Origin of the sequence: Herminiimonas aquatilis (genome assembly GCF_042665175.1) — a bacterium.
Lineage (GTDB): Bacteria > Pseudomonadota > Gammaproteobacteria > Burkholderiales > Burkholderiaceae_D > Oxalicibacterium > Oxalicibacterium aquatilis.
On the sequence record NZ_JBHTCC010000001.1, the window covers coordinates 748961 to 806631 of the forward strand.

Sequence of the window (57671 nt, forward strand, 5' to 3'; positions counted from 1 at the left end):
TGGGATGGCGATGTCGGCACGCTGGATGAAGACTTTACCTATTCGGATGGCACCAAGCAAAAACGCATCTGGACCATTCGGCAAGTCGCACCCGGCAGTTACATCGGCACGGCATCCGATGTAGTCGGCGAAGCAATCGGTACGGCGTCCGGCAATGCCTTGAACTGGAAGTATGTTCTTGCCTTGCCGGTAGACGGCAAGGTTTACAACATGGAAATGGATGACTGGATGATACTGATGGACGACCGCGTGATGTTGAATCGTACGTCGATGAGCAAGTTCGGTGTTGGCCTCGGCGAAGTAACGCTGTCTTTTACCAAGCGTCCGCAATAGGTAATCGTTTTCATACAAGAGCAATCAATGAATCCTCGTATTACAGATTGGCACAATAAGCGCGTCTGGATCATAGGTGCGTCCACCGGCATCGGTGCGGATACCGCGCGCTTACTGTTGGCAAAGGGCGCGCGCGTTGCGCTTTCTGCACGACGTGCCGACATGCTGCAGGACGTCGCACAGGGCAACCCCAATGCCTTGGTGGCGGCGATGGACATCACCGATCATGCGGCCGTATTGGCTGCACGCGATGCGATCTTGCAGCAATGGCAGGGCTTCGATCTGATATTGGTAGTGGCGGGCAGTTACAAGGAAATGCGCGCCGACAGTTTCGACCTTGCCGTCGCCAATCAAATGATTGATCTGAACGTGCGCGGCGTCTTGCATTGTCTGGATGCAGTGTTGCCCGACTTGCTGGCACAAGGCAATGGCGGAATCGGCATAGTTGCATCCGTGGTTGGCTTTAGTGGTTTGCCTAAAGCATTGATTTACGGGCCGACCAAAGCGGCGCTGATCAATTTGTGTGAGTCGCTTTACATAGACCTGCATCCGCGCGGCATTGCCGTGCATCTGATTACGCCCGGATTTGTCGATACGCCGTTGACGCAGAAAAATGACTTCCCCATGCCGGCATTGATGTCGGCTACCGAGGCGGCGCAGGCGCTGGTGCACGGACTGGAACGCGGGCAATTCCACATCCACTTCCCCCGGCGCTTCACGAACTTCTTGCGACTGCTGCGCCTGCTACCCTACCGCCTGTATTTCTGGTTGATCCACAAAGGAACCGGACTATGAATGAATCGATTAACAGTGCTGCAAATCAAGCGCCCGATCACCAGGCTGCACTGGAAAATGTCGTACGTTTTTTTGAAACCATGACGGTGGAATCTGCACAAACCCAGCTGCCGTATATATACGCGGAAAACGCCAGCTTCAAGGACCCATTCAACGAAGTACGCGGCCTGCCCGCCATCGAGCCACTGTTCACGCACATGTTCGTGCAAGTACAAAACCCGCGCTTCGTGATCACCACTCACATCCTGCAAGGCAATCAGGCTTTTATTACCTGGGACTTCCTGTTCCATATGAAGCGCTATGCGCGCGAAGAACAATGCATACGCGGTGCAACACAACTGCGCTTCAACGATGCAGGCCTGGTCGAAATGCATCGGGATTTTTGGGATGCGGCGGAAGAACTCTATGAAAAATTACCCGTAGTCGGCAGCCTGATGCGCGTATTGAAAATGATCGCGCGCAAGTAAAAATGCCATCGTCAAGGCGATGGCATTTATTGCAATTTTCTTAATTTTATTTCGCTACAGTTACGCAAGCGCCCGCCAAAATCCCCCTTTCGCAGCGCCACAACCCAGCATAGCAAGTACCAACTGTCCCGGCATCCAAGCGTCGTAACTGCGCCTCCCGTTCCTGGCTATCCCCAATTTGCAACGCACAATGCAGTCTAGTGTTGCGAGAGTGTATGCACTCAACCTATAATGAGAACAATTCGTATTTGTATTCGCTTTTACAATAAAGCGGACTCTCGTATCTGCCTACTGGCAAAAAAGGAAATCCATGTCGCGCCGCACATCTCGTCCAATTCTCAAACAAACCCTGATCGCATGCGCTTTGCAAGCCGCGCTGCCCATCCTCGCCGGTACCGCATTTGCACAAACTGCCGATCCAGCGAACACCACCGAGTTGACTGAGATTGTCGTGACTTCAAGCGCAGACGCTTCGGCAGAAGGTTTGTCGAAACCATATGCGGGTGGACAGGTTGCGCGTGGTGGACGTGCTGGGATCTTGGGTACACAAGACATGATGGATACACCGTTTTCCATTACCAGCTATACAAATGAACTGATTCAAAATCAGCAAGCCAAGAGCGTAGCGGATGTCCTGCAAAACGATCCGACCGTGCGTATCGCACGAGGATTCGGCAACTTCCAAGAGTTGTACATGATCCGCGGCTTCAACGTTTATTCAGACGACATGTCTTATAACGGCCTGTATGGCTTGTTGCCGCGCCAGTATGTCGCGGCCGAGCTGTTGGAACGTGTCGAAGTGTTTCGCGGCGCGAGTGCATTCCTGAACGGCGCAGCTCCGGGCGGGAGTGGAATTGGTGGCTCAATTAATGTAGTACCGAAACGCGCCGGCAACGATCCACTGACACAAGTCACTATCGGCGTTGAAAGCGGCGGACACTATCAAGTCGGCGTTGATCTGTCGCGCCGCTTTGGCGAAGACAAAGCCTCGGGCTTGCGCGTAAATGCTGTCCGTCGTGATGGTGAAACTTCAGTGGATAACGAGAAGCGTGAACTGTCCTTGCTGTCGCTGGGCTGGGACTGGCGTAGTCGCGATGTACGCGTATCGACCGATTTGGGCTATCAAGAACATAAAATTAGCCAGCCACGCCCAAGCCTTTACGTCGGTACTGTCGTCCCGACAGCGCCTGACGCTTCCAAGAATTTTGCACAACCCTGGACCTATTCAAACTCGCGCGACGCCTTCGGCACAGTGCGTGGCGAGATCGATTTCAGCGATGCAGTGACTGGTTGGGCAGCTGCTGGCATACGCAAAGGACGCGAATCGAATCGCTTGGCTAACCCGCTGATAACCGCTGCCAATGGAGACATGTCGACATATCGTTGGGAAAACGAGCGTCAAGACGACGTAGCCACCGGCGAGGTCGGTCTGCGCGGCAAACTGCAGACCGGTTCTGTCAAGCACGCGTGGACTGCATCAGCGTCAGCTTTTCAGTCAAAGGAATATAACGCCTTCAAAGGGTCCGCTTATAACGCACTGCAAACTAACCTTTACAACCCAGTGGCCTACGCCATGCCAGCGCTGGACGGCTACGGCGAAGGCAACCTTTCCAATCCACCGCTAGTTGGAAAATTGGAGATGTCCAGTGTAGCCTTGGCAGACACCTTGTCCTTCCTGGACGATCAACTGTTGTTGACTCTCGGTGCCAGACAGCAAAGTATGGAAAGCTACGGCTATAGCGCAGTCACTGGTACGCAAGAGAGCCACAACAAGAAAACTAAGACATCCCCGATTGCAGGAATCGTCTTCAAGGCAAGTCATCAGGTCTCCGTATATGCCAACTATATTGAAGGCTTGGAAAAGGGCCCCGTTGCACCGGCTTATACAAACAATCGCTTTTCCCTCTTTGAGCCGCAAGTGTCGGAACAGAAGGAAGTCGGCGTCAAGTATGACTTCGGCAAATTTGGCGGCACCTTGGCTTATTTCATGACTTCTCGCCCTAGCTCATATGTGAATGGTGCCAACGTGTTTGTCGTAGAAGGTGAGCAGAAAAACCGCGGTGTTGAGTTGAGCCTGTTCGGCAATGTACAACGCGGTCTTCGTCTGCTCGGTGGCTTGACAGTGTTGGATACAGAACAGAAAACTTCAGTTGCCAGCCTGAACGGGAAAGACTCAATAGGTGTGCCGAAGACCATGGCCAACCTCGGTGTTGAATGGGATGTTCCCGGCATGAGTGGTTTTAGTGTTAACAGCCGTGTCGTGTATACCGGTTCGCAATATGCGAACGGCACGAACACATTGGAGATTCCTTCCTGGACACGCGTTGACCTCGGTGCTCGTTATCTGAGCACCATCGCCAACAAGCTTGTGACTTGGCGTGCTCGCGTCGATAACGTTGCTAACCGTGACTACTGGGCTTCATCCGGCGGCTATCCGGGTCAGTCTTACCTTGTGCTGGGCGCTCCGCGCACATTTACATTGTCCGCTTCCATCGAGTTTTAATGAACACAGCAAGCCTGCGCCGCTGGGCCTGGATCCACAAATGGTCCAGTCTGGTATGCACCATCTTCATGTTGCTGCTCTGCCTGACAGGGCTGCCGCTGATCTTCCATCACGAAATCGGGCATTTGCTCGGAACCGAAGTCGAGGCGCCGGAGATGGCGGCTGACACGCCGCGTGTCAGCATGGACAAGGTGATGGAAGTTGCCAAGGCGCGTCATCCTGGTTTGGTCGGAATGTTTGCCTCGCAGGAAGAGGATGACGATCGCGTCTGGTTCGTTACGCTGTCGAGCACGCCTACTTCTGAAACCGGCATGAAGCAGGTTGCCATCGATGCGCGTACTGGTGAGGCATTGGCGGAACCAAAGCTGGATGAGGGCTTCATGTACATCATGTTCAAGCTGCATGTGGATTTGTTTGCCGGTTTGCCGGGGATGCTGTTTCTCGGATTCATGGGCATCTTGCTCATCGTCGCGATTATTTCCGGTGTCGTACTGTATGGCCCATTCATGAAAAAGCTGAAGTTTGGCACCGTGCGTGATCAGCGCTCATCGAGATTGAAATGGCTGGACCTGCATAATCTACTAGGCATCGTCACGCTTTCATGGTTGCTGATTGTCGGCGCCACCGGCGTCATCAATACCTGGGCAGACCTGCTGGTCAAATACTGGCAATATGATCAGATGGCGGAAATGATCGCGCCATACAAGGGAAAACCACCGTTGACTGAGTTAGGGTCACTGCAAAAAGCAGTCGATGCTGCCATCGCGCTGGAACCGAGCATGAAGATGGGTTTCATCGCCTTCCCGGGCACCACATTCAGCAGTCCGCATCACTACGGTATTTTCATGCGCGGCACCGAGCCATTGACATCCCGGCTCTTCAAACCGGTACTGGTGGATGCAAAAACCAGCGAAGTAACGGATAGTCGCGTGCTGCCCTGGTATCTGACTACCCTACTCGTTTCACAGCCACTGCACTTTGGCGACTACGGTGGCCGGCCCATGCAAATCCTGTGGGCGATTCTCGATCTGATGACCATCGTTGTACTCGGTAGCGGTTTGTACCTGTGGTTCGTGCGGCGCAAGACCAATGAAGCACGGATGGAAAAATTGATTCAGGCGCATCAAGCCTGATTACCTGTTGAATACCATGCTGCTCACTCATACACGATCACAAGAACTGGCCGTTCTCTACAGCGACCATCATGGCTGGCTCGTCAGTTTTTTGCGGCGTAAATTGGGGAACATAGACAACGCCAACGATCTGGCGCAAGACACGTTTACCCGCATATTGACGGCGCGCGATGCAGATGCAATTCGTGAACCGCGTGCCTACCTGACCACCATTGCGTCTCGCCTGACCGCACAATATTTTCGTCGACTGGCACTGGAGCGCGCCTATCTGGACGCACTGGCAGCAATGCCGGAAGAAACCGTCCCGTCACCGGAAACCCGCATGCTGATAGTCGAAGCGCTCACCGCCATCAGTCGCATACTCGATGGTTTGTCACCGCGCGTACGTGAGATTTTTTTACTGTCGCAACTCGATGGATGGACCTACGCCGACATCGCTACGCAGTTCGGCATGTCGGTGAACGCGGTACAAAAATCGATGATCAGGGCGTTCCAGCATTGCTATACAGCAGTCTATCCAGCGCAATAATTATTTCTCATGTCGTCACATTCTCTCTTCGCACCTGTATCCGGTAGTAGCGACCAGATCGATCAGGCCATCGTCAAACAGGCGATAGTCTGGCTGGTGACGCTGCAATCAGATGCAGCGAGCGAAGCAGACAGACGCGCGTGCGCCGCATGGCGCGCGGCTGACCATCGACATGAACAAGCGTGGCAACGATTGCATGCACTCGGACAAGATCTGCGCAGCAGCGGCAACCGTGTGTCGCCACCGATGCTGCGCTCTGTATTGCGCAGTACCGATGGCAATACACGCCGCATGGTCTTGCGTTCACTGGTGGGTCTGGGTGTCATCGGCGGCAGTTCTCTGGTCATGCGCGAACAAGCTATATGGCAAAGCGCAACAGCTGACTATCGCACCGCAACCGGAGAACAACGCACCGTCATACTGGCGGATGGCACGCGCATCATGCTCAATACGGCCACTGCAATCGATGTGCGCTTCGATGATCGTGTGCGCCAGATCGTATTGCAACGTGGTGAGATCATGGTCATCACAGCAAAGGATGCTGTCGGAAGACCTTTCGAAATTGCAACTAACAATGGCAGCATTCGGCCTATCGGTACGCGCTTTACCGTCAGACACAATGTAGTCGATACTCCTTCGACAACCGCCGTAGCCGTCATGGAAGGTGCTGTCAACATTTCGGCAAGCAGCGGTGATGGAGTGCGCGTCAATGCAGGAGAGCAAACCCGATTCACGTCTATCTCGGCCCAGCCTCCCTTTGCCTTGGATGGCAGCATCGCGGCATGGATCGACGGCATTCTGGTAGTCGAACGGATGCGGCTGGCCGACTTTATCAACGAACTCGATCGCTATCGCAAAGGTGTGCTGCGTTGCGATCCGGCAGTTGCAGACCTTTTGGTCAGCGGCTCTTTTCCTTTGCATGACACTGATGCCGTGCTGGGCTTGCTGACCGAAACCCTGCCGCTGCACATCCATCACATGACCCGTTACTGGACCACCATCACAGCCGGCAAGAAAAATGGAAGCCCTACGTAAATGCCCTTAGCGATGCGATCAAGTAAGTAACAAGAAAAATTTATCAAACACGAAGGCAGGTTTCCAGAACTCGTGCATCAACAGGAATAGAGGCGCTGCAAACAAAGGCAACGCTGCATTTCCAGCCCGATACTAAAAGGAACCAAGATGCCCCACCCGTTCAAGCACGATGCAGGCATGCATCGTCACCCACCGATGACCATCAAACCGATCGCCCATGCCGCCCGCCTCGCGCTGTGCAGCGCGCTGCTGGTCGGTACCGCAGCGTTTGTGCCGGCGCTGGCACAAAGCACTCCAGATGCGACGATTCGCACCGAAGCTGCCCGCCAATACAACATACCTGCCGGCTCGCTGGATCAGGTACTGGGTCGTTTTGGGCGCGAAGCCGGTGCACTCGTAGCGATTGATCCGGAACTAACTGCAGGACTGCAAAGCGACGGCCTCAAAGGCAGTTATTCGCTAAGCGGTGGCATGAATGCGATTCTTGGCAGCCATCGTCTGGAAGCGGTCTCCGGCGCGAATGGCGGTTACCGCCTGCGTCGTATCGCGCCGGGCGTCAGTACGTTGCCTGCAGTAACCGTGTCTGCGATATCGACAACGGATGTAATTTCTGCCCATGCAGGTGGACAAGTTGCGCGTGGCGGCAGCCTGGGTCTGCTAGGTACACAGAACACGATGGATGTGCCATTCAGCACCACCAACTACACGGCAGACCTTCTGGAAAACCAGCAAGTCCGCACTCTGGCAGACGTCGTGGTGAATGACGCCTCGGTACGCATGAGCACCGGCGGCACCGGCTTCGACGACACCTTCCAGATACGCGGCTTTGCCGTCAGCGCCACAGACGTCGGCCTCAATGGATTGTATGGCTTGATCTCGCAAAACCGTGTGCCTGCTCAACTCGTCGAACGCGTAGAAATCCTCAAGGGGCCGGGCGCGCTGATCAATGGCATCGCACCAAGCGGTAGCGTCGGCGGCGGCATCAACATCGTCAGCAAACGTGCCAGCGATGATCCACTCACACGGGTGACCGCTGCGTATACCGGCAGCGCCAATGTTGGCTTAGGGCTCGATATGAGTCGGCGCTTCGGCGAAGACAAAGCATGGGGCCTGCGTTTCAACGGCTTGGTGCGCGACGGCGAGGCCACAATCGATGGCGGGAACCAGCAAACCGGCCTGGCCGCGCTGGGCGTCGATTATCGCGGCAGCCGCGCACGCTGGTCACTGGACGCCATCATTCAGCGTGACGACACCGATAACTTCCGCCCGCAGATCAGCCTGGATAGTGGGCTCTCCGCCATCCCGGCACCACCGGACGCGCGTTCGAATTTCTATCCCGGCACAACGCTGGTACAAAAGGATTCGACCATCGCCACGCGCATTGAATACGACATCACCGATGCGCTGACTGCTTACGCCGGCATCGGCTATCGTGATGGTTCAAACGATCAGGTGTTTCCGCGCTCCACCACTGCGGTCAACACAATTGGTAATTTTACAGTTAGTAACAACTACTACGACTCGTACACCAAGACGACTAGCGGCAACGCCGGTTTGCGCTGGCGTTTCAATACGGCGGGCATTGGACACACGGTCACGGCTGCAGTGACTCAAATGCAGCAGGAGGCTGGCAGTGCATACATTACCGGCAATTCAACAGCATCCAATATCTACAATCCGGCGCCGCTTCCGTCCATCACGGCCGCACGTACTTCTCCCCTCAAAACATCTGAAACCACGCTCAGCAGTTTCGCGCTCGCAGATACACTGTCCTTCATGAATGACCGGCTGTTGATCACACTCGGCGCGCGTAACCAGACCGTGGAAGTACAAAGCTTCAACGCGACTGGCGCAAAGACAAGCAACTATGACAAGAGCGCAGTCTCGCCGCTCGCAGGCGTCGTATTCAAGCCGATGGAAAACGTTTCGGTATACGGTAACTACACTGAAGGTCTGACCCGCGGCGCCTTCGTTTCGACAACGTCTGGCTACGCGAATCCAGGTGAAGCACTGGCCCCGTACAAATCGGAACAATACGAAGCCGGCGTCAAGGTGGATTGGGGCCGTATTACGACCACTGCAGCGATCTACCAAATCGCGCGCCCGAACGCACAAGTCAACACCGCAACCAACGTCTACGGCTATTTCGGCGAACAGCGCAATCGTGGTCTCGAATTGTCCGCCTATGGCGAACTGCAGCGTGGCCTGCGTGGCATGGCCAGTGTGGCATTTGTCGATCCCAAGCTGACAAAGACACCCAACGGTGTCAATCAGGGCAAAGATGCTGCTGGCGTACCCGACACTACGGCGAGCGCTGGCCTCGATTGGGACACGCCCTGGACGCCGGGCCTGTCGCTTAATGGCCGCGTAATCTACACTTCGGGTTCCTACCTGACCTCCGCCAACACACAAAAATTTGACGGCTGGACTCGTTACGACATCGGCGCACGTTACCGCACGGCGGTCGCGGGCAAGGAGGTCGTGTTACGCGCCAACATCGAGAACCTGCTGGACAAGAACTACTGGCTCACAACTGGAACCTATGTAACCGTCGGCTCGCCACGCACTTTGGTGCTGTCCGCGTCGATAGACTTCTGACTTTTTCCAGACCGTCTGTGATCAAACCTGGAGTCGTTGCGTCTTTCTTCGCAACGACGCTGGTTTGACGTTCCACCTAGTGGCATGCTTGCCTTGCACGGAAACTATCAACAGAGGGCCGACATTCATTAATATCGAGTCGTCGATACGCATGACTGCAAGAAGTTAAAATACGCATTCGCATTATTTGAAAAACTGGTAATGACAAATTCCTCTATACAACGCAGCACCTTCTGGTTTGTCTGGCGCACGCCGACCTTACTGGCAATACTCACTCTATTTGGCTTGCTCGCTGCCTTGCTCAAAACGGGTGTTTGGCATTGGGCTGCCTGGGTCGCGCTCGCCATCCCGGTTGTTGCAGGCCTGTGGTTCAGTTTCAAGCGCTCCGGCCGATAACCCGGGTTCCACCATGGAAATGAATGTTGTTTGCAGGGCACCAAGGAACGCACGTTTCGGTCGTGTTTATCCATTGCATTAAATAAATCACAACTCGCTCTTTTAGCTATTCACCATTATCGCTAGCCCTCCATGCGATTTTGTGCCCGCCCCGCCCTTCCTCTCCCTGAATATTATTCCCGCCGTGTTGCAAACTTCACGCCAATTGTGAAGTATTGTTAAATAATTGAATTTTTCAAAAGTTACAGTCTGAAATCCTTGGCTGATCCTGAGAAGCCTCGCTATACTCATATTTAGTTTCACCAAGGCAATATTATTTCCTCCATTCAGATTGAAAACCATGTCCAACTCGATACAGCCATCCGCCTCGACTTTCACCTCTCTGGAATTTCTTGCCTTTACGCTCGGCAACGAAGAATATGGAATCGACATTCAAAAAGTTCAGGAACTGCGGGGATACGACGCGGTAACGCGTATTGCCAATGCGCCCGAGTTTGTCAAGGGAGTCGTAAATCTGCGTGGCATCATCGTGCCGATTGTCGATATGCGCATCAAATTCAATCTGGGCACACCGACTTACGACCAATTTACGGTCGTAATTATTTTGCATATCGGGGGACGCATCATGGGCATGGTGGTCGATAGCGTATCTGACGTCATCACGCTCACGGATGAACAACTCAAACCGGCACCACAAATGGGTTCCGTGGTCGAGACCGATTATCTGCTCGGTCTGGGCACGATAGAAGAACGCATGCTGATCTTGCTGGACATAGACAAATTGATGAGCTCGACAGACATGGGCTTGATCGAACAAGTTGCAGCTTAAATACCTCCATTAACGTCCATTTCAAAACGGCAAAAACATGTTGAACAATTTATCCATCAAGTTACGTCTGATTCTGACCATGGCGTTCATGGGCGTCATGCTGATAGTCGGTGGCGCCATGGGTGTCATCGGCCTGCAAACCACAAATAACACCTTGCAAGAGGTTTATACCAACCAAATGCCATCATCCAACGCCATCAATTTGATGATGACACGGCTGCTGCAAGCGCGCGCTGCACTTAATCGAGTAGCCATGCGCCCCGACGAGGCAAGCGCGGAAGCGACCATCAAACGTGCTGAAAATTTCTACACGCAATCGGATGATGAATGGAACAAATATCTGGCATTGCCATTTGAAAATGAGGCTGAAAAAAAACTGGCAGAAGAAGTGAGTGCCAAACGTCTCAACTATCTTCAAGTCGGCAATCAGCAACTAGCCGGTGCGCTACGTGAACATCGCATTGATGCAGCTGAAGTTATTCTGTTGAATAGAATGTCTCCTCTCTTTCAGGATTTAACCAAAAGTACGGATGCCTTGATCAAGCTGCAAATGGAAAATGCAGCGGCAGGTTACGAAAAAAGTCAGTCGCTTTTTTCAAAATTCCGCATCGCGGCTATTGGTGGCGTTCTATTCGGTCTGGTTGCCGTTGCAATCTCGGCCTTCTTCCTGATACGTGCAATTAACCAGCCTTTGCAGGAAATGATGGGGCATTTCGAATCCATTGCAGCTGGCGACCTGACCAGTAATATCGAAGTCAAATCAAAAAATGAACTGGGCAATCTCATGCTCGGCCTGCAAAAAATGCAGGCGCGCTTAACCGACACCGTTTCGCAGGTGCGTGAAGGCAGCACGGCGATTGGTGCAGCGACCACGCAAATTGCAGCCGGCAATCTGGACTTGTCCAGCCGTACCGAACAGCAGGCTGCATCACTCGAAGAAACAGCATCCTCGATGGAAGAACTCACCTCCACCGTCAAGCAAAATGCAGACAATGCGCGCCAGGCCAATCAGTTGGCAGTCACCGCATCTACGGTTGCCGTCAAAGGTGGCGCTGTGGTTTCCGACGTGGTGGATACGATGGACTCGATTAATACATCTGCCAAGAAAATTGTCGACATCATCGGCGTCATCGATAGCATCGCATTTCAAACCAACATCCTCGCGCTGAATGCCGCAGTGGAAGCCGCGCGCGCAGGCGAACAAGGTCGCGGTTTCGCCGTGGTAGCAAGCGAAGTGAGAAATCTGGCGCAACGTTCTGCAGCAGCAGCAAAAGAAATCAAAATCTTGATTGATGACTCGGTCAGCAAAGTCGATGCAGGCAGCAAACTTGTGGCGCAAGCCGGCACCACGATGACCGAGGTGGTCGATAGCGTGAAACACGTGACCGACATCATGGGTGAAATTCTGGCTGCAAGTCAGGAACAAAGCGCCGGTATCGAGCAAGTCAATACCGCAATTGTGCAAATGGATGAAGTCACGCAGCAAAATGCTGCCTTGGTCGAAGAAGCAGCTGCAGCTGCCGCGTCTCTCAGAGATCAGGCAACCAATCTGTCTGGCGTGGTCGCCGTATTCAAATTGCATGGCCATGCATCAGGCACACAAAGCATTACCCCGCAAGCACGTCCCAGGGCTTTGTCCAGTCCCCCTGCAGTGGCTCCCGCAAAACGCAGTATCGCAAGCACGGCGCCCGCAAAAATCGCCAGCAGTAAAGACTCTGACAGCGACTGGGAACAGTTCTGATCGCTTGCATGAGCAATGCGTTGCTCGATAAAGCAGCCCTAAAAAAATCCGCCTCGGCGGATTTTTTTATTTCAGTTGAAATTATGCGATGCGAATGTGTGAAGAGCACACACAAAAACACGCGCACGTTTGCTTAAATATGGACCCACATGTAAATTTTACAAAAAAACCAATCTGGATAAAAACCGCACGATTGAATGTAACGATCTGTCAAAAAGGACACGTGAAGCCCGCATGTAAGTTTTACAAACATCTCCCTGCGAGTTCTGATTGATCGGATTACGGTTAATAGGATAGTCATCCCGGTCGATAAAGACTACTCAAAAAGCCGCTCCGATTACTCTGCAACGCACGTCAACAGTTGTGCTTTCCCCTTTCGTTTTGCATTACACTTTGGCGTTTAAGTTTTGGAAGAATACATGCCATCTGCACCTGCTATCGACCAAACCGGCTTTCGCCGCATCCTCATACGCAACATCACTTTGCCGTTGGCAGTGGGTGTAACCAGTGCAGCCATCTTCGTTGCATTAATTTTCTATCTGATATCCGTACTGAATTGGGTAGAACACACAGAGCGCGTGATAGGCAATGCCCACGAAATCACCAAGCTATCGGTGGATATGGAATCCGGCATTCGCGGTTACGCGCTCTCCAACGACATCAATTTTCTGGCGCCGTACGAAATAGCCAAACCGAAAATCGCAGCAGAGATGCTCACGCTGAATGAGTTGATCAAGGACAATCCGGACCAAGTCGATAGACTGCAGCGCATCAAGGCCATGCAAGCACAATGGGAAGAGTTTGCACAAACCACCATTCGGATGCGCAGCAACAATGAAGATGTTGCCAAATACATTGCCAGTGGTCGCGGCAAGTTGCAGTTCGACGAAATTCGCAGAGAGTTCACGGACTTCCTGCAAAGCGAACAAGGCCTGCGCAAGGAACGCAATGAAGAAGCAAAACATGTAACGACCACCGTGGTCGCGCTCTATCTCGGCATTAGCATATTGCTGAGCGGACTGCTTGCACTGTTTGGTCGCCGCGAGCTATTGCAGCTTTCCACAACCTACAACGACACGCTCACTCAACACCAGTTGCATGCCAGCTCCCTGGAACAACTCGCGTGGCAGCGTGCCGGTCAGGCTCAACTGGGCGAACAAGGAATTGGCCAGATGGCATTGCCGCAACTGGGGCGTGCCGTACTGGACTTTCTTGCTCGTTATGTTGGCGCCTCCGTCGCGGCACTTTATGTGCGCGAAGATAACGGCACATTGCGCCGCGTGGCCAGTTTCGGCTTCAGCAAGGAAAATGAATATATTGAACAATCCTTCGATCATGCAGAAAGCCTGGTCGGACAAGCAGCACTGGCGAAACGCCTGATCCATCTCGATAACGTACCGGACAATTACCTGAAGGTGACGTCGGGTTTGGGTAACTCCAAACCGCGCAATGTCGTGATGCTGCCGATCAATCATGAAGGTGATATCAATGGCGTAGTCGAGCTTGGATTTTTGCACACCCCTGGCGAACGGGATCTGGACTTCCTCAGACTGGTCGCTCCCAGCCTGGGTATGGCAGTAGAAGCATCGCTGTATCGCCGACGCCTGCAGGATGTACTGGCTGAGACCCAGCAACTCAATGAAGAATTGCAAGTCCAGCAGGAAGAATTACGCACCGCGAATGAGGAGCTGGAAGAGCAGTCGCGCATCCTAGAAGAATCCCAAGTCAATCTCGAAAATCAGAAAGCGGAACTGGAGCAAACCAATGAACAATTGGCTACCCAGGCCCTTGCACTTGATCAAAAGAATCTTGCATTAAATGAAGTGCAAGGTGAGCTGGAAGAACGCGCGGTGGAATTGCAACGCGCCAGTAAATATAAATCCGAATTCCTTGCGAATATGTCGCATGAGTTGCGTACACCACTCAACAGCTCACTGATTCTGTCAAAACTGCTCGCCGACAATACCAAGGGCAATCTGGATGAAGAGCAGATCAAGTTTGCCAACACTATTTATTCAGCCGGCAATGATCTGCTGAATCTGATTAATGACATTCTCGATATCTCCAAGGTTGAGGCCGGCAAGCTTGACCTTTCTCCTGAAGAAATTACTTTACCGCGTCTGATCGAGGGATTGAAGATGACCTTCGAGCCACTCGCAGGTCAAAAGCGTTTGCAGTTCACGACAACTATCGATGCAACTGCGCCACAAACCATGTTTGTCGATAGTCAGCGGGTAGAGCAGATACTCAAGAACCTGCTGTCGAATGCCATCAAGTTCACAGAAGCCGGCCAAGTCACATTATCAATAAGCGGTAAAGACAAGGATCACATTGCGTTCGCCGTCACCGACTCTGGCATCGGCATCCCGCACGAACAGCAACAGATTATTTTTGAGGCTTTCCGTCAGGCGGATGGCACAACCAGCCGTCGCTACGGTGGCACCGGGCTGGGGCTGTCGATTTCGCGCGATCTTGCCACAATGCTGGGTGGCTCGATTACGATCTGTAGCACCCCCGGCAAGGGCAGCACTTTCACATTGTTGCTACCGGTCCGGGCGCCCGCCGTCGTGCCCGTAATCGAACGCAGTGCGATCACCGTACAGCCCAACTTTTCGCCACCACCAGCGCCCGCGCCAACGTCTGTTGTTGTCCCAGCATTTCCCGACGACAGGGACAGCGACAAGCATAACGCCCGCACGGTACTCGTGATTGAAGATGAAGTCGTGTTTGCCCGGATTCTGTATGACCTGGCGCACGAGATGCAGTACCGCTGCCTGGTTTCGCACGGCACGGTGGACGGCATGCATGCAGCGGCAACCTATGTACCGGATGCCATTCTGCTCGACATGGGTTTGCCTGACGGTTCCGGCATGGCCCTGCTGCAACAGCTGAAAACCGATCCAAAAACACGACATATTCCGGTCCATATTGTTTCTGCATCTGACAGGACAGAAGTCGCATTGCAAATGGGGGCGATCGGTTACGTAACGAAGCCTGCAACGCGCGAACAACTGAGGCAGGTATTCCAGAAACTGGAAAGCAAGTTCTCGCAAAAAATGAAACGCATCTTGCTGGTCGAGGACGATGCGCGCCAGCGCGAAAGCGTCGCCCAGTTGATTAGTGATGCAGATGTGGAAATTAATGCCGTGGCAACTGGCGAAGAGGCATTGGCATTGTTGCGCGACACCGTCTTCGACTGCATGATCATCGATCTCAAATTACCTGACATACAAGGCGAAGAACTGTTGCAGAGAATGTCGTCGGAGGAAATTTCCTCCTTCCCGCCGGTGATTGTCTATACCGGGCGCAATCTGACCCGCGACGAAGAAACCAATCTTCTCAAATATTCCCGCTCCATCATCATCAAGGGGGCTCGCTCACCCGAACGTTTGCTGGATGAGGTGACGCTGTTCCTGCACAAGGTCGAATCCGAACTGTCGGTAGAACGGCAAAGCATGCTGAAGACCTTGCGCAGTCGTGACCGTGTATTCGAAGGCCGACGCATCTTGATTGTCGATGATGATGTACGCAATATCTTTGCATTGACCAGCGCGCTGGAACAAAAAGGTGCCGTCATCGAAATTGCGCGCAATGGCTTTGAAGCCCTTGAAAAACTGGATCAGACACCAGAGATCGATCTGGTATTAATGGACGTCATGATGCCGGGCATGGATGGGCTGGAAGCGACGCGCCGGATTCGTACCGACGCCCGTTTCCAGAAACTACCTATCATCGCCATCACAGCCAAGGCCATGAAAGACGATCAGGAACAATGTCTGCAGGCAGGTACATCGGATTATCTGGCCAAGCCGATTGATCTGAATCGCCTGTACTCGCTGGTGCGTGTCTGGATGCCGAATATGGAACGCCTTTAATGCCGGGTTCGAGCAACACTGATATCGAATTGCGTCTGCTGATTGAGGCAATCTACCTCAAGTACAGCTATGACTTTCGCAACTATTCCGGCGCTTCGCAGAAGCGTCGGGTATTGCATGCCTTGCCGCATATGGAATGCAAAACGATCTCGGATTTGCAGGCACGGGTACTGCACGATCCGAATGCCTTCATGCAGTTGTTGCAGTATTTGACGATCCCGGTGAGCGAGATGTTTCGCGATCCGTCGTATTACCTGGCATTGCGCCAGCAAGTCGTACCTTTTTTAAAAACCTATCCTTCACTGAAAATATGGGTAGCAGGATGCAGCACTGGCGAAGAAATTTATTCGATGGCCATCATGCTGAAAGAGGAAGGCTTGCTCGATCGCAGCATTATTTATGCAACCGACATCAATCCAGTCTCGCTTGAGAAGGCGCGGAAAGGTGTCTTTGCACTCGACAGGATCAAGGATTACACCAGCAACTATCAAAAGGCCGGCGGCAAAGCCACGCTCTCCGATTACTACACTGCTGCTTATGATGCAGCGCTGTTCGATCGCTCCTTGTGTGAAAACGTCAGCTTCGCCGATCACAGTCTGGCGACCGACACTGTGTTTTCTGAAACGAATTTGATCTGCTGCCGCAACGTCTTGATTTATTTCAATCGCAAATTGCAGGAACGTGCTCTAGGCCTATTTCATGAATCCTTGTGTCATCGCGGATTTATGGGCCTGGGCAGTAAGGAGAGCATAGAGTTTTCTGCATATACAAATCGCTTTGAGCCACTGGATAAAGCGCAGCGGATTTATCGCAAGGGTTAAGCATGGTGCAAAGCGCAAGTTCGGCAAAGGAAGGGAAAATAGCAGCGATTGCCATCGGTGCGTCTGCCGGAGGCGTCGATGCATTGCTCAGAATATTAAGTGGTCTGCCGGCCAGCTATCGTCTGCCTATCTTCGTGGTTCTGCACATGCGCGATGATAGGGAAAGCCGTCTGACAGATGTATTTGCACAGCATGTCCGCGTCCCTGTTCGACAGGCACGAGACAAGGAGGATATAGAGGCTGGCGTCTTGTATTTTGCCGGCCCTGGTTACCATCTATCTATAGAGCAGGATCGCAGTTTTTCGTTGAGTGGCGAGGATCCCGTGCATTATTCGCGGCCCGCAATCGATATACTGATGAGCTCAGCAGCCGATGTGTATGGCCACGCTCTGGCAGGTTTCTTACTTACAGGGGCGAATCAGGATGGCGCGGAAGGAATGGCGAATATCCATGAGGCTGGCGGCTTGACAGTTGTACAGGATCCGAAAGAAGCACAAATATCCACCATGCCGCAGGCTGCGATTGATCGCAGCCAACCGGATCTGATTTTGCCCTTGCTTGAAATGCATGCCTTACTTATGAAGCTGGGAACAACCTGATATGTATGCTGAAAATTTCACTAAATTGTTGATCGTCGACGATTTGCCGGAAAACCTGATGGCACTGAATGAGATCATCAAGCAGAAGGATCGCATCGTCTATCAGGCAACATCAGGCGAGGATGCATTAATGCTTTTGTTGCAGCATGAATTTGCTCTGGCCATCCTCGATGTAACGATGCCCGGCATGGATGGCTTTGAGCTGGCGGAGCTGATGCGCGGTACAGAAAGAACGCGTCATATTCCCATCGTATTCGTCAGCGCTGCGGGCAAGGAATTGAACTACGCTTTCAAGGGCTATGAAACCGGTGCCGTCGATTTTCTGCACAAGCCGCTGGACATTGCTGCCGTCAAAAGCAAGGTCAATGTTTTTGTTTCCCTGTACCAGCAACGCAATGAAGTAAAGCGTCAGGTTGAAGCACTGGAAAAAAGTCGTCAGGAACTGCACGCGACACAAGTGGAACTGCAACGCTCGCTGCGGATGCGCGATGATTTCATGTCGATGGTTGCACACGAACTACGGACGCCGCTCAATACCCTCTTCCTTGAAACACAGATGCGCAAGATGCAGTTGGAGAAATCCAATATGGAAGCATTCAATGAAGAGAAGCTGCAACGCATGGTGGCACGCGATGGCCGCCAGATCCAGAGCATGATCCGATTGATCGATGACATGGTGGATGTATCCCGCATACGTAGCGGCAAATTGTCGATACGTCCGATCGAAACCGAATTGTCCGATCTACTGCAGCGCATCGTGAGTGATCTGTCGCATCAGGCTGCTGCAGCCGGCACCGATATCACGCTGGATGCAAACAAAATTTCCAGCGGCACCTGGGATGAATTCCGCGTTGAACAGATCATCATTAATCTGTTGACGAATGCACTGCGCTACGGCGGTGGCAAACCGGTCAAGGTCATGCTGGAAGCCAACCCAGTTTATGCCGAAGTCACCGTGCGCGACCAGGGCAATGGCATCACCGCGGCAGACCAGCACCGCATTTTCGAACCATTCGAAAGGGCCGGGACAAAAACTGGCGCCGGACTGGGTCTGGGCTTGTATATTGCGCGGCAACTGGCAGAAGCCCATGGCGGCAGTCTTACCGTCGACAGCACCTATGGCGAAGGTGCTGCATTCCGTTTGCGTCTGCCATTTCAATAACAGCCTGATACTCAGTCTGGCAATCGACGGCCGCTTTGCATGGCTAACATCGTTTTCAAGGCTTTTTCGACCACGTAAAAAAGCCTCCATTTTTCAATGGAGGCTTTGAATACCCCAGACGTCTTCTTTTAAATCAGATGGTCCAGCATGTCGGGGCCGAACACTTCGCGGTGCAGGTGATGTGCGGGCACACCTTGCGCAACCAGATCCGCCCATTGGGTCTGCATGAATGGCAATGGACCGCACATGTATACCTTTGCCTTGTCCACTTCCCACGACGGCAATTTTTTCAATTGCATTCTGCCAGCCATGCAGGTCAAACTATCCTGATCGACCTTGTCATCCTCGTAAAAAGTAACGCTGTGCAAATTCGGCATCAGCGCGACGGCTTTTGCTATATCGGCGCGATGCGGATGGTGACTTGCATTGCGTGCTGCATGCGCAAAAATGACGCGGCGACCTGGGGATACCTTTGCAATCCGGTTCAACGCAGAGATCATGGGAGTAATGCCGACGCCAGCCGACAGCAGAACGATAGGCTCATCTCCTTCCGTATCGGGAGTGAAGTCACCGAACGGCTTACTCACTGGAATGATGCTGCCAACTTCTACATTGTCATGTAACCAGTTAGACACCATGCCTGCCGGTGTTTCCTTGCCGGCTATTTCACGCTTGACCGAGATGCGCAGGTGCTGATGATCCGGCGTATCGGACAAACTGTACTGACGAAGCTGGCGCAGGCCGTCCGCAAGATGCACGGCTACGCTGATGTATTGGCCTGGCTTGAATGACGGCAATTGGCCCTCCACCGGTACTAGAGAGAACGATTTGATCTGGTCGCTTTGCAGATCGACGGCGACCACGCGCATGTCAAACAAATCGCCCGGCTCCGTTCCCGCCGCTTTGTACAATCTTTTCTCTTCATCGATCAAGGCCTGAGCGAGCAGGCCATACGCTTCTGCCCACGCTGCGATTAACTCCGGGGTTGCTGCATCACCAAGCACTTGCTTGATGGACTCGAGCAAATGATGACCGACGATAGGATAGTGTTCAGCTTTCACACCCAAAGAAACATGCTTGTGCACGATGCGTGAAATTACTGGTGCCAATGCAGCCTGATTATCGATGTTTGCGGCATAGGCAAACACGGCGGAGGCGAGCGACTGCTGCTGCGAACCATTAGCTTGATTGCCGGCGTTGAATACATTATGTAATTCAGGATGGGCGGCAAATAGCGCCTTGTAAAAAACCTGGGTGATGGCAAGACCATGTTCACGCAAAACGGGGACACTCGCATCGATGTACGGACGGGATTCAGCTGATAACATTTTCACTCCTATGTAGCATTTTAAATGCAACTTATAAGTTTTAAAAAAAGACCTTGCGGTCCGGTTATTTAAAAATCGCGCTAGATACTAGCGCGATCCATCAAGAAAACACGATGCATATGAACAATCTGTTCACCGACATTGCCGCCGACTATGTCTGCCAGCGTGTACTGATTCATGGCGTCGTAAAATGCTTCAACCCCCACTTTCAATGCATTGCGCAAAACACAATCCCCCGAAAGTCGGCAACCAAGGCCTTCGCAATCAACCAGTTCGGTATCACCTTCAAGCACACGCAAGGCAACGCCTATGCGCAACTTGTCGGGCTCGATCGCAAGCCGGATACCGCCATTGCGGCCGCGTACAGCATCGATCCAGCCCATTTTTGCCAGTGCACCTACCACTTTGACCAAATGATTATGGGGTACGTCAAACTGCACGGCGACTTCTGCAACTGTCACTGCCGGAGTGCGGGCTTCCTTTGCCAAGTACATCAGCACGCGCAATCCAATATCCGAGAATCTAGTGAGTTTCATCAGTCAGTGCACTCCAATGGAGTCATTTTATTTAATATGCATTTTAAAAGCAACATATGATTTTATTCCGTTTTTTGACAATGAAATACCACGAGCAAGCAATGTGCCAACCAAGTGCTATTGCCGTAAATGCCATCTTGATTTTTATCCAGCCAATTGAAAATTCCGGATGCTAGAATGCGCGTACATCTGTATTAAGGAACAAATACCATGCTGATCGCTTTTATCGGGCTATTCGTTGTCTATGCATTGTCGCACTACTGGATTACGTTGAACAAGCGTGATTTCTTCTCGACCGTACTGGTGATCATACTGCCATTTGTCGGCATGTATTACCTTGGATGGAGAGCCTTGTTTTGCTGCCTGCTCGCAGCCTATCTCGGAACCAAATGGGGCCTGAAGAAGTTGCAGCGGAAGCAAACGATACGCGTCTCCTTTTACGAAGACGGTGACGAAACACCAAAGTAAACACGGCAGCAAGCGGCCGTCACGATCCGCCTTGCCCTGGCTGACTTCTGTTTCGTTTTTTTACACGCGTACCACGACCTGATTGCGGCCGTTGCTCTTGGCCTCGTAGAGCGCCTCATCGGCCCGCTTGATGGTTTCATCGATCGTCTCTTCCGTGAGCCGGTAGCGCGATATGCCACAACTCACAGTGAGCGATAGCATCTGGCCATTGACCTCAAATGGACGCGCCATGATGCTGGTGCGCAAACGTTCGGCAATCTGCTGTGCCGCATGTTCATCGGTAGCCGGAAATGCCATGATGAACTCTTCGCCGCCAAACCGGGCAAATACATCGTCGGCGCGCAATATATCCTTGCAGGCCGATGTCAACAACTGCAAGACCTTGTCGCCTGTAGGGTGGCCGTATACATCGTTGATCCGCTTGAAGTAATCAACATCGATCATCATGATCGATAGTGCGCAATCGGCATGATGAATGTCATCGGCAAGCTTGCCAACCACATCAAGAAAATAACGGCGATTGTAGGCACCCGTCAGCGAATCGGTAATCGATACGATGCGCATCTCTTCGCTGAGTGTCTCTAATTCTTTGTGCTTGTATTCCAGGGCATCGTGCGCGACCTGTAGTGCCAGACGTGAGCGCTCGCGCTCGTGAATCCGACTGCGCGTTTCCAGCAAATACATCACCGCCAAGAGCAGGAAACCGAACATCGCTACCGTCAACATGGCAATGCGTATCGCGACCAGATTAACCGGCTTCATTGGTACAAACACATTCACCATCCACAAAGAACCCGGCAATTGCCCCGAGCGCGCCAGGTACTGAACCTGATGTCTTTCATCAGGTCTATCGTCTGATAGCCTGACATTGACGATGCGCTCATTCGGGCCGAAAGATGTTTCCACCGTGGCCGGCAGAGGGGCCTTCAATACGCGTTCATACTGTCGAGTGCTCTTCACTTTTCTTTCAGCGTCGTCAGTCAGTGTGGCGATCGGGCGATACTTCCAATCGTCTACCGTACTGAGGAAGGCAATGCCGTTTTCATCGGTCACCGTGACTTCCGACAAACTTCTTTCCTGCGCGCGATTCAAATTATCAAAATTATCCATGGCGATCTTGATCACAATCACACCGAGAACTTCGTCATCTTTTTTCACCACGCTGGAAAGGTAATAACCAGGAATCAGGCTGATCGTGCCCATCGCGTAAAACTTGCCTGAGCCATCTTTGACCGCATCCTGAAAGTAAGGACGGAAGCTGTAATTCTGACCAAGGAAAGATGTCTTTTCCTGCCAGTTGCTGGTTGCCACTGTCAGACCACTTGCATCCATCAAGTAGATGACCGCCAGTTGCGTGTCGATATTGAGCTGCTGCAGGAATAAATTGGCGGCGCGAATAACATCCGGATCGTTCTTGCCAAGCAAGGTGCGAATCGTCGCAGGATGGTCAGCAATCATGCCGGGCAAATAGCTGTATTTATCCGCCGGCCCCTGCAACACTGCACTCACAATACTCAAACGCGTATCGGCTTCATGACGAAGATTCTCGATACCACGCTGATGACTCCACGAATAGGCTAGGTAGCCCACACAAGCCATGGCTAAAATTACAATGAGTGCATTGCGAAGACTGTTAATCAGCTTGCTGGCCATGGCTGCACAATCAAAAAAAATTAAATCACTGTCACCCCGACAGATCCAGTTAAAAGACTACCCAAACATTACAAAATGACAGCAGACAAAACCGTCACGAGAAATCGACGGCTTATACGTACTGGGCGCAGATACTAACACTACCTTTTTCAGTGTAAAAACCCGGCGTTCCATCCACGCCACTGATCCAGTCGCGTTCATGACAACATGCGTTATTGAATTTATATCAAACGCCAGCACAGATAAGCCAGCAAACCCCAAAGGGTAACCACAAGCACAGCGCCCAGATAGCTTCTCGGCTTTGCTGCTTGCCTGGTCATCCAATCATCGGCCTGTTGCCTGCAAAAGATCAGTACCGGCGCTGGCAACAAGCGCACTGCAAGCCATATCATCGCCGGCAGCAACAACGCATCATCGATATAGCCGAGCACAGGAATGAAATCCGGTACCAAATCGATAGGACTCAACGCATAGAGAACCGCCAGCACGCACACGATCTTCGCCAATAACGGTGTATCAGGATGCTTGCGTGCGAACCACAGCATCACCGCATCGCGCTTGACCTGCTTGGCCCATAGACTGATTACTTTCCTTAATTTCATATGGTAGATACCTGAAAAGAGCGCATGGGGCGGGAATGCTTATAATGATTCCAGCTACTTTTTTAGCTGTACGCATCATTTGAGTTTATCTTTTTCTCTTGGGCTTACAACAAATTGATGGCAAAGAATAACTTTATAGAAAAATCAATCATGCCTGTTTCACTCGATCGTTTGCTGGTAGTCGGCATCTCATCACGTGCACTATTCGATCTGGAAGTCGAAGAAGCTATTTTTCGCACCCAGGGACTGGAAGCGTATCGTCAACACCAACTCGACAATGAAAATGAAATCCTGAAACTGGGCGCCGGTTTTGCCCTGGTGCGCGCACTGCTCAAACTCAATGCACTCACACCCGGTCAGCGCTTTGTCGAAGTCGTGATCATGTCGCGCAATTCGACAGAAACCTCGATGCGGATATTCAATTCGATCAAACATTACGACCTGGACATTACGCGCGCAGTCTTGTCCGGCGGTGCTTCGCTGGCTCCCTATCTGCAGGCGTTCAACGTCAGCCTGTTCCTTTCGCTGCACGAAGACGATGTCCAAGCGGCGGTCAATTCCAGCGTCGCCGCTGCGCTGCTATACCAAAAACCCGAGAATGCGTTTGAAGAACTGGGACAGATTCGCATCGCATTCGATGGTGATGCGGTCATCTTTTCGGACGAATCAGAACGTATATATCAAACCCAGGGCATAGAAGCATTTGAAAAACACGAACATGAAAATGCATTGAAGCCGCTACCGGAAGGGCCGTTCGCACGCTTGCTGAAAGCGCTGTCATTCATACAGAACAGCTTCAAAAATGTTGAGGGCGGCGCAGGGCCGAACGCTGCGCGGGCATTTTCACCTATCCGTACCGCCCTCGTCACGGCGCGCTCCTCACCTGCGCATGAGCGTGTGATACGCACCTTACGGGCGTGGGATGTGACGATAGATGAAACCTTTTTCATGGGCGGCGTTGCCAAATCCGATGTACTGGCAGCATTCAAGCCGCATATGTTTTTCGATGACCATGCAGGCCATTGCGAGCGCGCATCGCCACTGGTACAAACCGGTCGTGTCCCCATGCGCGATGACATCACCGTCGACAGAAAAATCTAGCAGCATATTCTGCGAGACGAAAAAAAGCCGCTCTGGCAAACCCAGAGCGGCTTTTTTATTATGCAGAGACTAGCGTTCCGCTACTGCATCTGCAACGCACAATGCCGTCATGTTGACGATACGTCGTACCGTTGCCGATGGCGTCAGGATGTGTACCGGCTTTGCGCAGCCGAGCAAAATCGGCCCGATCGCGACACCACTACCGACGGTTGTTTTCAGCAGATTGTAGGCAATATTCGCAGCATCAATATTCGGCATCACGAGCAGATTGGCATCGCCTTTCAACGTCGAATTCGGAATCGCCTTTTTCAGTTGCGCAGAATTGAGGGCGAGATCACCATGCATCTCGCCATCGATTTCCAGATCTGGCGCACGTTCCCTGACCAGATGCAAAACCTTGCGCATCTTTTGCGCCGATTCGCTGTTGCTGGTACCAAAGTTTGAGTGCGACAACAAGGCGACGCGAGGTGCCAGGCCGAAGCGGCGCATCTCTTCCGCTGCCAGGATCGTGATCTCTGCCAATTCTTCCGCAGTCGGATTTTCATTGACATGCGTATCAACAATGAACAATTGACGATCCGACAGAATCAGGCAATTCATCGCCGCATACTCATTGACATTGGCACGCTTGCCCAACACTTGATCGACATATTTTAAATGCAGATCAGTCGTACCGAAGGTGCCGCAAATCATGCCATCGGCATATTTTTTGTGGATCGCCATGGCACCGATCAGCGTATGACGTCTACGCATTTCCAGCTTCGCGTATTGCTCGGTCACGCCCTTGCGCATGGTCATATCCAGATACGTTTGCCAGAAGTCGCGATAGCGATCGTCGTGTTCCGGATTGATGATGGTGAAATCAACATCCGGCTTGATGCGCAAGCCAAAGCGCTCTATCCGTTGCAACAATACAGCTGGACGGCCAATCAGAATAGGTCTGGCCAGTTTTTCATCGACCACGACTTGAACTGCTCGCAATACGCGTTCTTCTTCCGCTTCGGCATACACGATGCGCTTCAGGTCCGGCGGCGTTGCCTTGGCGATCTGGAAGATGGGCTTCATGAAAGTGCCGCTGCGATAAACAAATTGCTGCAGGCGATCGGCGTAGGCTTCCATATCCTTGATAGGACGTGCCGCCACACCGCACTCTTCCGCTGCCTTGGCGACTGCCATCGCGATCTTGATCATCAGGCGCGGATCGAAAGGCATGGGAATGATGTAATCCGGACCGAAGCTCAGATTATTGATGCCGTAGGTCGTCGCCACGATGTCGGATTGCTCGGCCTGCGCCAGCTGCGCAATCGCATGCACGGCTGCGATTTCCATTTCACGCGTAATCGTCGTTGCACCGCAATCGAGTGCGCCGCGGAAAATATATGGGAAGCAGAGAACATTGTTTACCTGATTCGGGAAATCCGAGCGACCAGTTGCAATCACTGCGTCGTCACGCACTGCACGGATTTCATCCGGCAGGATCTCCGGCGTCGGATTCGCGAGCGCGAGAATCACGGGGCGTTTCGCCATCGCCGCAACCATGGCTGGCTTCAACACGCCCCCAGCGGAAAGACCAAGGAAAATATCGGCGTCGGTGATCACCTCGGCCAGGGTACGTGCATCGGTTTTTTGCGCGAACTTTTCCTTGTCCGGATCCATCAGCTCGACACGGCCTTCATAAACTACGCCGGCCAAATCGGTGACAAAGATGTTTTCGCGAGGAAAGCCCAAATCCACCATCAGATCGAGACAGGCGAGCGCCGCAGCGCCAGCGCCGGAAACAACCAGCTTGGCCTTCTTGATATCTTTATTGACGACTTTCAAGCCATTCAGGATCGCGGCTGAGACAATGATCGCAGTGCCGTGCTGATCGTCATGGAAGACTGGAATCTTCATGCGATCACGCAAGGTGCGTTCTATATAAAAACATTCAGGCGCTTTGATGTCTTCCAGATTGATACCGCCGAAAGTCGGCTCCAGCGAGGCAATGATGTCGCACAACTTGTCTGGATCGGTTTCATTGATTTCGATATCGAACACATCGATACCGGCAAATTTCTTGAACAGAACTGCCTTGCCTTCCATCACCGGCTTGGCTGCCAGCGGCCCGATATTCCCCAAACCCAGAACGGCAGTACCGTTGGTGATGACTGCAACCAGATTTCCGCGCGCCGTGTAGCGATACGAATCCGCCGGATTGAGAGCGATTTCTTCGCAGGCGACCGCGACACCCGGCGTATAGGCCAAGGCCAGATCACGCTGATTGGTAACCTGCTTGGTCGGAGTGACGCTGATTTTCCCAGGGGTCGGAAACTCGTGATATTCCAGTGCTGCCTGACGTAACTGAAGGCGAAGTTCTTCTTTCTTGTCGATGTTCGAATCCATACTGAGCAGCCATCCTTTTTAAGCGTAGGGAAGCCTTTGATTTTAGCAGAGGCAATATTTTGATTATTGTTTATATACGTGTTTTCACTAATATTTCAGCCCGCCATGCCTGTAAGCACGTCAAAAATAAGAAGAAAAGCTATCAGATATAAGACTTGCATCAATTTAATTGATAAATGATGCAAACCGTAGTGCGCAAGCCTAGGTAAATACATTGCTATTTTTTTAACACGCCACAGGGTCGGATAGAGCTGATCAGACAGACAAACACTCGGACAAATGCATAAAGATGCATTCAAATATGCGGCAAATTGCACTTGAAAACGGTAACATGGCGGCCGCAGCAGTCTTCGATATGCGCATCGCGGATTGAAAAGTCGGCAGGCACGATCACAAGCGCGTCGTGGAATTCGGCGCGTCATTTTCAAAACAAGGAAAACAATGAAACCGATCATCATCATCGGAGCAGGACTGGCCGGCTACACGGTCGCGCGCGAATTTCGCAAACTGGACAAAGCGACGCCACTGATCATGATCACGGAAGATAGTGGCAACTTCTATTCCAAACCGATGCTGTCGAATGCTTTTGCGCAAAACAAGGATGCGCAACAATTGGTATCGCAGAGTGCGGAAAAAATGGCTGAGCAACTGGACGCGACATTAGTCACGAATACGCGCGTCAACAGTATCGATAGCGCGGCGAAAACTGTGGATACCAGTTCCGGCACTTACGAATATGAAAAACTGGTCCTCGCAGTCGGCGCGCAAGCGATACAGCTTGGTCTAAAAGGCGATGCAGCAAACAAGGTTTTATCGGTTAATCACATCGACGATTACGCAGCATTTCGCGAACGCATCAACGCAGTGGCCAATGCATCACCGGTGCGCGTCGCGATTCTGGGCGCGGGTTTGATCGGTTGCGAATTCGCCGACGACCTGGCAGGTGCCGGACACGCCATTACGCTGATCGATCCGAGTACACGCCCCATGGCTGCATTGGCAGCACCGGCGCTGTCAGCTGGATTGCAGGCCGCGCTGAGTGCGCGCGGCGTGAAGTTTCATCTCGGTACCGTTGCGGAAACCGTCACACACGCCGGTACCGATTTGCACGTCACACTGGCTGATGGCACAACGGTAGAAAGCGATGTCGTCCTGTCCGCAGTCGGCTTGCGTCCGGATCTGCGTTTGGCACATACCGCTCAACTCAAAACCGGACGCGGCATTGTCATCGACACGGCGGGGCAAACCAGCGCGACCGACATTTATGCGCTAGGTGATTGCGCCGAGTACACGTCAACCATAGACGGCAGCACGCGCACCCTGCCCTACATCGCGCCTATCATGACTGCAGGCCGGGCAATTGCACGCACGCTGACTGGTGAACGTACGGAAATCGATCTGAAACCGTCACCGGTACTGATCAAGACTCCAAGCTATCCACTGGCCTTGATACCACCGGCTCCGCACATCGTGGCGAACGGCAACTGGATAGATGAAACCACGGAAACCGGCCGCAATATATGCCGTTTTTACGATGCCAATGGCGTGCTGGAAGGTTTCGGCGTATCACCGCATGACAATGCAATACGCCAGGAATTGCTGGCGGCGCTGGGCCAAAAGGCAAACCAATAAACGTGCTGGTGGTGGTAACCAATGGCGGCAACTAACGCCCGCGATTCATCCGACCGTCATTCTCGTACCAACGAGTATAACGGTTTTTTTCTCTGCGACAATCTGTTACCGCCATCCCATCATCAGTGATGTGGCTGCATCTTCTCTGCACATCATTCTGTACAATGAAGGCATGTCCGAATTCGATCTCATCGCGCACTATTTCGTGCGCCCCGCTCATCCCAAAAACCGCGCCACGCTCGGCATCGGTGACGATTGTGCATTGCTGCTGCAGCAAGATGGAATGCAAACCGCCATTTCGTCCGACATGCTGGTCGAAGATCGTCATTTTTTTGCCGGAGCGGATGCCTATAAACTCGGACACAAATCCCTGGCCGTCAATTTGTCGGATCTGGCAGCGATGGGGGCAGAACCTGTCGCATTCACGCTGGCATTGTCATTGCCCAGCGCAGACGAACCGTGGTTGGCGAATTTTTCTGCCGGCCTGTTTGCTTTAGCCGATCAGCACAACTGTGAATTGATAGGCGGCGACACCACCAAGGGGCCGCTGAATATCTGCATCACGATTTTCGGCCAGGCACCTATCGGTACTGCCTTGCGGCGCGATACCGCGCAAATCGGCGACGACATCTGGGTATCAGGCACTTTGGGTGAAGCCCGTCTGGCGTTGGGTGCGATGCGCAAGGAATACGAACTGGATATCGCAACACTCAGTGCCGCCGCCGTACGCCTGTATACGCCGCAACCACGCGTAACGCTCGGCCTTGCATTGCGCGGAATTGCGCATTCGGCGCTCGACATATCCGATGGATTGGTCGGTGATCTCGGCCACATTCTCAAAAAATCCGGCGTTGGCGCCACACTAAATGTCGATGCCCTGCCTGCGGGCGCCGCTTTGCAAAACCAGCCTAAGGAATTACGCAGGCGCTTCACACTGGCCGGCGGCGATGATTATGAACTGTGCTTTACCGCTCCCGTATCCAAACGCGAAGCTGTGCTCGGTGCCGCATTGGCCGCCGATACCAACGTCACGCGCATCGGTGTGATCGACGAAGCACCAGGAACCCGTTTGCTGGACCGCGATGGCCAGCCTGTCGATCTAAAAATCGCATCTTTCGATCACTTCGCCTGACATGAATTCAACATCGGCATCATCTTCTATCATTACCGTAAGGCCTAACTCCGGTTTTATGTTGTCCCATTCGGCGCACATGATTGCACTGGGTTTCGGCAGTGGTTTGTCGAAAATCATGCCGGGTACCTTTGGCACACTGTTCGGCTGGTTGTCATTCCATGTATTAACCTTGCGCTGGCCGGAAGTCTTTTCGACAACCAACTGGTGGATCATCATCGTGGCCGGTTTTTTTGTCGGCGTCTGGGCGTGTGATAAAACCGGGCGCGATCTCGGCGTTGCCGATCACGGCAGCATGGTGTGGGATGAAGTGATCGCGATATGGCTGGTGATGCTGTTCATCACGCCTGCCGATCTGTGGACGCAGTTCTATGCTTTCCTGATATTCCGTTTCTTTGACATGGTCAAACCGCCGCCCATCAATTATTTCGACAGGCGTTTCAAGGGTGGCATGGGCGTCATGTTCGACGACATCGTCGCTGCATTTTTCACGCTGCTGGTGTTTGCGATATGGCGCACGATATAAGTATGCAAGTGGACGCACAGGACATCGTCGCGCTTGCCGCTCTGGTTGGGCAGCAATTGAAGCATCGCGGACTGATATTGGCGACTGCGGAATCATGTACCGGTGGTGGCGTAGCACAAGCCATTACCGAAATTGCTGGGTCATCGACATGGTTCGATTGCGGTTTCATTACCTATTCCAACGCCTCGAAGATGGCTTTGCTGCAAGTCGCGTCCGATGTGCTGGACCAGCATGGCGCCGTCAGCAATGAAACGGCAACAGCCATGTGCCAAGGCGCATTGCGCAATAGTCTGGCAACGGTAGCGCTGTCGACTACAGGTATTGCCGGTCCTGATGGTGCGGTTCCGGGCAAACCGGTAGGCACGATTTATTTTGGCTGGGCTTGCGGAGATGTGACGCGGGTAGAACGCGTGCTCTTTAACGGCGATCGCCATTCGATCAGGGAACAAACCGTCAGGCATGCTTTGCGTGGTTTGCTAACACTACTTGAAAGCAACACATTCATTCATCCCCGGGGATAATCGATGCGGGCATGCCTGCATCCACAATCGTCTAATTAAAACAAAAAGAACAAGGTCATGGCAGCTAGCGCGATGGCGGATGCCATCGTCTTGGCAGGATGATTTTCAATCAGGTAATTCATGACAGGAAGGCCGTTAATTCAGATGCCGCAGTATAGGGCTCCCCTGACTGCGTATCTATCCCATGAATATGGGAATTGTTATTTGCAATACTGATTGATCGCGTCACGCGTATCCAGTGCCACTTGCCGCGCAGCTTGCGCAAAATTCTCGTCCGCCTTCGCGTACAAAATCGCGCGTGATGAATTGATCATCATGCCACTTCCGTTTGCCGTGCGCCCCGCCTCAACCGTCGCCTTGATATCGCCACCCTGCGCGCCGATACCGGGAATCAGCAAAGGCATCTCCCCCACTATTGCACGCACCTGCGCCAGTTCATGCGGGAAGGTTGCGCCTACTACCAGCGCGCATTGGCCATTGCCGTTCCATTTGTCCGCAACCAGACGCGCCACGTGTTGATACAGAGGCTGGCCGTCAACATTCAAGAATTGCAGATCCGAGCCACCCGGATTGGAAGTGCGGCACAACACGATCACGCCCTTGTCTTCGCGCTCCAGATACGGTTGCACAGAATCGAAGCCCATATACGGATTAACTGTCACTGCATCGGCACCGTAACGCTCAAAAGCCTCACGCGCATACTGTTCTGCAGTCGCACCGATATCGCCGCGTTTGGCATCCAGCACTATAGGAATATGCGGATAACGTTCGCGCAAATATTTGCAGATTTCTTCGAGCTGATCCTCGGCACGCAAGGCAGCGAAATAGGCGATCTGCGGCTTGAATGCGCAGGCAGTATCCGCCGTAGCATCGATAATCGTTTTGCAGAAAGTCAGAATCGCATCCGGCTTGCCTTGCAAATGGGCGGGAAACTTGGTCAGATCAGGATCGAGCCCGATGCAGAGTTGCGAATGTTGCGTCTGCCAAGCAGCCGATAATTGTTCTATAAAGGTCACAGCGATATCTCTCTTTTTCGTGCAGACCGTATTGTAACTCGTCATGTTATCGTGCCGTATCAGATCGTTCCGCTCACGTATCACTTCTTCCCCATGACATCGTTTTCCCGCAAAGACTGGATTCTGTTGGCTCTCCTCACGCTGTGCTGGGGTATCAACTGGCCCGTCATGAAGATGGCGGTGCAGGATTTTCCGCCGATTGCCTTCCGCACGCTATGCATCATGGGCGCGGTTCCGGTTTTATGGCTGGCAGCACGCTGGAGCAGCACTTCGCTAAAGGTATCGCGTGACGATCTGGGAACCATTTTCACGCTGGCCATTCCTAATATCATTATTTGGAATACCTTCATGATAGTCGGCGTAAAAATGCTGTCATCCGGACGCGCGGCTATCCTGGGCTATACGATGCCGATCTGGGCGGTGCTTTCCGGTTTGATCTTTTTTCGGGATCGCATTAGTCGGCTCGGCTGGCTGGGAATAGCATTTGCAATCAGCGGTGCGTTATTACTGTTATCCAGCGAATATGCCAATCTGCGCGGCCAACCCTTGGGCAGCGTGATGACGCTGGTTGCGGCAGCCGCCTGGGGATATGGCACAGTCTTGATGAAACGCACAAAGATGGAACTCCCGACCATCGCACTGACGTTCTGGATGCTGCTGATGGCAAGTGTATGCATGGGCATCACGTCGGCCTTGTTCGAATATCAGTTGTGGCGCATGCCGACAGCGAAGGAAGCGGCGGCCATTGCCTACAACGGGCTCATCATCTTTGGCTTTGCGCAGGTGATCTGGTTTTCTCTGGCGCGCAGACTACCGCCCGTGGCATCCAGTTTGTCGGTGATGATGATTCCGGTGTTGGGTGTTTTTTCCGGCGCATGGTGGTTGAATGAAACACCGCACTGGCAGGATTATGTTGCGATGTTGCTGATTTTGATGGCGATGAGCACGGTACTATTGAAACCTCGTATCAACGGCATCAAATAAGCGAGACCTCAGAGAATCGGTTCTGGAAGACAATTCCGAATGATATCCAACATTGCACTCATAAGAATTTTTGTATTCACGGAGAAATAAAATGACGAAATTATTGAAATGGCTGACGATTGCCGCGTTGGTGTCGATGCTGAGTGCATGCGGCTATAACGACTTCCAGACCAAGGATGAGGCAACCAAAGCCGCATGGAGCGAAGTCGTCAATCAATACCAGCGTCGGGCCGACTTGATTCCGAACCTGGTGAATACGGTTAAAGGTTACGCATCGCATGAGCGTGAAACCCTGGAGGCAGTCACCAAGGCACGCGCCGCTGCGACCAGCTTCCAGATCACACCGGAGGTATTGAACGATCCGCAGGCTTTTCAGAAGTTTCAACAAGTACAGGGCGAGCTGTCTTCTGCCTTGTCGCGCTTGATGGCGATCTCGGAAAACTATCCGCAACTCAAAGCCGATACCAGTTTCCGCGATCTGCAATCGCAGCTGGAAGGCACCGAAAACCGGATTACCGTTGCACGTCAGCGTTACATCGTTTCGGTGCAGGAATATAACGTGCTGGCACGCAGCTTCCCGACCAATATCACGGCCAAGGTTTTCGGCTATCCGGTGAAACCATCGTTCACCGTCGAAAACGAGAAAGCGATTTCCGCTCCGCCTGCCGTTAATTTCGGCAAGTAAGGCAGACGCCAAGAAATGAAAATCCTGCGACCTCTGCTGGCCTGTACGCTCGCATTCTTTTGCATACTGACCAGCGCACAGAATCTGGTCCCCGTGCCGCCGCTCGCTGCGCGCGTCACCGACCAGATCGGCATGTTGAATGCCGGCCAGCGGACTACGCTGGAAAATATATTGGCGGAGTACGAAACGCGTACCGGTAGCCAGATTGCTGTGCTACTGGTCAGCACAACCGAGCCGGAAACCATAGAGCAATACAGCATACGCGTCGCCGATGCCTGGAAACTGGGACGCAAAGGAGTGGATGATGGCGTGATCCTGCTGATTGCAAAAAATAATTCGGCTGCATCCGGTCGCATGCGCATTGAAACCGGGCGCGGCGTGCAAGGTGTATTGACTGACGCCCAATCCAAACGCGTATTACAGGATGTGATCGCGCCGCATTTTCGCCAGAGTGATTATTACGGCGGATTGGCAGCGGGTATTTCTGTCATCACCAGCCTGCTCGACAAAGAAGCCTTTCCCGAACCCGCACAGGGCGGCAAGGCTCAAGGCGATGACGGCTTCGGCTGGTCGCCCTTCATTTTCTTTGCCTTCCTGGTCTTGATCACAATGATGCGCAGCCGAGGCGGCAGGCGCGGTCATAATCGTGACGATTGGGGCAATTCTGCCGGCGTGATCCTGGGTGCCGCCCTTGGCCATGAACTCGGCCGTCATTCGTCGAGTGGTGGTTTCGGCAGCAGCGGTGGATTTGGGGGCGGCGGCTTTTCCGGCGGTGGCGGTGGTTTTGACGGCGGCGGCGCCTCGGGGAACTGGTAATGAATAAAATCTCACGCGCTTTTCGGCACATAAAAACCACGAAGGCACATGGCAAGAGCGCTTTTCCCAAGACCACGCTGTCCGCCATTCAAGCGCTGATCTCGGAAGGTGAAAACAGACATCGTGCTGAAGTCAGGCTGATTGTTGAACCATCGCTGGATCTGGCTGCTGTCATGCGCGGCATGACGTCGCGCGAACGCGCAGGCGAATTGTTTACGCAATACCGTATCTGGGATACCGAAGAAAACTGCGGCGTACTGATTTATATCAACCTTGCCGATCACCAGGTCGAGATCATTGCCGACCGCGGCATCGCACGCCTCATTCCACAAGATCACTGGCAGGCAGTGTGCAAAACCATGACAGATGGCTTTGCACAAGGCCTGTATCAAGACAGCGCATTGAATGGACTGCAGCAACTGAATGCCATCCTGAAAAAATATTTTCCTGAACGTGAAGCACCACATCCGCCACAAGCCAACCAATTATCGAATCAGCCTATCCTGCTTTAATTCACTGCCATCGATTTACACGCGTCATTTCTCTGTGCGTGTAGGCAATCGAAATGCTCGCTGTACATGCACGACATGCAGCGGCATCACCCATTTTCATATATCCACTGCAGCAGCGCATCATGTGCGGCCTGGCCGCCCGGTGCGTTGATGTGATTGATGATGCACACGACTGCGTAGCGTTTGCCAGATACCGCCAGCACATACCCGGCCACTGCGCGCACGTCATTCAAGGAACCGGTTTTAATGTGCGCGCGCCCCGCCACTGTTTGCGTCAACAGACGCTTGCGCATCGTGCCATCGTAGCCCGCCAGCGGCAATGCGGACATTAACTCCGGCATGATCGGCGATTGAAAAGCGGCAACCAGCATGCGGCCCATCGACTCTGCCGAAATACGTTCCGAGCGTGACAAACCCGAACCGTTTTCTATCACCAACTGGCTCGCATCTATCCCCTTTCCCGTCAGCCATGTCTTGATGACGCGCGCTCCCCGCTCCGGATTTGCCGGCACCTTCAGCACATCCGATGCGAGGGTCAACAATAATTGACGCGCCATTACATTGTTGCTGTACTTGTTGATGTCGCGTATCACTTCCGGCAAGGCTGGCGACTGCCATTCCGTAACAAAACGTGCATTCGGTGGCACCAACCCGTCAACAATGGCACCTTTGAAAATGCCGCCGACATCTGCCCACAAGTCGCGAAAAACCAGACCGAAATATTCTGCTGAGGTCATCTGATAAGGATGCAAATACCAGGTCTTTTCGCCGCAAGCGGCCGGGAATGCTCCTGCGAATTGCGTACTATTTCGCTCCAGCACAGGCAGCATTCTGGCTTGCCAGTCTGTGCAAGGGCCGTCGGAGAAAACTGGCAACGCGATCGGATACGCACCCAGCGGCGGATCGACGCTGACATTCACGACACGGCGGTTTATGTCGGGCAGGAAATGGAAGGCAAATACCTTGTAATTCAGCAGCAAGGCATCCGGACCGGCGTTATACGGTTTTAAGGGATCGCCGTCGAAGCGGGATGCGTCATACGACATATCTTCAAAAACACTGCGATCAAGAATCAGGTTGCCGTGAATCTCACGTATCCCCGCAGCGCGAATTTGACGCAAAAATTGCCAGAATTTTTCGGTAACCAATTTGGGATCGCCACTACCCTTGATGACCAGATCACCGTTCAGCACATCACCGTTTTGCGTTCCAGTGGCATAGACCTGAGTTTTCCAGGTAAAGGCTGGGCCCAGGATATCGAGTGCCGCGTTACTCGTCACCAGTTTCATGGTGGAAGCCGGATTGAAGCCCTGCGTGCTATTAATCGCGATGCGAGGTACCGGCCCCGAGACGTCCTGTACATAAGTCGCCACTGCACTCTGCGGAATGCCGCTTCGCTTCAATGCATCAGCCACCGTGCTAGGCAGGCCTGCAGCCTGCGCGCAGGAAATTCCGACATGGATGGAAACAAGCAGGGATACAACGGGCAATAAGAGTCGAGTGATTCGCATGGCAATGAATGGAATGGGAAGCCTGAATTATTGCATGCACTGCAAAATGCCCGACATCCGTTTGCTGCATCAACAACTTTCCGTCTCCGCACATCGGCTGATTGTTGTGCAAAAGAGTCGAATGTTTCAATCCTGTCAAAAACGGAATGAGGATACGAGCGATATCACTATCTTGCCGAAAATCAGCATTACAATTAGATGCTGTAATGCATCACTTCCACTTGCTTGCAAGACAACCTCAATATGTTGTACTCCCATCGATCGTCCGGCCCCGCCAGTAGCACGTCAACCAGATTCAAATTTGAGTCAGGGGCGACACATGAGCACGCATGACATGGTCGCTGCAGGTGCAACAGATAGCGCACTTTTAATAGACATTACTCAATGATCAGTGCATCTCAAGACCCACACTATGCATGCTTCGCCTGGATAGGAATCGGAGCGATTGGCCTGACCTTGTTGCTGGTTTTAATGATGGTATGTCTACGCATGGCACTCAATCGCAGGACACAGAAAGAACAGGCTTTTCTGTCAGTCTGGCGTCCTTTGCTGTTGAGTTCGCTGCACTCTTCAGTTCCTGCAATTTTGCCGACTATCGGAGCAGGCGAACGCGTGTACTTTCTCAAGCTGTGGAACAACTTGATGCGCACCTCACATGGCGAAGCAAAAGGCAATCTGGTCAGCATCGCCTATTCAGTGGGTTGCGATTATTTCTCACGGCGCCTGCTCAGGCATGGTGATCGTGTCGATTGTTTGCTCGCAACATTGGCGCTCGGTCATATGCGCGATCATCCATCGTGGGACTTGCTCGTCACTCAAACGCTGGCAGCCGATCATGTCACGTCGAGCTATGCATTCCAGGCACTCGTGCAGATAGATGCAGAAGCGACTGCCCGGCAATTAATGCCCTTGTTGCTAGCGCGTGAAGATTGGCCAATTACACATGTGGTAACGATACTGCAATCTGCGCAAGGCGCATTTCTACAACCATTACTGGAAGCGACTAGCGACATCAAATCAGTGCATCTGGTTCGGACCTTGCGTCTGATCGAAGCATTGCACTTGGCAATACCGCAAGCCATCGTTTTGCGCCTGCTGGATCAGGCGAACGATACCGACACGATCATCGCTGCCTTGCGCATAGCAAACGATGCCGGTCTACTGACACATGTACGCGCCTGTCTGAACCATCCTGACTGGCGCGTCAGAGTACAGGCGGCAAAGATTCTAGGACGCATAGGCGAACATGCCGATATCAATCGCCTGGTTCCCTTGCTGGCCGATCGCGAATGGTGGGTGCGCTACCGGGCGGCGCGCGCACTTGTCAGCATGCCGTTTTTCAGCATCGTAGAAATAGAGCAGCTGCGCGACAATCTTTCCGACCGCTTTGCACGCGACATGCTGGGCCAGGTACTCGCTGAAAGAACTCCGGCATGACCCTATCCTCATTCGTCGCCGCAGCGACCTGGTGCATACTCGGCTACTTCATTGTTTCCAAGATCAGCTATTTTCTGCTCAATGCCTTATCCATTTTCCGCATGCATCAAATGGAACAGGAAAAAGTACTGGCAGATTTACCTCAGATTTATTCCGGCCTTGAGCAACCGATCACCCTGTTAATGAGCACACACAATAGCGCGGCAACTATTTCCACCTCTGTACATGCGCTATTACAACTCGACTACGCCAATTTCGAAATCATCGTAATTAACGATGGCTCTCAAGATGAGACACTGGATAAGCTGATCAGCACCTTCGGCCTGCATGCATTCCCGGAAGCATATCGGATACAGTTGGCGACCCGGGATGTACATCGGATTTATCGATCAACGCGTTATCCAAACCTGCGCGTCATAGACAAAATATACGGCGGCAAGGCAGATGCACTGAACGCAGGCATCAATGCATCACGCTACCCACTATTCTGCAGCGTCGATGAGCACACGATTCTGCATCGCGACAGCCTGCGCCGCATGGTTGCACCATTCCTGAATCAAGACACGGTGATTGCAACCGCCGGGGCGGTAAGGGTTGCGAACGGTTGCGAGGTGGAAAATGGCTTGCTGCACAAGATTGCAATGCCAAAGCGCTGGCTACCTGTTTTTCAGATCATTGAATACCTGCGCACATCCTTGTTCGCTCCACTAGGTTGGTCAACAATGAACGGCATGCTGATTGCTCCAGCAGCCGGTGTCGGATTATTTCAGAAGGCAGTGGTGATTGCAGCCGGCGGTTATCGTATTGATACAACCACCGAAAACATGGAACTCATCGTCCGCCTGCACCGATTGATGCGCCAGCAACAGCGGGAATATCAAATCACTTTTGTCGCCGACCCTGTGTGCTGGCAGCAAGTGCCGGAAGACCTGGCAACATTGAAACGTCAGCGCATGCGATGGCAGTGCGGTTTGCTGGACAGCCTGAGCCAAAATACCGGATTGCTGTTTTCGCGTAACGGCGGCGTGCCGGGACGACTGGCATTCCCGTTTTTCCTTGTGTTTGAATGCCTGGGGCCCATTCTTGAATTATTCGGCTATGTATTCATTCTTCTAACCTATGCTTGCGGTGTGCTGTCACTACAAGCCTTCATGGCTTTCTTTTCGATTGCTATAGGTTTGGGAGTTTTATTGTCGGCCTCCGGCCTGCTACTGGAAGAAATGTCCTTCCATCTGTATCCCAAGGCAAGCGATATAGCGAAGCTGGCTAGCGTCGCAATTCTCGGCAATCTCGGCTATCGTCAGTTGAATATTGTGTGGCGTTCAATCAGCACCGCCCGCTGGCTGCTGGATTACAAAGAAAGGACAAGTAGCCCAGAGCGCTGAATAAAGGGAAAATTCATGTTGAGCTGATCGCTAAAACAAATTCAACCGCACGCTTGTTTCACAGTGTCAACATCTCGATCGGTAGACGCTTGCCTTCTTCCAGCATCACTGTCATTGCATCAGCCGTGACTGGGCGACTGAAGAAGTATCCCTGAATTTGATCACAGTCATGTTCGCGCAGATAGGTAAGCTGCGCTTCTGTTTCGACACCCTCTGCAATCACCTGTAATCGCAAACTGTGCGCCAGTGAAACGATGGAAGCAACGATGGCGGCATCGTCCGGATCAATGGTAATGTCATTGACAAACGAGCGATCGATTTTCAAGACATCGATAGGGAAACGTTTGAGGTAGGACAGGCTTGAATAACCGGTGCCAAAATCGTCAATCGACAGTTTGACGCCCAGTGCCTTCAGTTCGCGCAGAATACCGATCGCGCGATCGACGTCCGCCATCACCAGGCTTTCCGTCAATTCAATTTCCAGATATTCAGGTGCGAGTCCGGCTTCACGCAAACTACTCGCAATTGATTCGACCAGATCTTCTTGTGCAAACTGTCGCGCGGACAAGTTAACCGATATGCGCAAATGCCCGAGCCCGCGTAACTGCCATGCCTTGTTTTGCAAACAGGCGGTACGGATAACCCAAGCTCCTATCGGAACGATCAAACCATTTTCTTCTGCCAGACCGATGAAGCGCACAGGCGGCACCATACCCAGCTCCGGATGTTGCCAGCGTATCAGTGCTTCGACTCCAACAATTTCGCCAGTGCGAAGATCGACTTGCGGCTGATAGTGCAGCATGAATTCTTCACGTTCCAACGCATTGCGCAAATCGCCTTCGATATGCAGGCGCTCCAGCGCGCGCTCATTCATTGCCGAGGTATAGAACTGGAAATTGTTGCGCCCGGTTTCCTTCGCGCGATACATCGCAATGTCTGCGTGCTTGATCAACTCTTCAGGTGTGTCACCATCTGCCGGATAAACTGCAACACCTATACTGCAACTGACAAAAAACTCATGGCCTTCGATCGTCAGCGGCTGTGCAATCGCATCCATGATGCGCTGCACGATATGTGTGGATAATCCAGCATCCGTGCGTTCCGGCAAAATCAAGACAAACTCATCACCGCCCATGCGTGCGACCGTATCCGTATCGCGTACCGCCGCCTGCAAACGCGACGAAACGGAGGTCAACAAAATATCGCCGGCCTGATGACCCAGCGTATCGTTGACGAATTTAAATCGATCAAGATCGACAAACAGTACCCAGATCGGATGCCCGTAACGATAGGCATACGAGACAGCCTGACTCAGTCGGTCGCGTAACAGGCTGCGATTCGCCAGGCCGGTCAACGCATCGCGATTGGTTTGGAATTCCAGCTCGGATTCGTAGCGCTTGGTGGCGGTAATGTCGTATTGCACCACGATGAAATGACTGACCACACCCTCATCATCCTTGACCGGCGCAATGTACAAATCGCTCCAGAACAGAGTGCCGTCCTTGCGGTAGTTGCGCAGGACGGCGTGACCTTCTCTTTCCTCGTTGGCGGTAGCACGAATTTCTTCAATCCCCGGCTGATCGACGTCATCACACCACAGGAAACACAGGTTCATGCCCATCGCTTCTTGTGCGGAATAACCGGTGATGCGTTCGAAGGCCGGATTGACATATTCGATCTGATAGTGCGGTGCGACAGCACTGGTGATGATGATCGAATTTGCGCTGGCTTCGATGGCACGCTCGCGCAATTGCAGCTCTTGTTCGGTACGCTTGCGCGCGGCAATATCAGCGTTCAAATCTTCATTGACCGAACGTAGCTGCGCGGTGCGTTCGTCCACCACCAATTGGATGCGCCTCGATCGATCCACCAGTGTGTGCAAATATATCGCACCGCCGAAACTGAACAGCAAGCCCGCCAAAAACGCCCACAAGGCGGTGCCGCCCTCATGCAAAAACCAGCTAGGTGGGGTTGAAACCACCATATGCCAAGGCTGGCCGGCCACATTGAATACATGCTGATAAGGTTCAGGCTGGTTGTAAAACAGCCATTTTGGAAGACCTATACTCGACTCCATCAATGCCGAGGCTGCGCCCTGACGAAAAACCAGTGCATCATCACGCGTGCTATCGCTGGCATAAACACTGATATTCAAAGGGAGCTTGGCATCCGATACCAGCATGAAGCCGTCAGCCGACAAGGATTTGGCAATCATGTCTCCGCCGCGAAAGACAACGGCTGTGTCACCAATGACAGCCTGACGTCGCTCGGCCACTGTAGTCAGCGGCGCACCCTGCCGATAGACCGGCATCAATACGATTAAACCTTTTTGTGTTCCACTTTCCTGCGTTAATCGCAGCAAACCGGTTGCAGCCGGCTCACCCGTATCTACCGCCAGTTGCATTGCATTATCCTGAAAAGGATAAGAATCGGCGTCTATACCCAGCGCTGCCTTGTTTCCTTCCATCGGTTCGATGTAATCGACTACGCGATAGCGCTCCCTTTGCGCTGCCGGCACGGGCGCGCCTTTCGAGATGTCGCCAATCGAAAACCCGGGGAACTGCATGCGCATCGCGGCCTCATATTCCGGACGCTCCTGCGCGGAAACATAACGATGAAAATTTAGTGCTTGAATATAAGGATTACCGGCAAGAAGAGGCGCGGTAAAGGATCGAAATTGTTCGCGGCTGACTGACTCGAACGCAACAAATAGTTGATTAACGTCTTGCAGAACATTGATCGAATTGTCGATTCCATTCTGGATCGCTGCAACCCGTACTTTGGCCTGCTGCTGAAAATCGATATCCACCTTGTCATGCTCAAGGCGGCGCACCGCCGTAAACAAAAGAGCACTAATCAGCACTCCAAGCACAAATGCCAGCAGTGCTGCAAAAGACAGAGAGAAAGGTAGGCGACTACGCATCAATAAAATTTCCTATGCGCTACTGTCTTAAAAACGAATGGGCTATCGAACGATTAAAAGCGCGTGTTTATTTTGCACATATTTATCGAAGCGTAACTGATTTATGTGGTCTTGGTAAGAAGCAATTGTTAATTACTTCAGCAAACAACAGATTTTCATGTAACACAAATGAAACCGGGCGTTAAATATGCAAGTCCACCTGGCAAATGCAAGGATGCTGAAGCCACGCAAAAAAGGGCGCACCATCACGGCGCGCCCTTTTTAAATTTAACTACACAAACTTTAGCCTAACCATTTTGCAATCGATAACAACAGCACCAGCAGCATCCACAATAGCAAAGCGCGCCATACCAGTCCAACGGTACTTTGCAATGCGCGACTGCTCGCTTCTTCACCAACCGGCGCTTCCGTTTCCAGAGTGATGGAATCTACCGTCGTCGCATCGGCTGTAACGATCTCGGCGGCATTTTCAACGGAGGCACCAAGGCGTATGCCCATCGCCCCGCCGCCGGCAGAAAGGATGATGCCGACCGCTTCGTCCTGCCAGCGGCCTGCAAAATTACGCCAAGCATAAATCGCATCTTCAAAATTGCCCACAACTGCAAAGGCTGCAGCCGTCAGGCGAACCGGAATCCAGTCTATCCAGTAAAAGGCTTGCGCAGCAAAACGTCCAAATTCTTCACGCTCGGCAGTCTTTGGTTCGTTCCAGACGCGCGCCAGATATTCTGCAACCCGATACATGATGGCTCCGACCGGCCCCAATGGGGTCAGTATCCAGAAGAACACACCGAACACATTCCTGTGGGTGGTGACCAAGGCTTTCTCTACCGCGATCCGCGCAACTTCGCTGGCATCCATGCCCGCAGTATCGCGCTTGGTCCATTCGGCCAGTAGCGAACGTGCCGTCGCTTCGTCACCGTTATTCAATGCAATTTGAATCGACGTGAAGAAATGACTGTAATGGCGAAAGCCCATCGTCACGTACACCACGGCGACATTCACAATCAAGGCCGCCAACAGACCGATTTTGATACTGATCCAGTAGAGCAAGGCGGTCGGCACTGTGAATGCGAGAATCATCAATAGCCACGCAATACGCCCATGCTGTACCTGCCCCGCATTGAACGCACCCTCCAGTTTTGCAGCGAGTGCACGCGCACCTGAATAGACAGGATTGTCGGCACGCAAAGGCTTCAGTTGTTCGATCAGTAGCGCAAAGAGGATGGAAAAAAATGTCATTAAGGCGCCTTGTAAGTCAGTCAACCTATACGATAACGCAGCACTTGATCAGAATCAAATAAACAGGCGCAAAGCAAGGCTTGAGTTTGCACACTCCGCGTCTATGCACGCAAGAAGTGGAAAAGATTACGCAGCATACCTGCGGTCGCGCCCCAGATAAAGAAGCGTTCATAAGACATTACATAGAAAGTGCGATTTCCGGTAATGAATTCGGCGGTACGGCGTTGATGATGCATGCCATTCATCAGAAAAGACAACGGTACTTCGAATATCTCTGCGACCTCAAATGGATCTGCACGCATTTCAAATGGCGGCTGCACGATCGCAACCACGGGAGTGACTCTAAAACCGGTACCGGTATGATATTCAGGCAGCGTACCGATGACATCGATATGCACGCGATCGAGTCCGATTTCCTCTTCTGTTTCACGCAAGGCTGTTTCGATCGGTGACGCATCGTAAGCCTCCATACGACCGCCGGGAAAACTGATTTGACCGGCATGCGCGCTGAGATGGGCGGCTCTTTGCGTGAACAACAAAGTCGGTCCGTCATCACGCAATACGATAGGCAGCAATACGGCCGCATCCGTCAATGGCCCGGTCATCGGTCTGACTAAACGCTCTATCGTGATTTCCGGCGACCACTCGGGCGGATTCGAAAAACGGGCGCGCAAGGCATCCGCTCTCAATTGTTCCAGAGTAATTGCATCCTCACCTCCCAATGAATCAACAGGGAGTAATTCCGGATCGAAATGCAGTGTGGCCAATTCTTGTTCCTACATGCCAGGACTATCAATTACGCAATGCATCCCGCTTTGCAGCCAAGCCACCCACCGCTTATGAATCAGAATATATGAATCACCGCCGATGAACCCACTGCCTGATGCGGATGCAGATTGCGCACCGTTAATGAAAGGATAGCTGCACAATGTTCCTCATGCAGTATCATTTGATTGATGTTAAACCGGCAGCTGTTTAAGCACCAGCATTTAACAATTACGATTGTGCCATCAAAACAAAAAAGACACCCGAAGGTGCCTTTTTTGTTGATGCCGAATGACAGGCTGGATAAATCCAGTCTGATTATTCTGCCGCTTGTTTTGCAACAACGCGACGTTGTGGCAATTTTTCTTTGATACGTGCCGATTTGCCCGAACGATCGCGCAAGTAGTACAGTTTTGCACGACGTACATCACCGCGACGTTTCACTTCGATCGAAGCGATCAGTGGCGAGTAAAGTTGGAACGTACGCTCTACGCCTTCACCCGACGAGATTTTACGAACGATGAAGTTCGAGTTCAAGCCGCGATTGCGACGCGAAATCACGACGCCTTCGTAAGCCTGGGCGCGCTTGCGCGTACCTTCGACTACGTTGACGTTAACGATCACTGTATCGCCAGGAGCGAAGTCAGGGATGTTCTTTGCCAGGCGAGCAATTTCTTCTTGCTCTAATGTTTGGATCAGATCCATTTTTATTACTCCAATAACCATCTTGCCGGCGCCAGGTATTTCTAATATGCCCGGTAGAGGATGGGGTTACACATTGCAGGAACAGACTGCTTTCCTGCGCGATACTACAAACTACTGAACAACTTATTCGGTGCTACATACTACTTAAATACTGCTTAAAAACTTTTCATCGGAACGCGTCAGCAAACCTGCTGCGCGTGCCTTGATAATCATGTCCGGACGTTTCTTCGCGGTTGCTTCCAACGCACGCTCACGTCGCCATTTTTCAATCTCGACATGATGGCCACCCATCAATACTGCCGGCACCGTTGCACCTTCATAGTCTTCAGGTCGCGTGTAGTGCGGACAATCGAGCAAGCCATTTACAAAACTGTCTTCAACGGCAGAAGCATCATCGTGCAAGACGCCAGGCAACTGCCGGATCACTGCATCCATCAAGGCCATCGCCGGCAATTCACCGCCTGACAGCACGAAATCGCCAAGGCTGATTTCTTCATCGACGCAGGCATCGAGAAAGCGCTGATCGACTGCTTCGTAGCGACCACACAGCAAAACCAGACCTGGTTCAGCCGCTAACTGCATCACACGTTCGTGCGTCAACGCCTTGCCTTGCGGTGACATGTAAATCACACGAGGTGCAGGCAACTCACTTGCAATTTGCCGCTTCTTTGCTTCCAGCACCGCTGCCTGCAGCGGCTTGACCATCATCACCATTCCGGGACCGCCACCATAAGGCCGGTCATCGACGGTGCGATGTTTGTCGCTGGTGAAATCACGCGGATTCCACAATGCCAGTTCGCATTTCTTTTGTTCGAACGCACGTCGCGTAATACCCGACTGCGTAATCGCGGTAAACATTTCAGGGAACAGCGTGACGACATCAAATTGCATCTCGCCCACTCCTCAAAACGGACTGACTAATAGTCGAGTCCCCAGTCCACCGTAATTTTTTTCGCCGCCCGATCAACCGTAATGACGAACTGCTCGACAAACGGGATCAGCAACTCTTGCGCAGCTTTGGCATCATCGCCAGCATCAGTCGCCTGAGGAACTGCAACACGCAAGATAGGATGCGCGCCATTGTCCATCATGTCACTGACCCGACCCAGATGCTCGCCCTGCAAGTTTTCGACTTCCAGACCGATTAGATCGACCCAGTAAAATTCGTTGTCGGACAGCGCCGGAAAATGACTGCGCGGAATCTGTACGGCAGCACCTTTCAGCGCCTCCGCAGCATCTCGCCCTGCCACACCCATCAACTGCGCGACCACATCGCCGGAATGAATCTTGGATTGCATCATCGCCACGTCACGGAACTCTGGCTTATCCAGCCACCATGTCTTGGCATTCAACAACGCATCCGCATCGGCTGAATAGGGTCTGACCCGCACCCAGCCATTCAATCCATATGCACCGGAGATGTAACCAACCAGCACCAAATCTTCAGGAACTTTCATTCCCGATGCCGTTTGATTGGACAAAACTTAAGCTGCTGCTTTGCCGGCTTGCGCTTTACCAGCTTGAGCGACCAAACGTGCAACGGTAGGCGACAATTGTGCGCCTACGCCTTGCCAATAGGCCAGACGGTCTTGAGCGATACGAACGCTTTCTTCAGCGCCGGATGCTACCGGATTGAAGAAACCGATACGTTCGATGAAACGACCATCGCGGCGATTGCGCGAATCTGTAGCAACGATGTTATAAAAAGGGCGCTTTTTTGCACCACCACGAGCTAAACGAATAACGACCATAATATTTCCAAAAAGTGTCTGAACACGGAAAAAGCCGCAAATTATAGCCCAACTAGCGCAGCGGCCGCAACCTCATTCACGCCCTTTGCAACGGCGACGTGGCAAAACAGGGGAAATTTGTGCCGCAAACGCTAAAACATTGCATATTAACAACCTCCATCCATGCTTGCCGTTATCGCTTGCCGCCTGACATCTGCCGTTACAATACGCCGCGACACAGTCAAACCGCCATCCGGCCCATTTTCAGCAAAAACACCTCTTTTACCAGCGATCAAATTATATGGCCATCCGCCACAAGAATAAAACCCTCAGCACCCTGCTAGCAGCTCTGTTCGGCGGCTTGGGCGCGCATCGCTTTTATCTTTACGGAAAGAAAGACGTTTGGGCGTGGGTGCACGTTTTGGCGCTGCCACTTTCCATTTTTGCCGGTTTTATAGGCGCACTGGTGATCGGACTTACCCCTGACGAAAAATGGGATGCGCAGTACAACCCGCAGTCAGGTCGCAGCTCGAATTCGGGCTGGGCCGTGATTTTAATGGTCGTCGTTACCTTTGCGCTGGGTTCAACGGCCTTGATCGCCACTATCGCCCGCGCCTTTGACCTGTACCTGACTGGCGGCGCATTCGGTTGAATCGCTCGCAGGCAGCGACCCTGTAAACGACGACGACATCCCCATCACAGTGCATCACAGCTCGGCTGTGTGCAGCCGCAGTGCAATCTGGCAAGCTTTCATCCCGGAATGAAAGCCTGCTCCCTCTACCCGGATTTGAATCTCAGCATGGCACGCATAGTGCTTTTATGAAACATGCTATGGCATCGTCAGGATGCCTAATTCAAGTCAAAGAGGGAGTTTCAATGGCCATACGCTCTACGTCCGCTTCGATGGCAGTTGCCATCCTGGTTTTAGGCTGGTGTCTGAATATCGCCTCCGCGCAACCGGCACCGCCGGAAACCGCGCCGCCGGTTGCTGCGAACAGTGAAGCTCCCACCGCTGAAACAACGCCACCATTATTGACGGCACCGATGATCGTCGAGCCGGCTGCGGCTAGTTCCAATGCCGCATCGGCCGAACCAGTCGTTGCCGCACCGATGAGCAAACCCACACTGGTCGACGCCTCATCCATCAATTCGGGTGATACCGCCTGGTTATTGGCTTCCACCGCGCTGGTGTTATTCATGACGATTCCTGGCCTGGCCCTGTTTTACGCCGGCATGGTGCGCAAGAAAAACGTACTGACCACCATGGCACACAGTTTTGCCGTTACCTGCCTGGTCACCATCATTTGGGTCGTCATCGGCTACAGCTTGGCATTTACACCCAACTCACCATATATAGGCGGCCTGGATCGTGTTCTGTTAAACGGCATGGATTTTTTCAAGGAAACCGGCAAGCTGACCGTCAGTGAAATTGCACCGACGATTCCGGAAAGCGTGTTCGTGATGTTCCAGATGACATTCGCGATCATCACGCCAGCCCTGATCACCGGCGCCTTTGCCGAACGGATGAAATTTTCGGCACTGCTGATGTTCATCACTCTGTGGTCAATTTTTGTTTATTCACCCGTAGCGCATTGGGTATGGGAACCGACAGGCTGGTTGGCAGCACGCGGTGTTCTGGATTTTGCCGGCGGCACAGTCGTGCACATCAATGCCGGCGTGTCCGGCCTGGTGGCAGCAATCATCATCGGACCACGTCTGGGCTTCGGCAAAGAGCCGATGCCGCCGCACAATCTGGTGCTGACCGTTATCGGCGCTTCGATGCTGTGGGTAGGCTGGTTCGGCTTCAATGCCGGCTCAGCAGTGGCTGCAGATGGTCGCGCCGGCATGGCAATGCTGGTTACCCAAATCGCTACCGCAGTGGGTGCCTTGTCATGGATGTTCATAGAATGGGCGCGTCGGGGCAAACCTTCGGTACTCGGTCTGGTATCCGGTGCGGTTTCCGGCCTGGTCGCGATTACGCCGGCATCCGGTTTCGTCGGCGTCACGGGTGCACTGGTGATCGGTGCCGCCGCGGGCCTGGCCTGCTATCTGGGCGCAACCGCACTCAAATCCAGAATGGGTTATGACGACTCGCTGGACGTGTTCGGCGTGCATGCGATCGGCGGTATCGTCGGCGCTTTATTAACCGGCGTGTTTGCCGTCAAGAGCATAGGCGGCGTGGAAAGCAGTTTCGGCAATCAAGCTTTCGGCGTCATCGTCACCGTCGTCTTCTCGGCCGTCATGACGGCCATCATTCTGGGCATCGTCAATGCACTGGTCGGCTTGCGTGTCAGCGAAGAAGCCGAACGTGAAGGTCTCGATCTAGAACAACATGGTGAGCACGTACTATGAGCGATGAACACCACACACGGGCAGCTCTGGAAAATCAGGCATTTGCCCTGATGGGCCGGCTGCACGTCACATTACGCCGGCAAACCGGCCGGGTAACCGATATCGAGTACATGCGTATCGACCCGGCCTATTGCCGTTACCTATTGAAAATGGCATCCCTCTCGCCTATAGAAGACTTGCAGGAATTAGGCGTCAAACTGCAGGACATTTTCTTTGGTCCTGAGGGTTTATTCGTGGTCGCGGAACCCAAACCACCCTTGATTGCGCGCATGACCGAACACGCTGCAGCACCGCCTGCAGCGGCAGCCCCTGCGGCAACGGCACCCGCCGATAATGGCGATCCGGTCGATCGCGGTTACATCGGCCGTTTGCGCTAGCACCGATCGCAGGAGCGACGCGCGAGTTTGGTCGGGCGGCTCATTAGCGTCCGACAGGCAGTCATTCAGAACTGATCTTCATCCAGCGCCAATACACCGCTGCTACCGTCCAAAATCGCACTGCGATATCCAGCAGCCTGCGACAAATAATGATCGGCAAAGAAACGCGCGGTCGCAACCTTTGCCGCATAAAACTTCGCGTCGCCATCTTTCGCATCCAGCTTCTGTTGCGCGACCAATGCAGCGCGCGCCATTTGCCAGCCACCCAGCACGATACCGGCCAGTTTTAGATACGGCACACTGCCCGCAAACACGCCTTTGATATCGGATTGAATATTCGCCACCACATACGCCACGACTGCGTCGAGCGCGCCTGCAGCGGAGGCAAGATGTTTGCCTATCGCCTGCAAATCGGCAGATGACGATGCTCCCAATGCGGCTTCCGTTTCTCGTACGCGAGCAATGATGTCACGCGCCACCGCGCCGCCATCGCGCACAGTTTTGCGACCGACCAGATCGTTGGCTTGAATCGCCGTCGTGCCTTCGTAAATCGTCAGAATGCGGGCATCGCGATAATATTGCGCAGCGCCTGTTTCCTCTATAAAGCCCATGCCGCCGTGTATTTGCAAGCCGGTGGATGCGACATCAATCGACATCTCAGTCGACCAGCCTTTGATGACCGGCACCAAGAACTCATAGAAAGCCTGATTGCTGCTGCGTACTTTTTCATCAGTGTGATGATGTGCAATATCGAACGCCGCAGCACCTACATACGCCAGCGCACGCGCAGCTTCTATCTGCGCCCGCATAGCCATCAACATGCGCCGCACGTCCGGTTGATGAATGATGGAAACCGCCGTCGCCGAACCTTCCAGGTCTTTCGACTGCACGCGATCTTTCGCATACGCGACGGCTTTTTGATACGCACGTTCCGCCACCGCGATGCCTTGCATGCCGACAGCAAAGCGCGCCGCGTTCATCATGATGAACATGGTTTCCAGCCCGCGATTTTCCTGTCCGATCAAGGTGCCGATGGCACCGCCGTGATCGCCGAACTGCAATACCGCCGTCGGACTCGCCTTGATGCCCAGCTTGTGTTCGATGGATACGCAAAATGCATCATTGCGCTCGCCCAGCGAACCATCTGCATTGACCAGAAACTTCGGCACGACAAACAGCGATATCCCTTTCACGCCTTCCGGTGCATCCGGCGTGCGCGCCAGTACGAGGTGGATGATGTTCTCCGCCATGTCGTGTTCGCCGTAGGTAATGAATATCTTGGTACCAGAAATCTTGTACGTACCATCGCCCTGCGGAATTGCACGCGAGCGCACCATCGCCAGATCGGAGCCGGCTTGCGGCTCGGTCAGGTTCATCGTGCCGGTCCATTTACCGGAAATGAAATGAGGGAGAAATTTTTCTTTTTGCTCGTCCGAGCCAGCCGTCATCAACGCCTCGATCGCACCATCGGTCAGCAACGGACATAAGGCAAAAGACAGGTTGGCTGCATTCAGCATTTCCATGCAAGGCGTCGCCACCAGTTTCGGCAAACCCTGTCCGCCAAAATCGACAGGATGCTGCACGCCCTGCCAGCCGGCCTCGCCGTATGCCTTGAATGCTTCCTTGAAGCCGGGCGTGGTCGTGACCTTGCCGTCTTTCCATGTACTTGGATGTTGATCGCCAGTCTTGTTGAGCGGCGCAATCACTTCACTGCAAAAGCGTGCGTTTTCTTCCAGCACCGCTTCTACCGTTTCCGGCGTGGCATCTTCGCAACCCGGCAAGGCATTGACGGCTTTCAGATCGGCCAACTCGTTCATCACGAACAGCATGTCTTTTAACGGTGCGACGTAGCTCATGCAAAGCTCCTAAAGAAAATGGGCAGGACGTTCAGTAAATCGCAGTGTGCCAGAAAAAATCCCGAACACACCACAACTCGCCTTCACGTCCCGCCCACTTCTTTTACAGATGGCAATTTTTGCCACCTGCATATTACGTATTTCTTTAGCCCAGCTCAGCAACGAGCTTAGGCACGATCTCGAACAGATCGCCCACGATGCCGTAATCCGCCACCGAGAAGATAGGCGCTTCCGCATCCTTGTTGATTGCCACGATCACTTTGGAATCCTTCATGCCGGCCAGATGCTGGATCGCGCCCGAGATACCAACCGCGATATACAAATCAGGCGCAACGATCTTGCCGGTTTGACCGACTTGCCAATCGTTAGGCACGTAGCCCGCATCAACTGCGGCACGCGATGCGCCCATCGCAGCACCGAGTTTGTCGGCCAGAGGTTCGAGGATCTTGAAGCTTTCTTCCGAGCCCATGCCGCGACCGCCGGAGACGACGATTTTCGCAGCCGTCAACTCAGGACGTGCCGAGGTTGCCAGCTCGCGCGACACGAATGATGACTTGCCGGAATCGGCAACCGCAGTCACGTTTTCCACAGTCGCCGCGCCGCCTTCTGCTGCGGAATCGAACGTCGTCGTACGCACAGTGATTACTTTGATCGCATCCGACGATTGCACGGTTGCGATTGCATTACCAGCATAAAACGGACGCTCGAAAGTATCGGCGGAAATGACTTTAGTGATTTCTGAAATTTGCGCAACATCGAGCTTGGCAGCTATACGCGGCAAAATGTTTTTACCGTAGGCCGTTGCCGGTGCGAGGATATGCGAATAGTTGCTGGCGAGTGCCAGCGCTTGTGCCGCGACATTTTCTGCCAGGCCATCGGCAAATTGTGCGCCGTCGGCTACCAGTACCTTGGCTACGCCTGCAATTTTTGCAGCGGCTTGTGCTGCTGCATCGGCTTGATGGCCGGCGATCAAAACGTGCACCTCGCCACCGCATTGAAGCGCGGCAGTAATCGTGTGCAGGGTGCTGCCTTTTAAGGAGGCGTTATCGTGTTCGGCAATGACAAGTGCGGTCATGATGATTTCCTGTAATTGTTCCAACCATGCGGCTGCATCTGTTGATGCGCAGTCGCAGCAGGTGATTAAATAACTTTGGCTTCGGTCTTCAGTTTGGCAACCAAGGTCGCCACGTCCGGCACGATGATGCCGGCGGAACGCTTGGCCGGCTCGGTCACTTTCAGCGTTTTCAAACGCGGTGTGACATCGACGCCCAGATCGGCTGGCTTGACGTTATCCAGCGTTTTCTTTTTGGCCTTCATGATGTTGGGCAGCGTCACATAACGCGGTTCGTTCAAACGCAGATCTGTCGTGACGATCGCCGGCAATGTCAGCGAGACTACTTCCATGCCGCCATCGACTTCACGCGTCACCTTGACCCGGGGCGCGTCAGCCTTGGAGTCATCGACTTCAATCTTCGATGCGTAAGTTGCTTGCGGCCAGTCGAGCAAGGCTGCCAGCATTTGACCGGTCTGGTTGGCGTCGTCATCGATCGCCTGTTTACCCAGAATGATCAGTTGCGGCTGCTCTTTGTCGGCGATCGCCTTCAACAGTTTGGCCACGGCCAAAGGCTGCAACTCGACATCGGTTTCCACCAGGATGGCGCGGTCGGCACCGATGGCCATCGCGGTACGCAGGGTTTCCTGCGATTGCAGGACGCCGCAAGAAACGGCAATGATCTCGGTGACCTTGCCGGCTTCTTTCAAGCGCGTCGCTTCTTCCACGGCGATTTCATCGAAGGGATTCATCGACATTTTGACGTTGGCGATATCGACACCGGATTGATCCGATTTGACGCGGACCTTGACGTTGTAATCAACCACACGTTTGACTGGAACCAGCACTTTCATAGCTCTGCCTTTGAAAAAAATCAGAATGACATAAATGTAAATTGGGAACGATTATAAACGGAAGTGCAAGCGGACTTCCGTATCGGCGATTCAGGCTGGCATGCGCAGACTAGACCACAAAGCCGAAACGCCACGCGACATCCGGCCTTGAAACACCGATATCAACATGGGGAATAACAGAGTGTCAGGCACGGTGCGCCCGTAGCGTGCATGCGCACAAAGGGGAATTGCGGTGGAACAGACTGGCAGAAAAAAGCAGCTTGATGTCGCTCTTACTTGCGTTTCATGAAGAAGGTGAATACGTCGTTCTCTTCTCTCTGCTCTACCAATTCATTACCGGTTTGCTTGGAAAACGCCTGAAAATCGCGCACGGAACCAGGATCGGTTGCCTGCACACGCAAGATCTGACCCGTGGTCATATCCGCCAGCGCCTTCTTCGTCTTCAATATTGGTAAAGGGCAATTCAAACCTCGTGCATCGAGGTCCTTGGTAAATTCCATTGATTTTCTCTCACATCAATCACTATTGAGGAACGGGCGATTCTACTCCCAAACCCAGACGGGTGAAACCTGATGCGGCGATGATTGGCATTTAAGTATCATCCCCGCACCTACTGCCATTACAAAATAGACCAGTCAGGAGCGGCCGGCGACTTATCAAACCGCTTGGCTGCCTTGACGCCATGCGCGATATTCGTCAAAAACAGAATGTCGCGATATGCCGCCAGATCAAAGCCTGCGCGAGCGCCATCCCGCTCGTCTATCAACAGGTTTTCGAGGAACGACAGCAAGGCTTCCGTATGCCACAGTTGAACTATGCGATCCATGACCACCGGGAAACCTTCCAGACCGCGCGAATTCTCCGGGGCAGCTGCGTCATCATCCCAGGGGGCGACGCGCGCGTTGAATACGCTCATGAAACGTGCTGCCATCTGTTCGTACTTGTTGCGTTCTCCGGCAAGGCGGTAGAGGTCGATCAGATTGAGCCAGTGCACAGGGGACGTCGGTCTTTCATGGTCCGGCTTGGCTTCCAGCACTTCAATTGCGCGCAACGGCTGATTCATGTTCAACCAGAACTCCGCCTGCTGCATCTCGTCCGAAATTTCCTCCGCAGTCGATACTTTCAAGCGATTGTCATAATATTGATCGCCATCGTCGAATGAGGCTGCTGCTGCTGCCACCTTCGCCACGACTGCCGCCGCCGACGGTTCTTGCTCTGCCGAGTCATTTGCCGGGGATGTCCCTGCATCTGCGATTGGTGCGATTGGCGCGAGTGGGGCAACCGTCTGCTCGACCTCCCAGCCGCGTTCAGGGTAAGGATATTCATCGTAAGGAACGATTTGCTGCCAGGAAGAAGTCTCCACATTCGTACGTATCCTGTGCATGCGCCACATCAGCCAACCAATCGCAACCAGGCAGACCAACAGCAAAAAATAAAGCAGATAATCGCTCGACGTCGAAGCCTGATTTTTCTGTGCCGCTTCGAGCGCAGTGAGTTGAAGGTTGTTCTGTTTACGCAGATCTTCCGTCTTGTTTTCCAGCGTCTGTATTTTTTCCATCAACTGCGTCATCGCTAACGCCTGCGCCGCCTGGGCCAGCGCGGCGGCATCTTCGGCAGGTGCTGGAGCAGGAACGACAGCCGGCTGGTCTGCGGCGACAACAGGTTGCGTAGTAGTCGTAGCCGCAGATGCGGACGCCGGTGGAAGCGCCGCACCACGCAAGGCATAACTCAGCAACAGATGAACACCTGCCTTGCCATCCAGCGGATGCGGCCCAAGCCCATCACTCTGACCCAAACGCAGCACATTTTTGACAGGTTCGGATGGTTTGTCGCGTTCTTTTTTGCGGGATGCGCGCGCCTCCACTGGCGCTGCTGCCGCGCTTGCGTCAGTGGCGACTACAGGCTCGGCCTGAACACGACGACGCGGTTTTTTCACAGGCTTGTCGCCAGCCGCAGCGTTCGTGGCTTGCGCCGCAGATTCGCTTGACGGCATTACGGGCTGCGGCGACTCCTGTTGACGCGTAACGACAGGCAATGCGCGGCTCGGTACAGGATCGAGAAGAATCGTGTATTCGCGCTTTATGTGTGGTGGACAGGTATAGCTGACGATGAGTGACGCAGCAGGTTCATTGATGTTGCGTGTAGTCGCCAGCCTGATGAGTGCGTTCTCTGCCTGCAGGGCAACGGTAACGCCTCCCAGCGAGACGCCATCCAGGGATTGCAAGGAACCCTTGAAGCAAAGCGCCTCGGCCTTGCCTGCGTCATCACCCAGCAATCCGATCTGGACTTTGAGTGGTTGGCCCAGTGCGGACTGCAAGCGCATTTCTCCGAAGCCCCAGGCCAAGGCAGACGAGGCAGAAAACATGGCGATCAAAAATGCGCAGAGTCGAACAAAAGAAGGCAACACGCCTCCGACATCACGCGCAAAAACCGCAGATGCAGACAATGCCGGATGGTTGATGCTTATACTCACAATTTCCCTGTTGCAACACTTGCGAATTCTGTGCCGCCTATCGAAGATGGGAGATGCACATTGATTCGTCTACTACGGAATTGCGTATCGAAATGAGGGCAGAAGATACCATGTAGCATAAGCATTATTTACGCCACGCAATCTGGTAACGGCACGAATTTGCAATCATTAACAAAAATTGCAGGCAAAGAATAAAAAAAGCGACACGGCAATTTTGCCGCGTCGCTTTTTTGTTGCCGTAGAGAATTATCGCTCGCGATCGGAGCGATTAAAAATGCATCAGCTTCGTTCGTTCACCCAGGCTGCCACGCCTTTCAAGGCTGCCGGCAAACCGCTGGCATCGGTGCCGCCGGCTTGCGCCATATCGGCACGACCGCCACCTTTGCCGCCCACTTGCTGCGCAACAAAGTTAACCAACTCGCCCGCTTTAACCTTGCCGGTTGCATCGGCTGTGACACCGGCGATCAGGCTGACCTTGCCGTCGTTGACTGCAGCCAGAACGATGGCAGCAGTTTTCAGCTTGTCTTTCAAGGTATCCATCGTGGTACGCAAGGTTCCCGCATCGGCATTTTCCAGTGTCGCTGCCAAGACCTTGATGCCGTTGACGTCGATTGCCTGCGACAACAGATCGTCGCCTTGCGAAGAAGCGAGCTTGCCTTTCAGCGCATTGACTTCACGTTCCAGCGTTTTCATTTGATCCAGCACTTGCATCAAACGCGTTTGCAATTCAAGCGGTGGCGACTTCAAGGTCGCTGCTGCACTGTGCACAGTCGCTTCCAGGTCTTGCAGATAGCTCAAGGCATTTGCGCCGGTAATCGCTTCGATACGACGTACGCCGGCAGCAACGCCGCTCTCGCCGATGACCTTGAACAAACCAATATCGCCGGTGCGGGTGACGTGCGTACCACCGCACAATTCGCGACTGGAACCGATGTCGAGCACGCGTACGCTTTCGCCGTACTTTTCGCCAAACAGCATCATCGCGCCGGTTTTTTGCGCAGATTCGATATCCATCACACGTGCTTGCGTATCCGAGTTCGCGAGGATTTCTGCATTAACGCGCTTTTCGATTTCGAGTATCTGTTCATGCGTGACCGCCGCATTGTGGGCAAAGTCAAAACGCGTTTTGTCAGCATCGACCAGCGAACCTTTTTGCTGCACATGGTCGCCCAGCACTTCGCGCAAAGCCTTGTGCATGATGTGCGTGACCGAGTGATTGCGCATGGTGGCGGCACGACGTGCGCCATCGACGGCAGCTTTTACCTTGTCGCCGACCTTCAAGCTGCCTTGCATCTGCACGCCATGATGACCATAGACATCCGCCTTGATCTTTTGCGTATCTTCGACACCGAACTGCACGCCCTCGGCCGAGACACAGCCCTGGTCGCCCACCTGACCGCCGCTTTCTGCATAGAACGGCGTGTTGTCGAGTACGACGATACCGGCCTGGCCTTCTTTCAATTCATTGACCGCAGTGCCTTCGAAATACAAGCCAACCACGCTTGCGTCTTCTTCCAGATTTTCGTAACCCGTGAAGACATTGCCCGCGCCTGTGTATTCCACTGCGCGTTCCATCTTGAACTTGCCTGCTGCGCGGCCTGCGGCTTTTTGTTTTTCCATCGCGGCATTGAAGCCTGCTTCATCGACGGTGAGACCATTTTCACGGCAAACATCAGCGGTCAAATCAAGAGGGAAGCCAAAGGTGTCATGGAGTTTGAAGGCCACATCACCTGGCAACTTGAATTCAGGAGTACTGCCATCAAGTTCTTGATTAGTCTTGGTAAGTACTTTATCCAACTTGAACGAGCGCTCTAAAATTTCCATACCGTTAGCCAGCGTTTCAAAGAAGCGCTCTTCTTCGGCTTTCAGTACATCGGTAATGCGTTGTGCATCGGCTTGCAGCTTGGGATAAGCGGCACCCATTTGCTCGACCAGGTCTTTCACCAGCTTGTGGAAGAAAGGTTTTTTCTGGCCCAGCTTGTAACCGTGACGGATCGCGCGGCGAATGATGCGGCGCTGTACATAGCCGCGACCTTCGTTCGATGGAATCACACCGTCGGCCACCAGGAATGCGGTTGCACGGATGTGATCGGCGATCACGCGCAAAGAATTGTTTTTCAGGTCGGTAGTGTTTGTTTCACGTCCAGCAGCCTTGATCAAAGCTGCGAAGGTATCGATCTCGTAGTTGCTGTGCACGCCTTGCAGAATCGCTGCCAGACGTTCCAGACCCATGCCGGTATCGACGCAAGGTGCAGGCAACGGCTTGACCGAACCGTCTTCCGCCATGTCGAACTGCATGAACA

General features: G+C 53.0%; 50 protein-coding genes (2 of these 50 running past the window's edge). 30 read left to right on the forward strand and 20 right to left on the reverse strand.

The window, feature by feature from the left end; translation table 11 throughout:
* The 15 genes from ACFQO0_RS03455 to ACFQO0_RS03525 form a co-directional block, all read left to right on the forward strand.
* On the forward strand, nt 1–333 hold the 3' portion of the coding sequence (locus tag ACFQO0_RS03455; RefSeq protein ID WP_382232633.1) for a DUF3833 domain-containing protein. Its footprint begins 204 nt before the window's first position; 333 of the gene's 537 nt are visible here — the last part of the coding sequence; its start codon lies off the left edge, out of view; it ends in the stop codon at nt 331–333.
* 27 nt (nt 334–360) lie between these two features.
* Nucleotides 361–1128 (forward strand): SDR family NAD(P)-dependent oxidoreductase, encoded by a 768-nt coding sequence (locus ACFQO0_RS03460; protein WP_382232634.1) that lies wholly within the window; start codon nt 361–363, stop codon nt 1126–1128.
* A complete protein-coding gene (locus tag ACFQO0_RS03465) occupies nt 1125–1595 on the forward strand; it encodes a nuclear transport factor 2 family protein (protein WP_382232635.1) in 471 nt (156 codons plus the stop codon). Before ACFQO0_RS03460 ends, ACFQO0_RS03465 begins: the two co-directional genes overlap by 4 nt.
* Nucleotides 1596–1905: 310 nt before the next feature.
* Entirely contained in the window at nt 1906–4098 is a 2193-nt protein-coding gene (locus tag ACFQO0_RS03470; RefSeq protein ID WP_382232636.1) for a TonB-dependent receptor, read from the forward strand.
* Complete coding sequence (locus ACFQO0_RS03475; RefSeq protein WP_382232637.1) at nt 4098–5231, forward strand: PepSY-associated TM helix domain-containing protein; 1134 nt, start codon at nt 4098–4100, stop codon at nt 5229–5231. Before ACFQO0_RS03470 ends, ACFQO0_RS03475 begins: the two co-directional genes overlap by 1 nt.
* Before the next feature lie 16 nt (nt 5232–5247).
* Nucleotides 5248–5760 carry a sigma-70 family RNA polymerase sigma factor gene (locus tag ACFQO0_RS03480; protein ID WP_382232638.1) on the forward strand — a complete coding sequence of 171 codons (513 nt, stop codon included), beginning with the start codon at nt 5248–5250 and terminating at the stop codon, nt 5758–5760.
* A gap of 9 nt (nt 5761–5769) precedes the next feature.
* Nucleotides 5770–6795 (forward strand): FecR domain-containing protein, encoded by a 1026-nt coding sequence (locus tag ACFQO0_RS03485; protein WP_382232639.1) that lies wholly within the window; start codon nt 5770–5772, stop codon nt 6793–6795.
* A gap of 147 nt (nt 6796–6942) precedes the next feature.
* A complete protein-coding gene (locus ACFQO0_RS03490; protein ID WP_382232640.1) occupies nt 6943–9393 on the forward strand; it encodes a TonB-dependent siderophore receptor in 2451 nt (816 codons plus the stop codon).
* A gap of 201 nt (nt 9394–9594) precedes the next feature.
* Entirely contained in the window at nt 9595–9789 is a 195-nt protein-coding gene (locus tag ACFQO0_RS03495) for a hypothetical protein (protein ID WP_382232641.1), read from the forward strand.
* Between the two features lie 340 nt (nt 9790–10129).
* Nucleotides 10130–10618: a chemotaxis protein CheW gene (locus ACFQO0_RS03500; RefSeq protein WP_382232642.1), complete on the forward strand. Its 489-nt coding sequence runs from the start codon at nt 10130–10132 to the stop codon at nt 10616–10618.
* A gap of 37 nt (nt 10619–10655) precedes the next feature.
* A complete protein-coding gene (locus tag ACFQO0_RS03505; protein ID WP_382232643.1) occupies nt 10656–12359 on the forward strand; it encodes a methyl-accepting chemotaxis protein in 1704 nt (567 codons plus the stop codon).
* A 419-nt stretch (nt 12360–12778) separates the two neighbouring features.
* Complete coding sequence (locus tag ACFQO0_RS03510; protein WP_382232644.1) at nt 12779–16234, forward strand: response regulator; 3456 nt, start codon at nt 12779–12781, stop codon at nt 16232–16234.
* Nucleotides 16234–17055, forward strand: coding sequence for a CheR family methyltransferase (locus ACFQO0_RS03515; protein WP_382232646.1), 822 nt, complete (start codon nt 16234–16236; stop codon nt 17053–17055). The genes ACFQO0_RS03510 and ACFQO0_RS03515 overlap by 1 nt, the downstream gene beginning before the upstream one ends.
* A gap of 2 nt (nt 17056–17057) precedes the next feature.
* On the forward strand, nt 17058–17654 hold the full coding sequence (locus ACFQO0_RS03520; protein ID WP_382232647.1) for a chemotaxis protein CheB: 597 nt from the start codon (nt 17058–17060) through the stop codon (nt 17652–17654).
* 1 nt (nt 17655) lies between these two features.
* Nucleotides 17656–18816 carry a hybrid sensor histidine kinase/response regulator gene (locus tag ACFQO0_RS03525; RefSeq protein WP_382232648.1) on the forward strand — a complete coding sequence of 387 codons (1161 nt, stop codon included), beginning with the start codon at nt 17656–17658 and terminating at the stop codon, nt 18814–18816.
* A gap of 128 nt (nt 18817–18944) precedes the next feature.
* Here ACFQO0_RS03525 and hmpA read toward each other — a convergent pair whose 3' ends face one another.
* Complete coding sequence (gene hmpA / locus ACFQO0_RS03530; RefSeq protein WP_382232649.1) at nt 18945–20144, reverse strand: NO-inducible flavohemoprotein; 1200 nt, start codon at nt 20142–20144, stop codon at nt 18945–18947.
* A gap of 80 nt (nt 20145–20224) precedes the next feature.
* Nucleotides 20225–20680 carry an RrF2 family transcriptional regulator gene (locus ACFQO0_RS03535; RefSeq protein WP_382232650.1) on the reverse strand — a complete coding sequence of 152 codons (456 nt, stop codon included), beginning with the start codon at nt 20678–20680 and terminating at the stop codon, nt 20225–20227.
* 210 nt (nt 20681–20890) lie between these two features.
* Between ACFQO0_RS03535 and ACFQO0_RS03540 the strand changes: the two genes are divergently transcribed.
* Nucleotides 20891–21148 (forward strand): hypothetical protein, encoded by a 258-nt coding sequence (locus tag ACFQO0_RS03540; protein ID WP_382232651.1) that lies wholly within the window; start codon nt 20891–20893, stop codon nt 21146–21148.
* A gap of 60 nt (nt 21149–21208) precedes the next feature.
* Here the strand turns inward: ACFQO0_RS03540 and ACFQO0_RS03545 are convergent, their stop codons facing one another.
* Both ACFQO0_RS03545 and ACFQO0_RS03550 read right to left on the reverse strand, forming a co-directional pair.
* On the reverse strand, nt 21209–22801 hold the full coding sequence (locus ACFQO0_RS03545) for a sensor domain-containing diguanylate cyclase (protein ID WP_382232652.1): 1593 nt from the start codon (nt 22799–22801) through the stop codon (nt 21209–21211).
* A 221-nt stretch (nt 22802–23022) separates the two neighbouring features.
* Entirely contained in the window at nt 23023–23403 is a 381-nt protein-coding gene (locus ACFQO0_RS03550; RefSeq protein WP_382232653.1) for a YkvA family protein, read from the reverse strand.
* Nucleotides 23404–23553: 150 nt separating this feature from the next.
* Here ACFQO0_RS03550 and ACFQO0_RS03555 point away from each other — a divergent pair, with 150 nt between their 5' ends.
* Nucleotides 23554–24504 carry a 5'-nucleotidase gene (locus tag ACFQO0_RS03555; RefSeq protein WP_382232654.1) on the forward strand — a complete coding sequence of 317 codons (951 nt, stop codon included), beginning with the start codon at nt 23554–23556 and terminating at the stop codon, nt 24502–24504.
* 69 nt (nt 24505–24573) lie between these two features.
* Here ACFQO0_RS03555 and ACFQO0_RS03560 read toward each other — a convergent pair whose 3' ends face one another.
* Nucleotides 24574–26886, reverse strand: coding sequence for an NADP-dependent malic enzyme (locus tag ACFQO0_RS03560; RefSeq protein WP_382232655.1), 2313 nt, complete (start codon nt 26884–26886; stop codon nt 24574–24576).
* Between the two features lie 441 nt (nt 26887–27327).
* On the opposite strand from ACFQO0_RS03560, the gene ACFQO0_RS03565 reads away from it, so the two are divergent.
* The 4 genes from ACFQO0_RS03565 to ACFQO0_RS03580 all read left to right on the forward strand — a co-directional run bounded on the left by ACFQO0_RS03565 (nt 27328) and on the right by ACFQO0_RS03580 (nt 30697).
* The gene (locus ACFQO0_RS03565; RefSeq protein ID WP_382232656.1) at nt 27328–28518 is read left to right on the forward strand and encodes an NAD(P)/FAD-dependent oxidoreductase; all 1191 of its coding nucleotides are present in this window, start codon (nt 27328–27330) and stop codon (nt 28516–28518) included.
* A 172-nt stretch (nt 28519–28690) separates the two neighbouring features.
* Nucleotides 28691–29650 (forward strand): thiamine-phosphate kinase, encoded by a 960-nt coding sequence (thiL, locus tag ACFQO0_RS03570; protein WP_382233999.1) that lies wholly within the window; start codon nt 28691–28693, stop codon nt 29648–29650.
* Between the two features lie 58 nt (nt 29651–29708).
* Nucleotides 29709–30176: a phosphatidylglycerophosphatase A family protein gene (locus ACFQO0_RS03575; RefSeq protein ID WP_382232657.1), complete on the forward strand. Its 468-nt coding sequence runs from the start codon at nt 29709–29711 to the stop codon at nt 30174–30176.
* A 2-nt stretch (nt 30177–30178) separates the two neighbouring features.
* The gene (locus tag ACFQO0_RS03580) at nt 30179–30697 is read left to right on the forward strand and encodes a CinA family protein (RefSeq protein WP_382232658.1); all 519 of its coding nucleotides are present in this window, start codon (nt 30179–30181) and stop codon (nt 30695–30697) included.
* A gap of 200 nt (nt 30698–30897) precedes the next feature.
* Here the strand turns inward: ACFQO0_RS03580 and pyrF are convergent, their stop codons facing one another.
* On the reverse strand, nt 30898–31713 hold the full coding sequence (pyrF, locus tag ACFQO0_RS03585) for an orotidine-5'-phosphate decarboxylase (protein WP_382234001.1): 816 nt from the start codon (nt 31711–31713) through the stop codon (nt 30898–30900).
* Between the two features lie 93 nt (nt 31714–31806).
* Here pyrF and ACFQO0_RS03590 point away from each other — a divergent pair, with 93 nt between their 5' ends.
* The 4 genes from ACFQO0_RS03590 (at nt 31807) to ACFQO0_RS03605 (ending at nt 34710) form a co-directional block, all read left to right on the forward strand.
* Nucleotides 31807–32697 carry a DMT family transporter gene (locus tag ACFQO0_RS03590; RefSeq protein ID WP_382232659.1) on the forward strand — a complete coding sequence of 297 codons (891 nt, stop codon included), beginning with the start codon at nt 31807–31809 and terminating at the stop codon, nt 32695–32697.
* Between the two features lie 91 nt (nt 32698–32788).
* Nucleotides 32789–33382, forward strand: coding sequence for a LemA family protein (locus ACFQO0_RS03595; protein WP_382232660.1), 594 nt, complete (start codon nt 32789–32791; stop codon nt 33380–33382).
* 15 nt (nt 33383–33397) lie between these two features.
* Nucleotides 33398–34198, forward strand: coding sequence for a TPM domain-containing protein (locus ACFQO0_RS03600; protein WP_382232662.1), 801 nt, complete (start codon nt 33398–33400; stop codon nt 34196–34198).
* A complete protein-coding gene (locus ACFQO0_RS03605; protein WP_382232663.1) occupies nt 34198–34710 on the forward strand; it encodes a TPM domain-containing protein in 513 nt (170 codons plus the stop codon). Before ACFQO0_RS03600 ends, ACFQO0_RS03605 begins: the two co-directional genes overlap by 1 nt.
* A gap of 86 nt (nt 34711–34796) precedes the next feature.
* Here the strand turns inward: ACFQO0_RS03605 and dacB are convergent, their stop codons facing one another.
* A complete protein-coding gene (gene dacB / locus ACFQO0_RS03610; RefSeq protein ID WP_382232664.1) occupies nt 34797–36221 on the reverse strand; it encodes a D-alanyl-D-alanine carboxypeptidase/D-alanyl-D-alanine endopeptidase in 1425 nt (474 codons plus the stop codon).
* 384 nt (nt 36222–36605) lie between these two features.
* Between dacB and ACFQO0_RS03615 the strand changes: the two genes are divergently transcribed.
* Together ACFQO0_RS03615 and ACFQO0_RS03620 are read left to right on the forward strand one after the other, a co-directional pair.
* Entirely contained in the window at nt 36606–37658 is a 1053-nt protein-coding gene (locus ACFQO0_RS03615) for a HEAT repeat domain-containing protein (protein WP_382232665.1), read from the forward strand.
* Complete coding sequence (locus tag ACFQO0_RS03620) at nt 37655–39043, forward strand: glycosyltransferase family 2 protein (RefSeq protein ID WP_382232666.1); 1389 nt, start codon at nt 37655–37657, stop codon at nt 39041–39043. The genes ACFQO0_RS03615 and ACFQO0_RS03620 overlap by 4 nt, the downstream gene beginning before the upstream one ends.
* A gap of 58 nt (nt 39044–39101) precedes the next feature.
* Here the strand turns inward: ACFQO0_RS03620 and ACFQO0_RS03625 are convergent, their stop codons facing one another.
* The 7 genes from ACFQO0_RS03625 to rpsP all read right to left on the reverse strand — a co-directional run bounded on the left by ACFQO0_RS03625 (nt 39102) and on the right by rpsP (nt 46426).
* Nucleotides 39102–41966 carry a bifunctional diguanylate cyclase/phosphodiesterase gene (locus ACFQO0_RS03625; RefSeq protein WP_382232667.1) on the reverse strand — a complete coding sequence of 955 codons (2865 nt, stop codon included), beginning with the start codon at nt 41964–41966 and terminating at the stop codon, nt 39102–39104.
* A gap of 282 nt (nt 41967–42248) precedes the next feature.
* Complete coding sequence (locus ACFQO0_RS03630) at nt 42249–43205, reverse strand: CobD/CbiB family protein (protein WP_382232668.1); 957 nt, start codon at nt 43203–43205, stop codon at nt 42249–42251.
* A 101-nt stretch (nt 43206–43306) separates the two neighbouring features.
* On the reverse strand, nt 43307–43972 hold the full coding sequence (locus ACFQO0_RS03635; protein ID WP_382232669.1) for a CoA pyrophosphatase: 666 nt from the start codon (nt 43970–43972) through the stop codon (nt 43307–43309).
* A gap of 316 nt (nt 43973–44288) precedes the next feature.
* Nucleotides 44289–44675 (reverse strand): 50S ribosomal protein L19, encoded by a 387-nt coding sequence (rplS, locus tag ACFQO0_RS03640; protein WP_382232670.1) that lies wholly within the window; start codon nt 44673–44675, stop codon nt 44289–44291.
* A 144-nt stretch (nt 44676–44819) separates the two neighbouring features.
* Nucleotides 44820–45566 (reverse strand): tRNA (guanosine(37)-N1)-methyltransferase TrmD, encoded by a 747-nt coding sequence (gene trmD / locus ACFQO0_RS03645; protein ID WP_382232671.1) that lies wholly within the window; start codon nt 45564–45566, stop codon nt 44820–44822.
* 26 nt (nt 45567–45592) lie between these two features.
* On the reverse strand, nt 45593–46132 hold the full coding sequence (rimM, locus tag ACFQO0_RS03650) for a ribosome maturation factor RimM (RefSeq protein WP_382232672.1): 540 nt from the start codon (nt 46130–46132) through the stop codon (nt 45593–45595).
* 27 nt (nt 46133–46159) lie between these two features.
* Nucleotides 46160–46426 carry a 30S ribosomal protein S16 gene (rpsP, locus tag ACFQO0_RS03655; RefSeq protein ID WP_382232673.1) on the reverse strand — a complete coding sequence of 89 codons (267 nt, stop codon included), beginning with the start codon at nt 46424–46426 and terminating at the stop codon, nt 46160–46162.
* A gap of 280 nt (nt 46427–46706) precedes the next feature.
* Between rpsP and ACFQO0_RS03660 the strand changes: the two genes are divergently transcribed.
* The 3 genes from ACFQO0_RS03660 (at nt 46707) to ACFQO0_RS03670 (ending at nt 49134) form a co-directional block, all read left to right on the forward strand.
* Nucleotides 46707–47057, forward strand: coding sequence for a TM2 domain-containing protein (locus tag ACFQO0_RS03660; protein WP_382232674.1), 351 nt, complete (start codon nt 46707–46709; stop codon nt 47055–47057).
* 224 nt (nt 47058–47281) lie between these two features.
* Nucleotides 47282–48757, forward strand: coding sequence for an ammonium transporter (locus tag ACFQO0_RS03665; protein WP_382232675.1), 1476 nt, complete (start codon nt 47282–47284; stop codon nt 48755–48757).
* Nucleotides 48754–49134 (forward strand): hypothetical protein, encoded by a 381-nt coding sequence (locus ACFQO0_RS03670; RefSeq protein WP_382232676.1) that lies wholly within the window; start codon nt 48754–48756, stop codon nt 49132–49134. Before ACFQO0_RS03665 ends, ACFQO0_RS03670 begins: the two co-directional genes overlap by 4 nt.
* A 65-nt stretch (nt 49135–49199) precedes the next feature.
* Here the strand turns inward: ACFQO0_RS03670 and ACFQO0_RS03675 are convergent, their stop codons facing one another.
* From ACFQO0_RS03675 to alaS, 6 genes are all read right to left on the reverse strand, one after another.
* On the reverse strand, nt 49200–50990 hold the full coding sequence (locus ACFQO0_RS03675; RefSeq protein ID WP_382232677.1) for an acyl-CoA dehydrogenase: 1791 nt from the start codon (nt 50988–50990) through the stop codon (nt 49200–49202).
* 145 nt (nt 50991–51135) lie between these two features.
* Nucleotides 51136–52065, reverse strand: a complete 930-nt coding sequence (locus tag ACFQO0_RS03680; RefSeq protein WP_382232678.1) for an electron transfer flavoprotein subunit alpha/FixB family protein — start codon at nt 52063–52065, stop codon at nt 51136–51138.
* Between the two features lie 65 nt (nt 52066–52130).
* Nucleotides 52131–52895 carry an electron transfer flavoprotein subunit beta/FixA family protein gene (locus ACFQO0_RS03685; RefSeq protein WP_382232679.1) on the reverse strand — a complete coding sequence of 255 codons (765 nt, stop codon included), beginning with the start codon at nt 52893–52895 and terminating at the stop codon, nt 52131–52133.
* A 272-nt stretch (nt 52896–53167) separates the two neighbouring features.
* The gene (locus ACFQO0_RS03690) at nt 53168–53395 is read right to left on the reverse strand and encodes a sulfurtransferase TusA family protein (protein ID WP_382232680.1); all 228 of its coding nucleotides are present in this window, start codon (nt 53393–53395) and stop codon (nt 53168–53170) included.
* A gap of 119 nt (nt 53396–53514) precedes the next feature.
* On the reverse strand, nt 53515–55368 hold the full coding sequence (locus tag ACFQO0_RS03695) for a type IV pilus assembly protein FimV (RefSeq protein WP_382232681.1): 1854 nt from the start codon (nt 55366–55368) through the stop codon (nt 53515–53517).
* A 279-nt stretch (nt 55369–55647) separates the two neighbouring features.
* Nucleotides 55648–57671, reverse strand: partial view of an alanine--tRNA ligase gene (gene alaS / locus ACFQO0_RS03700; RefSeq protein WP_382232682.1) — the 3' portion only. 631 nt of this gene lie beyond the right edge of the window; the window shows 2024 of its 2655 coding nt (coding positions 632–2655); its start codon lies off the right edge, out of view; the stop codon is at nt 55648–55650.

What these genes read in the sequence shown, in the direction of transcription:
- ACFQO0_RS03605 (WP_382232663.1), top strand. Translation starts at nt 34,198, where the DNA reads ATGAATAAAATCTCACGCGCTTTTCGGCACATAAAAACCACGAAGGCA.
- rimM (WP_382232672.1), bottom strand. Translation starts at nt 46,132, where the DNA reads ATGAAAGTTCCTGAAGATTTGGTGCTGGTTGGTTACATCTCCGGTGCA.
- ACFQO0_RS03630 (WP_382232668.1), bottom strand. Translation starts at nt 43,205, where the DNA reads ATGACATTTTTTTCCATCCTCTTTGCGCTACTGATCGAACAACTGAAG.
- ACFQO0_RS03460 (WP_382232634.1), top strand. Translation starts at nt 361, where the DNA reads ATGAATCCTCGTATTACAGATTGGCACAATAAGCGCGTCTGGATCATA.
- ACFQO0_RS03580 (WP_382232658.1), top strand. Translation starts at nt 30,179, where the DNA reads ATGCAAGTGGACGCACAGGACATCGTCGCGCTTGCCGCTCTGGTTGGG.
- ACFQO0_RS03620 (WP_382232666.1), top strand. Translation starts at nt 37,655, where the DNA reads ATGACCCTATCCTCATTCGTCGCCGCAGCGACCTGGTGCATACTCGGC.
- ACFQO0_RS03615 (WP_382232665.1), top strand. Translation starts at nt 36,606, where the DNA reads ATGATCAGTGCATCTCAAGACCCACACTATGCATGCTTCGCCTGGATA.
- ACFQO0_RS03660 (WP_382232674.1), top strand. Translation starts at nt 46,707, where the DNA reads ATGGCCATCCGCCACAAGAATAAAACCCTCAGCACCCTGCTAGCAGCT.
- ACFQO0_RS03470 (WP_382232636.1), top strand. Translation starts at nt 1,906, where the DNA reads ATGTCGCGCCGCACATCTCGTCCAATTCTCAAACAAACCCTGATCGCA.
- ACFQO0_RS03515 (WP_382232646.1), top strand. Translation starts at nt 16,234, where the DNA reads ATGCCGGGTTCGAGCAACACTGATATCGAATTGCGTCTGCTGATTGAG.
- ACFQO0_RS03475 (WP_382232637.1), top strand. Translation starts at nt 4,098, where the DNA reads ATGAACACAGCAAGCCTGCGCCGCTGGGCCTGGATCCACAAATGGTCC.
- ACFQO0_RS03490 (WP_382232640.1), top strand. Translation starts at nt 6,943, where the DNA reads ATGCCCCACCCGTTCAAGCACGATGCAGGCATGCATCGTCACCCACCG.
- ACFQO0_RS03545 (WP_382232652.1), bottom strand. Translation starts at nt 22,801, where the DNA reads ATGGCCAGCAAGCTGATTAACAGTCTTCGCAATGCACTCATTGTAATT.
- hmpA (WP_382232649.1), bottom strand. Translation starts at nt 20,144, where the DNA reads ATGTTATCAGCTGAATCCCGTCCGTACATCGATGCGAGTGTCCCCGTT.
- ACFQO0_RS03480 (WP_382232638.1), top strand. Translation starts at nt 5,248, where the DNA reads ATGCTGCTCACTCATACACGATCACAAGAACTGGCCGTTCTCTACAGC.
- ACFQO0_RS03500 (WP_382232642.1), top strand. Translation starts at nt 10,130, where the DNA reads ATGTCCAACTCGATACAGCCATCCGCCTCGACTTTCACCTCTCTGGAA.
- ACFQO0_RS03690 (WP_382232680.1), bottom strand. Translation starts at nt 53,395, where the DNA reads ATGGAATTTACCAAGGACCTCGATGCACGAGGTTTGAATTGCCCTTTA.
- ACFQO0_RS03485 (WP_382232639.1), top strand. Translation starts at nt 5,770, where the DNA reads ATGTCGTCACATTCTCTCTTCGCACCTGTATCCGGTAGTAGCGACCAG.
- ACFQO0_RS03595 (WP_382232660.1), top strand. Translation starts at nt 32,789, where the DNA reads ATGACGAAATTATTGAAATGGCTGACGATTGCCGCGTTGGTGTCGATG.
- thiL (WP_382233999.1), top strand. Translation starts at nt 28,691, where the DNA reads ATGTCCGAATTCGATCTCATCGCGCACTATTTCGTGCGCCCCGCTCAT.
- ACFQO0_RS03520 (WP_382232647.1), top strand. Translation starts at nt 17,058, where the DNA reads ATGGTGCAAAGCGCAAGTTCGGCAAAGGAAGGGAAAATAGCAGCGATT.
- ACFQO0_RS03575 (WP_382232657.1), top strand. Translation starts at nt 29,709, where the DNA reads ATGTTGTCCCATTCGGCGCACATGATTGCACTGGGTTTCGGCAGTGGT.
- ACFQO0_RS03495 (WP_382232641.1), top strand. Translation starts at nt 9,595, where the DNA reads ATGACAAATTCCTCTATACAACGCAGCACCTTCTGGTTTGTCTGGCGC.
- ACFQO0_RS03465 (WP_382232635.1), top strand. Translation starts at nt 1,125, where the DNA reads ATGAATGAATCGATTAACAGTGCTGCAAATCAAGCGCCCGATCACCAG.
- ACFQO0_RS03600 (WP_382232662.1), top strand. Translation starts at nt 33,398, where the DNA reads ATGAAAATCCTGCGACCTCTGCTGGCCTGTACGCTCGCATTCTTTTGC.
- ACFQO0_RS03675 (WP_382232677.1), bottom strand. Translation starts at nt 50,990, where the DNA reads ATGAGCTACGTCGCACCGTTAAAAGACATGCTGTTCGTGATGAACGAG.
- ACFQO0_RS03625 (WP_382232667.1), bottom strand. Translation starts at nt 41,966, where the DNA reads ATGCGTAGTCGCCTACCTTTCTCTCTGTCTTTTGCAGCACTGCTGGCA.
- ACFQO0_RS03505 (WP_382232643.1), top strand. Translation starts at nt 10,656, where the DNA reads ATGTTGAACAATTTATCCATCAAGTTACGTCTGATTCTGACCATGGCG.
- ACFQO0_RS03680 (WP_382232678.1), bottom strand. Translation starts at nt 52,065, where the DNA reads ATGACCGCACTTGTCATTGCCGAACACGATAACGCCTCCTTAAAAGGC.
- ACFQO0_RS03565 (WP_382232656.1), top strand. Translation starts at nt 27,328, where the DNA reads ATGAAACCGATCATCATCATCGGAGCAGGACTGGCCGGCTACACGGTC.
- rpsP (WP_382232673.1), bottom strand. Translation starts at nt 46,426, where the DNA reads ATGGTCGTTATTCGTTTAGCTCGTGGTGGTGCAAAAAAGCGCCCTTTT.
- ACFQO0_RS03540 (WP_382232651.1), top strand. Translation starts at nt 20,891, where the DNA reads ATGCTGATCGCTTTTATCGGGCTATTCGTTGTCTATGCATTGTCGCAC.
- rplS (WP_382232670.1), bottom strand. Translation starts at nt 44,675, where the DNA reads ATGGATCTGATCCAAACATTAGAGCAAGAAGAAATTGCTCGCCTGGCA.
- ACFQO0_RS03560 (WP_382232655.1), bottom strand. Translation starts at nt 26,886, where the DNA reads ATGGATTCGAACATCGACAAGAAAGAAGAACTTCGCCTTCAGTTACGT.
- ACFQO0_RS03510 (WP_382232644.1), top strand. Translation starts at nt 12,779, where the DNA reads ATGCCATCTGCACCTGCTATCGACCAAACCGGCTTTCGCCGCATCCTC.
- ACFQO0_RS03550 (WP_382232653.1), bottom strand. Translation starts at nt 23,403, where the DNA reads ATGAAATTAAGGAAAGTAATCAGTCTATGGGCCAAGCAGGTCAAGCGC.
- ACFQO0_RS03525 (WP_382232648.1), top strand. Translation starts at nt 17,656, where the DNA reads ATGTATGCTGAAAATTTCACTAAATTGTTGATCGTCGACGATTTGCCG.
- dacB (WP_382232664.1), bottom strand. Translation starts at nt 36,221, where the DNA reads ATGCGAATCACTCGACTCTTATTGCCCGTTGTATCCCTGCTTGTTTCC.
- ACFQO0_RS03665 (WP_382232675.1), top strand. Translation starts at nt 47,282, where the DNA reads ATGGCCATACGCTCTACGTCCGCTTCGATGGCAGTTGCCATCCTGGTT.
- ACFQO0_RS03590 (WP_382232659.1), top strand. Translation starts at nt 31,807, where the DNA reads ATGACATCGTTTTCCCGCAAAGACTGGATTCTGTTGGCTCTCCTCACG.
- ACFQO0_RS03555 (WP_382232654.1), top strand. Translation starts at nt 23,554, where the DNA reads ATGCCTGTTTCACTCGATCGTTTGCTGGTAGTCGGCATCTCATCACGT.
- ACFQO0_RS03685 (WP_382232679.1), bottom strand. Translation starts at nt 52,895, where the DNA reads ATGAAAGTGCTGGTTCCAGTCAAACGTGTGGTTGATTACAACGTCAAG.
- trmD (WP_382232671.1), bottom strand. Translation starts at nt 45,566, where the DNA reads ATGCAATTTGATGTCGTCACGCTGTTCCCTGAAATGTTTACCGCGATT.
- ACFQO0_RS03670 (WP_382232676.1), top strand. Translation starts at nt 48,754, where the DNA reads ATGAGCGATGAACACCACACACGGGCAGCTCTGGAAAATCAGGCATTT.
- ACFQO0_RS03535 (WP_382232650.1), bottom strand. Translation starts at nt 20,680, where the DNA reads ATGAAACTCACTAGATTCTCGGATATTGGATTGCGCGTGCTGATGTAC.